This is a genomic window from Phenylobacterium sp. 58.2.17 (assembly GCF_026411515.1).
Classification (GTDB): Bacteria; Pseudomonadota; Alphaproteobacteria; order Caulobacterales; family Caulobacteraceae; genus Phenylobacterium.
This window is the reverse complement of sequence record NZ_JAPMTQ010000033.1, coordinates 1-50,217: the sequence shown is the minus strand read 5'-3', so window position 1 is coordinate 50,217 and position 50,217 is coordinate 1. Positions and strand designations below refer to the sequence as shown.

Genomic DNA, 50,217 nt, shown 5'->3' with positions numbered 1-50,217 from the left:
ACCCTGGAGCAGAAGCTGGAACGGCTGGCCGCCCTGCGCGCCGCCGAGGGCGCCGCCGGCGAGGCTCGCGAGCTACGCGCCTCCCTGGCCGCCAAGCTGGAAGCGGCGATCGAGCGCCTGACCGAGATCACCAGCCAGATCCGCGAGACCGCCCGCATCGAGCCCGAGCAGCTCGGCCGCCAGCTGGCCGAGGAGGCGGTCGCCATCCCGACCGACGCCGGCGGCATGGAGGCCCACCTCTACGCCCTGGAGCGCCAGCGCGATTCGATCGGGGCGGTGAACCTGCGCGCCGAGGAAGAGGCCGGGGAGCACGCCGCTCGCCTCGAGACCATGATGAGCGAGCGCACCGACCTGACCGGCGCCATCGCCCGTCTGCGCCAGGGCATCGACGAACTGAACGGCGAGGGCCGCGAGCGGCTGCTGGCCGCCTTCGAGGTGATCAACGAGCACTTCAAGGCGCTCTTCCAGGCGCTGTTCCAGGGCGGCCAGGCCGAACTGCGGCTGGTGGAGTCCGACGACCCGCTGGAGGCCGGCCTCGAAATCTACGCCTGCCCGCCCGGCAAGCGGCTCTCGACCATGAGCCTGATGAGCGGCGGCGAGCAGGCGCTGACCGCCTGCGCCCTGATCTTCGGGGTGTTCCTGGCCCAGCCGGCCCCGATCTGCGTGCTCGACGAGGTCGACGCCCCGCTCGACGACGCCAATGTCGACCGCTACTGCAACCTGCTCGACGAGATGCGCCGCCGCACCGAGACCCGGTTCATCACCATCACCCACAATCCAGTGACCATGGCCCGCATGGACCGCCTGTTCGGGGTGACCATGGCCGAGCGCGGCGTCTCGCAGCTGGTCTCGGTCGACCTGCGCCAGGCCGAGGCCATGGCGGCGCAATAAGTCGAGGTTCCGCAAGGGAATCTGCGCCGTTCCTAACCTTCGCCCCCGGCGGTCTGGCCCCGCGGGCGGTGGACGAGTTGTCGCGACGTCGTTTTTCTCAGCAATTACAACGCGCTAAATCACACAACCCCAGCCTTGACGCACCGCACCCGCGCCTATAGGTTCCGCGCGACTTGAAGCCCCGGCCGCGGCGGGCGACGTCGTGGTTCCAAAAGGCCGCCCGACGCATGCCGCATCCGGACAATTCGCGCGACGAGGCGATCAGGCGCCTCGACGAAAGGGCCGCTGCGCTTGAAGAGCGCACGACCCAGACGCCGCGCGACTACGGTTCCAAGGCCGCCGGCTACGGCTATCGCCTCATGGGCGTGCTGATAGGCGGGGTCTTTGTGGGACTGGGCTTCGGAGCCGGGGCGGACGTCGTTCTGAAGACGGCGCCTTGGGGGATGATCATCGGAGTCCTCGTGGGCTTCGGCGTTTCTATTTGGATGGCCGTTCGTTCGGCCCAGCGCATGACCGCCGAAGCGGCGAGGGAGTGGGGTCCCGTTCAGGACCTCCCCCCCGACGACGAGGACGATTGAGGGAGTTCGAGGCGGCATGGCCGACCCGATGCATCAGTTCGAGATCCACAAGGTCGTGGATCTGCCTTCGTTCACTCTGCCGGGCGTCGGCGCGATTGACATGTCGATCACCAATTCGACTGTCGCCATGCTGGCGGCGGCCGCTCTGGTGGTCCTGTTCTTCGCGGTGACCACCGCCAAGGCCGCGGTCGTGCCGGGCCGGCTGCAGGTCATCGGCGAGGGGATGTTCAGCTACATCGACGACCTCGTCGCCGGGATCATCGGCCACGAAGGGCGCAAGTTCTTCCCGTACATCCTGACCCTGTTCATGTTCATTCTGATGATGAACATGCTGGGCATGTTCCTCGTCTTCACGGCGACTTCGCAGCTGGCGGTGACCGCCTCGCTGGCCGTGATGACCATCCTGATCGTCATCATCTACGGCGTGCTGCGCAACGGCGCGAACATGTACAAGCTGTTCGTCCCGTCCGGCATCCCCTGGTACATGCTGATCCTGGTCACCCCGATCGAGATCCTGTCCTTCCTGCTGCGCCCGGTGACCCTCGCCCTGCGTCTGTTCGGCAACATGCTGGGCGGCCACGTGGCCATGAAGGTCTTCGCCGGCTTCATCATCTCGCTGGGCGCTCTGGCCGCCACCGGCGGCGTCGCCTCCCTCGCCTATGTGGCGGCGGCCCTGTCGCTCGGCGGCGTCGTCGCCCTGACGGCGCTGGAGTTCCTGGTCGCCTTCCTGCAGGCGTTCGTCTTCGCGGTTCTGGCCTGCGTCTATCTCAACGACGTGGTCAACCTCGGCCATCACCACTGATCGGCCGTCGCACTCAACAACCCTCTTCAACTTTCAAACGGGACTGAAAACTATGGACGCTGAAGCCGCTAAGTTCATCGGCGCTGGCCTCGCTACCCTGGGCATGATCGGCGCCGGCATCGGCGTGGGCACCATCTTCGGCCACTTCCTGGCGGGCGCCACGCGCAACCCGTCGGCCGCCGGCGGCCAGTTCACCAACCTCATCCTCGGCGCGGCTCTGACCGAAGCTCTGGGCATTCTGGCCTTCGTGCTCGGCCTGCTCATCCTGTTCTCCTAAAGCCAGATCCGCAGGTCCCGAGGGGCGCGTCGTCATCGTCGCGCCCTGACCTGCGTTTATAAGGACGCCTAAGCCTTATGGCCGCCGAGACCACATCCCACGAGGCCGTCGCCGCCGAACACGGGGCTCACGCTCCGGCCGGCACGACGGAAGTCGCCGCCCATGGCGGCGGCGAGAGCGGAGGTGGCCTGCCCCAGTTCGAGTTCGAACATTGGGGCGGCCAGATCGTCTGGCTCTTCCTCATCTTCGCCGTCCTCTACATCCTGCTGGCCAAGGTCTTCATTCCGCGGCTCCGCACGATCCAGGACACCCGCGCGGCGACCATCGCCGACGCGGTGACCCAGGCCCGCAGCGTTCAGGCCGAAGCCGAGGCGCAAGCCAAGGCCGCCCAGGCCGAGATCGACGAAGCCCGTGCTCGCGCGCGCGGCCTCGCCGTCGAAGCCAAGGCCAAGGCTGCCGCTGAACTCGCCGCCAGCCAGAAGGCTGAAGACGCCCGTCTTCAGGCCCAGATGGATGAGGCCGAGGCCCGCATCCGCGGCCTGCGTGACCAAGCCATGTCCAACGTCCGCGGCATCGCCGGCGAGACGGCTCAGGCCATGGTCGAGAAGCTGACCGGTCAGAAGGTGACTGCGGCCGAGATCGACGCGGCGCTCGCCGCTCGCGTTCAAGGAGCCGCCTGATGCCTGCTTTCCTTAATCCCGCCAACGCGGAGTTCTGGGTCGGCGTCGGCCTGCTGATCTTCCTCGGCATCGTGATCTTCGTGGCCAAGGCCCCGAAGGCCATCAACGCCGCTCTGGACGCCAAGTCCGCCAAGATCCAGGGCGACCTGGACGAAGCGGCTCGCATCCGCGAGGAAGCCCAGCGGCTGCTGACCCAACTGAAGGCCGAGCGCGCCGAAGCCGAGGCGCAAGCCAAGGACATGCTGGCCGCCGCGCAGGAAGAGGCCCGCCGCTACGAGGCCGACGCCAAGGCGAAGCTGGAGGAGAGCCTGGCTCGCCGTCAGCAGCTCGCCGAGCGCAAGATCGCCAACGCCGAGGCGCAAGCCGCGGCCGAGGTGAAGGCCGCCGCCGCCGATCTGGCGGCCCAGGCCGCCGAGGTGGTGCTGACCCAGCGCCTCCCGGGCGTGAAGACTGATCCGCTGGTCGACCGTGCGATCAGCCAGCTGGGCTCCAAGCTCCAGTAGGAACTAACGGTTTAGCGCCGGCGTCTGAAAAGGCGCCGGCTGCGAACCATGAAGCGAAGGCCCTTAGGCGCCAGAAGACGCTCGATCTTCAAAGCCTGATGCCAGGACATCTTCAGGATTTGCGGGTCCCGCCGCAGCAGCCGCCGGATCGGTGAGATCACCCGCGGGTGGGCGTGATGCAGGCGGACGAACTGCCGCCGCGCCTTGAACGAGTTGCGCAGGATCACCATCAGCCCGACGACGATCACCGGGATCCCGCCGGGGCCCGGCAGCGGCGCGATCAGCACGCCGGCGATCACGATCACGCCGCCGACCACGACCAGGCCGAAGCGCACGAGTCGCCCCGCGAGATCGCGGGTGACGTCGTCGGTGGCGCGATTGCCGCGCACGCTGGGCATGGCGAGTGACACGTTCAGACCTGGATTGAGCCCGCGCGCCGAACTGGGGAGGACCAGCGGTCGGGCGTCCTGCGATATGAGAACGTATCTAGGACTCGTAAAGGCGACCCTGCGGTTAAATTTCGTCCACTTGCGGCTATTCGGCGGCGAGCGGCGCCGGAGACACACCTGCCGCCTCGGGCCGCCAGGTGAGACGCGGCTTGCGGGCCGCCAGCGTCTCGTCCAGCCGGCGCAGCGGGGCCAGGTAAGGGGCGCCCTTGAAACGGTCGGCGTCGCCGGCCTTGGCGGCGTGCGCCAGGGCGATCAGCGCCTCGCAGAACCGGTCCAGCTCGTGCTTCGGCTCGGTCTCGGTCGGCTCGATCAGCATCGCCCCGTGGACGACCAGCGGGAAGTACATGGTCATCGGGTGGAAGCCCTCGTCGATCATCGCCTTGGCGAAGTCGAGCGTAGTCACCCCGGTGCCGTCCAGCCAGGCGTCGTCGAACAGCGCCTCGTGCATGCACGGACCGTCCGGGAAGGCCGCGCTCATCACCGGCGACAGGCGGGCCTTGATGTAGTTGGCGTTCAACACCGCGTCCTCGGCGACCTGGCGCAGGCCGTCGGCCCCATGGCTGACCATGTAGGCGTAGGCCCGGACGAACATGCCCATCTGACCGTGGAAGGCGCTCATGCGGCCAAAGCCCTGGGCGGCCTCCTCGGTGGTCTCCTCGACCAGCTTGAAGCCGTCCTCGCCGGCCACCACCCAAGGGGCCGGCGCGTGAGCCGCCAGAGCCGCCGACAGCACCACCGGACCCGCGCCCGGCCCGCCGCCGCCGTGCGGCGTCGAGAAGGTCTTGTGCAGGTTGATATGCATGGCGTCGACGCCCAGGTCGCCCGGGCGCACCCGGCCGACGATAGCGTTGAAGTTGGCGCCGTCGCAGTAGAAGTAGGCCCCTGCCTCGTGGGTCAGGCGCGAGATCTCCAGGATGTCGCGCTCGAACAGGCCGCAGGTGTTGGGGTTGGTGACCATGATCGCCGCCACGTCCGGCGACAGCTTGGCGGCCAGGTCGGCGGTGTCGACGCGGCCGTCGTCGGTCTGAGCGATCTCGACCACCGAATAGCCGACGAAGGCGGCGGTGGCCGGGTTGGTGCCGTGGGCCGAGGTCGGCACCAGCACGGTGCGGCGATGACCCTGCCCGTTCGCCTCGTGCGCGGCCTTGATGGCCAGCAGGCCGCAGAGCTCGCCGTGCGCGCCGGCCTTCGGCGACAGCGCCACGGCCGGCATGCCGGTCAGGGTCTTCAGCCAGTGGGCCAGACGGTCCATCAGCGCCAGCGCGCCCTGGACCGTGGCCTGCGGGGCCAGCGGGTGCAGGTCGGCGAAGCCGGCCAGGCGGGCCATTTTCTCGTTCAGGCGCGGGTTGTGCTTCATCGTGCACGAGCCCAGCGGATAGAGCGCCAGGTCGATGGCGTGGTTCTTCTGGGAGAGGCGCACATAGTGGCGCATCGCCTCCGGCTCGGACAAGCCCGGCAGGCCGATCGGCGCGGCGCGGACCAGGTCGCCCAGGTCCGAGGCGTCCTGCGAGGCCGGCGCCAGGTCGACGCCGGTCTTGTCCCAGCCGCCCAGTTCGAAGATCAGCGCCTCGTCCTGCAGCAGCCCGCGGCCGCCGGTCAGCGAGGTATGGCCGGTCGATTCAGCGGCGCCTTCCGGACGGGTCGGACGGCCAACATTCAGCATGGTCATTACGCGGTCCTCCCGGCGAGCGCCTGGGCGAAGGTCTGGATGTCCTGGGTGGTGGTGGTCTCGGTCGCGGCGACCAGCAGGACGTCGTCCATGCCGGCGCCCGGGTCGAGGCGCGAGAACGGCACGCCGGCGACGACGCCGTCGGCCAGCAGGGCGTCGACCGCGGCGGCTGCATCGCCCTTCAGGCGGATCGCGAACTCGTTGAAGAACCGCGGGGTCAGGACCTGAACGCCCGGCACGGCGGCCAGGGCGTCACGCAGCTCGCGGGCCTTGGCGTGGTTCAGGGCGGCCAGGTCGCGCAGGCCGCGCTCGCCCAGCAGCGACAGGTGGATGGTGAAGGCCAGGGCGCAGAGTCCCGAATTGGTGCAGATGTTCGAGGTCGCCTTCTCGCGGCGGATGTGCTGCTCGCGGGTCGACAGGGTCAGCACGAAACCGCGACGGCCCTCGGCGTCGACGGTCTCGCCGCAGAGGCGGCCGGGCATCTGGCGCACCAGCTTTTCGCGGCAAGCGAACAGGCCGACATACGGGCCGCCGAAGTTCAGGCCGTTGCCGATCGACTGGCCCTCGGCCACGGCGATGTCGGCGCCCATCTCGCCCGGCGACTTCAACAGGCCGTAGGAGACCGCTTCCGTCGTCACCACGATCAGCAGCGCGCCGGCCGCGTGAGCCGCCTGCGCGATCTTGCTGACGTCGGTCACGACGCCGAACACATTCGGGGTCTGCACGACCACCGCGGCGGTGTCGGCGTCGATGGCGTCGAGCACGGCGGCCTCGGCGTCGATCGCCGCGGCCTGGCGCACGATGTCCATGCCCTCGGCATGGGCGATGGTCTGGGTGGTCGCCGCATAGTGCGGATGCAGGCCGCCCGACAGCACCGCCTTCTTCCGGCGGGTGACGCGCTGGGCCATCATCACCGCCTCGGCGCAGGCCGTGGAGCCGTCGTACATCGAGGCGTTGGCCACCTCGAGCCCGGTCAGGGCCGCGACCTGGGTCTGGAACTCGAACAGCACCTGCAGCGTGCCCTGCGCGATTTCCGGCTGGTAGGGCGTATAGCTGGTCAGGAACTCCGAGCGCTGGATAATGTGATCCACCGTCGCCGGGACATGGTGCTTGTAGGCCCCCGCCCCGCAGAAGAACGGCCCAGCCCCGGCCGGGCGGTTCATCGCCGCCAGCCCGGCCAGCTCGCGCTCGACCTCCAGTTCGCCGGCATGCAGCGGCAGGTCGAACAGCTCGGCCTTGCGGGCCGCGACCGGCACGTCGACGAACAGATCGTCGACCGAGCCGGCACCGATGGTCGCCAGCATCTGCGCGCGATCGGCCGGGGAAAGGGGCAGGTATCTCATGGTGTTTCTACTCCCCGCTCGTCCCGGCGAAAGCCGGGACCCAAGCGGCGCATCAGCTTGGCGGGTCGGGCTTACAGCGTGCCCAGGAAGGCTTCGTAGGCGTCGCGGTCCATCAGCGCCTCGACCTCGGCCGGGTTGGCGAGCTTGATCTTCGCGAACCAGCCCGAACCTTCCGGCTGGTCGTTGACCGTCTCGGGCGCATCGCCCAGCGCGGCGTTGCCCTCGACGACTTCGCCTGAGATCGGGGCGTAGACGTCCGAGGCGGCCTTGACGCTCTCGACCACGGCCAGGTTGTCGCCCGCCTTCACGGTCTTGCCGGCTTCCGGAACCTCGACGAACACGACGTCGCCCAGCTGTTCAGCGGCATAGGCGGTGATGCCGATGGTGGCCACGTCGCCGTCTACGACGACCCACTCGTGATCCTTGGTGAAACGCATAGGTGGCCCTCTCTCAGAGCTTGCGAACGTAACGATGAGGAACGAAGGGCATGGCCGTGACCTCGGCGGTCTGGGCCTTGCCCCGAACGATGACTTTCAGCTTCGAGCCGGCCGCCGCATAGGCCGGCGGCACGAAGCCCATGGCGATCGGCTTGCCCATGCTCGGCGAGAAGCCGCCGGAGGTGACGACGCCGATCACATTGCCCGCTTCGTCGGCGATCTCGGCGCCCTCGCGGGCCGGCGCGCCTTCCAGCACGACCAGGCCGACGCGCTTGCGGCTCGCGCCCTCGGCCAGCTCCTTGGCGATTCGGGCCGCGCCCGGGAAGTCGCGGGCGTCGCGGCGCTTCTTGGAGATCGAGAACGCCAGGTCCGCCTCGATCGGGCTGACGGTCTCGTCGACGTCATGGCCGTAGAGCGGCAGGCCGGCCTCCAGGCGCAGGCTGTCGCGCGCGCCCAGGCCGATCGGCTTCACGCGCTCGTCGGCCAGCAGGGTGTTCCAGACCCGCTCGGCCTCCGAGGCCGGGATCGAGATCTCATAGCCGTCCTCGCCGGTGTAGCCCGAGCGCGAGACGATGGCGTCGGTCCCGAAGGCGTTCATTGCGCGGGCGTCCATGAACACCATGCTCGCCGCCTCGGGAGCGTGCTGCGCCAGCACCTCGGCGGCCTTGGGGCCCTGCAGCGCCAGCAGCGCGCGGTCCTCGAGGCGCTCGATGCGCACCTGCCCGGCCAGCTCGTCGTCGATGACCTTGAAGTCGTTGTCCTTGCAGGCGCCGTTGACCACCACGAACAGGCCGTCGTCATCCGGACGCGCAGCCATCAGGTCGTCGATGATGCCGCCCTTCTTGTTCAGCAGCACCGAGTAGCGCTGCTTGCCCGGCTTCAGGCCGATGAAGTCGCCGGGGGTGACCTCCTCGAAGGCCGACAGCGGCGAGACCCCGCGCAGCCGGGCCTGGCCCATGTGCGAGACGTCGAACAGGCCCGCGTTCTCACGGGTCCAGAGATGCTCCTTCAGCACCCCGTCCTTGTACTGCACCGGCATCGAATAGCCGGCGAACGGCACCATGCGGGCGCCCGCGGCGATGTGCGCGGCGTTGAGCGGGGTGGTCTTCAAGTTTTCTTCGGACACGACGGACTCCGGCTGATGACCTCGCGACCGTTCGACAGGGCAATGCCCTTGCGACGTTCGCGCCCCCGCTGTCCCTGAGCCTGAGAGATTTCAGGACCAGGCGGTCCCTTGCTCCTTCGGCGAGCGCCGGTTTCCCGACGCTGCTTTCCAGCGTTCATCAGCTCGCGCGGTCCTTTTGCCTGAGCGTTTCCGGGGCGGTTGCGCCTTCGGCTCCGGGCCCCGAAAGGCCCGATCTCTCCCGCGAGAGTCGTCGCATAACTCTTCGATCGCCGAATGGGAGTCAATGCGCCACGCGTTCCATGGCCGACGCTTGTGACGATCTGCGCGCGGACGTCGCGGGCCGGGGCGCCGCGTGCTAGGTTGGTGCGTCAGGCGCGACAGCGACCGCCTCGGCCGCGGGGACCCGCCTGGCGGAGGCGGCGCCATGCCCTCGATCACCCCAAAGGCCCTGAAAACTGCGCTGGAAAGCCGCGACGCCTCGGCGCTGGTCGGCTTCTATGTCGACGATGCGGTCATCCAGATCATCGACCGCGACCACACGCCCAGCGCCCCGTTGGAGCTGCGCGGCAAGGCGCAGATCGCCCGCTATTACGAGGACGTCTGCGGCCGGGCGATGACCCACAGGCTGGAGTCGGCCGTCGCCGACGACGCGCACATGGCGTTCAGCGAGTCCTGCGCCTACCCGGACGGGACCCGCGTGTTCTGCACGGCGATGCTCGACCTCGATCACGGCCAGATCCGCAACCAGGTCACGGTCCAGGCCTGGGACGCCTGAGCGCCCCGACCGAGACCCGGCCTACATCCGCTCGGGCGCCTCGATGCCCAGCAGGTCCAGCGCCTGTTCGAGCTGGCGCAGCGTGGTCTGGGCCAGGGCCAGGCGCGAGGCCTTGACCGCCGGCTCGGCGCTGAGGATCGGACAGGCCGCGTAGAACTTCGAGAACGCCTGGGCCAGCTTGTAGGCATGCTCGGCCACGAAGTTCGGCGCCTTCTTGTCGTAGGCGTCGGCCAGCGCCTGGTCGTAGGCGTCGAGCAGCAGCACCAGATCGCGCTCGGCCGGTTCGGCGACCACGATCGGCCCCGGCTCGGCGCCTTCGGCCTGCGCCTTGCGCAGCAGCGATTTCACTCGCACCGCCTGGTACAGCAGGTACGGCCCGGTCTTGCCCTCGAAGCTCGAGAAGCGGTCGAGATCGAAGACGTAGGACGTCCCGCGGAAGTTCTGCAGGTCGGCGAACTTCAGCGCCGCGACGGCGACCTTGTGGGCGGTGTCCTCGAAGGTGTCGGGATCGAGCTCGGCGCCCAGCCCCGCCTCGTGCAGGCGCTCGCGCGCCTTGTCGCGGGTCATGACGATCATGTCGTTCAGCTTCAGGACGCCGCCTTCGCGGGTCTTGAACGGCTTGCCGTCGGTCCCGTTCATGGTGCCGAAGCCGACATGTTCCAGGCTGCCCTCGCCCGCGTAGCCGGCCAGGTAGGCGGCGCGGAACACGATCTCGAAGTGGTCGGCCTGGCGCTGGTCCACGGCGTAGAGCACGTGGTCGGGGCCGAAGCTCTGCTTGCGGTCGAGGATCGTCGCCAGGTCGGTCGTGCCGTACATGGCCGAGCCCTCGGACGAGACCACCAGCAGCGGCGGCAGCTCGCGCTTGTCGCCCTCCTTGGCGACGCGGATGATCCGCGCGCCCTGGTCGTCGACCAGCAGGCCCTTGGCGTCCAGTTCGGCGACCATCGGCTCGATCAGCTCGTCGACGTCGCTCTCGCCCTTCCAGAGGTCGAAATCGACGCCCAGGGCGTGGAAGTCGCGCTCCAGGGCGACCTTGGTCACCTTGGCGAAGTGGCGCCACAGCAGGAAGTAGCCGGCCTTGCGGGCCTGCAGTTCGGCGGTCAGCTTGCGGGCCCGGTCGCGGTACTCCGGCTCGGACTTCCCGCGCGCGGCCGCCATCGGATAGAGCCGGTCGAGGTCGGCCAGGCTGACCTTCTCGTCGAACAGGGCGAAGGCGGCGGCCTCGTCGGCCTCGTTGACCTCGCCCTTGGCGTTGAGCTCCTCGACGACCTTGGCGATCGCCGCGTCCTCGTCGGTGACCGCCCCGATCAGCAGTCCCATCTGGTAGCCCCAGTCGCCGAAGTGGGCGTCGCCCACCACGGTGTCGCCGCGGAACCGGTAAATGCGCTTCAGCGATTCGCCGATGATCGACGAACGCAGGTGGCCAACGTGCATCGGCTTGGCCACGTTGGGGCCGCCGTAGTCGATCATCACCTTGCGCGCGGTCTCGACCGCCTGCGCGCCCAGGCGCGGATCGGCGGCGATCTCGGCGGCGCGCGCCGACAGGGCGCCGTCGCTGACGCGCATGTTGATGAAGCCCAGGCCCGCGGCCTCGACCGAGGCCAGCCGCGGGTCGCCGGTCAGGTTGGCCACCACCTCGGCGGCGATGCCGCGCGGATCGCGCTTGGCCACCTTGGCTGCGGGCAGGGCCCCGTTGCACTGGAAGTCCGCCAGGTCGGGCCGGTCAGACGGCGTCACCCGGCCAAGTTCGGCCGGCAGTCCCGCCGCGGCGAAAGCGGCGGCGACCGCTTCGCTCAGGCCCCTTTTCAGGTCGCTCATTTGTTTTCGTTGGTGTTCCCGGCGACGGCCGATCCGGCGTTGAGCCGGAAGCGCTTACCATCGCGGTTGAAGGCCGCCATTTGCGGCGTGACGTCGAAACCGACCAGCACTTCGAAGTTGGCGCCGCTGGTGGTCATGGTGGCGCGCGGAATGGTGATCTGGTTGATCGTTTCGGTGGCGTAGATGCGGTCCTGGCCGGCCGCGAAGTTGATCGGCAGGTCGAAGTATTCCTTGGCGATCACCGACTGCCCGCGCTGGGTCACCGCCACCCAGTAGCGGTAGTTCTTCGAGGAACCCTCGGCCTGCGGGCCCTTGCCCAGCTCGAAGAGGATTTCCATCGTCACCTTGATCGGCTCTTCGTCCTTGTACTGGCAGCCGGCCGAAATGCCCTGGATCTCGCCGGAATAGCCGACCGCCGACGACGCCTCGCGGTTGTCCTTGAACTCGACGTAGCGGGCCGCGTCGTAGAGCACCTTCACATACGGGCACGGGCCGGCGTTGCGCAGCTGCGGCAGCGGCGCCTGGACGTCGGCCCATTCCGATTCGCGCTTGCGCTTCTTGGCGGCCTCTTCCTGCTGGCGCTGTTCATCGTTGCCGCGGCGTTGGGCGAGCGCCAGCTCGGGAACCGTGGACCCGGCCACGATCAGGCCGGCGGCAAGCAGCATCAGGGAGCGGCGCATCAAAGGTCGTCCAAGCCAGAGGGGCGCGCCGCCGCAGGGGCGGTGCGCGTGCATCGCCCCTAGTAATGGCTATCGATTGAGGCCGCAACGCGGCTGGCGGACACGGGCCTGAACGCCTAACTTGCCCGCCATGTTGCAAGAGCCCCGCCCCCGCCCCCCGCTGACGGTCCTGCTGGCCACGCCGCGCGGCTTCTGCGCCGGGGTCGACCGCGCCATCCAGATCGTCGAGCGCGCCATCGAGAAGTACGGGGCTCCGGTCTATGTGCGCCATGAGATCGTCCACAACCGCCACGTGGTCGAGCGGCTGAAGGATCTCGGCGCGGTGTTCGTCGAGGAGCTGTCGGAGTGCCCGACCGACCGCCCGGTGGTGTTCTCCGCCCACGGCGTGCCCAAGTCGGTGCCGGCCGAGGCCAAGGGCCGCCAGATGCTCTATCTCGACGCCACCTGCCCGCTGGTCTCCAAGGTCCACGTCGAGGCCCAGCGCCACTATGACGCCGGCAAGGAGATCGTGCTGATCGGCCACGCCGGCCACCCCGAGGTCGTCGGCACCATGGGTCAGCTGCCCGACGGCGTCGTGAAGCTCATTGAGACGGTCGAGGACGCCCGCGCCTTCAACCCGATCGACCCGGCCAACGTCGCCTTCGCCACCCAGACCACCCTGTCGGTCGACGACACCGCCGAGATCGTCGCGGCCCTGCGCGAGCGGTTCCCGGACATCGCCGCCCCGCACAAGGAAGACATCTGCTACGCCACCACCAACCGCCAGGAAGCGGTCAAGGCGATCTCGGCCCGCGCCGACGTGCTGCTGGTGCTTGGCTCGGCCAACTCCTCCAACTCGGTGCGGCTGGTCGAGGTCGGCAAGCGCTCGGGGGCCAAGGGCGCCTATCTGATCGACGACGCCCACGGCCTGGACCTCGCCTGGCTGGACGGAGCGGCCAGCGTCGGCGTCACCGCCGGGGCCTCGGCCCCAGAGCTGCTGGTCCAGGGGCTGATCGACCGTCTGGCCGAGGCGTTCGACGTCACGGTCGAGGAAGTCGACACCGTGCGCGAGACCGTCAGCTTCAAGCTGCCGCGCAAGCTGACAGCCGACGCTTGACGCGCGGCCCGCGCTCCCGCACTTCCGCGCCACCATGGCCGTTTACACCGACATCTCCGACGAGGAGCTGAACGCGCTCCTCTCCGACTTCGACCTCGGGGCGCCGCTGGCGTTCAAGGGCATCGCCGAAGGGGTCGAGAACTCGAACTTCCTGCTCGAGACCGAGGCCGGCCAGTTCATCCTGACCGTCTATGAAAAGCGGGTGCGCGAGGACGAGCTGCCGTACTTCCTCGGCCTCACCCGCTGGCTGGCCCAGCACGGCTATCCGTCGGCCACCCCGATGATCGACAAGGCCGGCGAGGCGCTCCAGCACGTGCGCGGCAAGCCCTGCGCCATCTTCTCGTTCCTGCCGGGCCTGTCGGTGCGCCGCCCGACCGCCGCTCACTGCCGCGAGGCCGGCGAGGGCCTCGCCCGCCTGCACCTGGCCGCCGACGGTTTTTCCATGACCCGGCCCAACGACCTTGGCCAGGACGCCTGGTCGCCGATGTTCGAGGGCCTCAAGGCCCAGGCCGATGCGCTGAAACCGGGCCTCGCCGCGGTCATCGACGGCGACCTGCAACGCCTCGCCGCGGCCTGGCCCCAGGACCTGCCCAGCGGCGTGATCCACGCCGACTACTTCCCGGACAACGTCTTCTTCCATCCGGGCGGCAAGTTCGCCGGGACCATCGACTTCTACTTCGCCTGCAACGACTTCCTGGCTTACGACATCGCCGTGGCGCTGAACGCCTGGTGCTTCGAGCCCGACGGCAGCTTCAACATCACCAGCGCTCGCGCCCTGCTGGCCGGCTATGAGGCCCACCGCCCCTTGAGCCCCGCCGAGCGCGCCGCCCTGCCGGCCCTGGCCCACGGTGCGGCCATGCGCTTCTTCCTGACCCGGCTGCACGACTGGCACGCCACCCCGGCCGGGGCCCTGGTGCGGCCCAAGGACCCGTTGGAATACGAGCGCAAGCTGGCCGTCCACCGCTCGGCCCCCGACCTCGTCCTGCTGGGCGAGGTTTCGTGACGCCCGCGGTCGTCATCTATTCCGACGGAGCATGCTCGGGAAATCCCGGCCCTGGCGGCTGGGGCGCGGTGATGATCTCCGGAACCCACCTCAAGGAGATCAGCGGCGGCGAGCCGGGCACCACCAACAACCGCATGGAGCTGATGGCCGCCATCCAGGCGCTCGAAGCCCTCAAGAAGCCCTGCAAGGTCGAGCTTCACACCGACAGCCAGTACGTGATGAAGGGCATCTCGGAGTGGATCCACGGCTGGAAGCGCCGCGGCTGGAAGACCGCCGACAACAAGCCGGTCAAGAACGACGACCTCTGGCGGCGGCTCGACGCGGCCCGCGCCCGCCACGACGTCAGCTGGAACTGGGTCAAGGGCCACGCCGGCCACGAGCTGAACGAGCGGGCCGACGCGCTCGCCCGCAAGGGCCTGACGGAGGCGCGCAAGGCTTGACCGTTCGGGTCCGAACGACAACGATGTTCGGGCTTGAACAACGGGAGGCCGAACCATGGCCCCGACCCTGCAGGATCGTCCCGACGTCGCGGTGTTCGGCGAGATCGGCGTCATCGAGCACCTGATCCGCCAGTCGGTTCAGCACCACCTGCCCTCCGGCATGACCTTCGCGCATTTCGAACTGCTGCAGCACTTCGTCCGCAACGGCGACGGCCAGACCCCGGCCGAGCTGGCCCGCGTGATGCTGCTGTCAAAAGCCGCCCTGACCAACATCCTGCAGAAGATGGGCGAGCTCGGGTTCGTCAGCGTGCTGGGCGACGTCGCCGACGGGCGCAAGAAGCGGGTGCGCCTGACCCGCGCCGGGCTCGAGCAGCACGCCGCCGTCATCAAGGCCATGAAGTGGAAGATGGAGCTGCTGCGCGAGGGCTTCACCGACGCCGAGTTCCGTCAGGCCCTGCCGTTCCTGCGCAACCTGCGCCGGTTCCTCGAGGAGGTCAGCGCTGGGCCCGCACCCGGAGCCGAGAGCCGCCGCTGAGGCCGGTGACCTCGACGATCGCCTCCAGCTCCAGCGGCGCGCCGTCCTCGGATTCGGCCGCCCATTCCTTGCCGTCGATCAGCACCCGGCCCGCGCCGTGCACGAAGGCGGCCGAGACCCGCCCCTGGTGCCCGACCAGCCGCGCGACATTGTCGTTGATGTCCGTGGCCGGGGCCCGCTCGCGCGGCCAGAACCGCCGGGCGGCCAGGGTGGTGACGATGGTCAGCACCGCGAACAGTCCGATCTCGACCACCGCGTTGCGGGTGAACAGGCTGACCACCGCGACCACGGCGGCGCAGGCGGCAGGCCACAGCAGCCAGCCCGAGCCGAAGGCGATCTCGGCCGCCAACACCGCGGCCCCGATTGCGGCCCACAGCCAGAAGCCGTGGGCGACATAGAACTCGGCCAGCGGACTCATCGGGTCAGGCTCCGGTCGGCGGGACTGCGCCGCGTGCGGCGCGCGGCGGAGCCGGGCGCTGCGGCGGATCATCGGTGCGGATGGTCTTCACCAGCTCGCCGACCCCGGCCAGCGAGCCGACCAGGGCGCCCATCTCGGCCGGCACGATCACCGTCTTCTGCTGCGGGCTGTCGGCCAGGCGGCCAAAGGCTTCGACGTACTTCTGAGCGACGAAGTAGTTGATGGCGTTGACGTCGCCGCGGGCGATCGCCTCCGACACCATGGCCGTCGCCTTGGCCTCGGCCTCGGCCTCGCGTTCGCGCGCCTCAGCGTCGCGATAGGCCGCTTCGCGGCGGCCCTCGGCCTCCAGGATCGCGGCCTGCTTGGCGCCCTCGGCCCGGGCGATCGCCGCGGCCTTCTCGCCGTCGGCCTCGGTGATCACCGCGCGGCGTTCACGCTCGGCCTTCATCTGCCGGGCCATGGCGCTGGTGATGTCCGGCGGCGGCTGCAGGTCCTTGATCTCGATCCGCGCGACCTTCACCCCCCAGGGGCCGGTGGCCGAGTCGATCACGTGCAGCAGACGGCTGTTGATCTGGTCGCGCTGCGACAGCACCTCGTCCAGCTCCATCGAGCCGACCACCGTGCGCAGGTTGGTCATCGCCAGCTGGGCGATGGCGTAGTTGAGGTTGTCGACGCGATAGGCCGCCGCCGCGGCGTCCATCACCTGGATGAACACGATGCCGTCGACCTGGACCACGGCGTTGTCCTTGGTGATCACTTCCTGGCGCGGCACGTCGAGCACCTGCTCCATCATGTTCACCTTGCGCCCGATCCCTTCGACGAACGGGGTCAGGAAGCTGATTCCGGGCGACAGGGTGCGGGTGTAGCGGCCGAAGCGCTCCACCGTAAACTCGCGGCCCTGCGGCACGATCTTGATGGCCCCGAACAGGATCACCAAGGCCAGGATCAGCAGGACGACGACAGCAGTCAGTTCCATGACAACCTCCCCGAGAAACGGAGGCCACACTAACGCGGTGCAGGCTCCGCCGTCACGCCCTCCTCTTGCGGCGCCGGCTGGATGACGCCGCTGCGGTACTGGGCGCGCGACAGCGTCGTCGCCAGCTCGCGTCCACGCGCGGCCGTCAGCCCCTGCGCACGCCGCGTATCGTCGTCGCAGCCGCGATAGAGCCGCCGGCCCTCGGCGAAACCGGCGTTGAAACTGTCCTTCAACCGGGCCTCCAGCTCCGGATCCCCGGCCTCGGTCTCCGCCAGCCGGTTCATCCGCGCGCGCCAGTACTGGTCGCCGCTCCCCTCGCAGGCCTGGCGCAGAGCGTGGCTTTCGCCCAGCACCCGGCTCAGCTCGGCCAGGGTCTGGGCCATTTCGGGCGAACGTTCCTGCGCCAGGCTCGGAACCGGAGCGAGCAGCAGGGCGGCGACGATGGGCAGGGCGCGGCGCATGGGCCGCACTTAAATGCCCCAGCCGCGGCTTGTCACCCACGGCCCGGAAACGCTAGCCCTGCTCCCCTAGCTGGAGCCACATCCGCATGCGCGCCCTCGCCGTCCTCATCGCCCTCGCCTGCGCCGCTCCGGCGCTCGCCGCCGAACCGGCCAAGCCGGCCCCGAAGGCCGCGGCCAAGCCGGCCGCGTTCGACGCCCGCGATCCGGCCGCCCTGGTCGGACTGCTGGCCACGATGGACGCCAAGGCGACCGTCCTCGGCGCCAACGACGGCGTGGTGGTGCTCGACATCGCCACCCCCGGCGGCCGGTTCGGGGCCCAGTTCGTCGACTGCGACGCCGGCGGCAAGGCCTGCGGCATGGTCGCCTTCTCCACCGCCTTCGACCGGCGCGGCGCCAACCTGGCGCAGATCAACGTCTTCAACCGCAGCCAGGTCGCGTGCCGCGGCTACCTGACCGACGACGGCCGCGCCAACGTCATGTACGGCGCCATGGTCACCGCCCGCACCAACGCCGCCGAGATGAAGCAGCACCTCGGGGTCTGGCAGGGTTGCCTTTCCACCTTCGGCCGTTTCAACCGCGAGCCGCAGGCCTTCCTACCCGGCGCCTAGAGCCCGGTCTGCCAGGGCGCGGCGGCCAACCGCTCGGCCAGGAAGTCCATCAGCACCTTGACCCGCACCGGCCGCAGCCGGCCCGGCGGGCTGACGATGTGCAGCGCCGGGGTCGGCGGGCGCCAGTCGCACATCGCGGTCTCCAGCGTCCCGTCCTTCAGGTCGCGCCAGCAGATGAACTCCGGCTGCAGCGCCACCCCTAGCCCCGCCCGCAGCGAGGCGCTCATGCCCTCGGAGCTGTTGACCCGCATCGGCCCGGCGACCGTCACGCTCTGCTCCTCGCCGGCGTCGCTGGTGAACCGCCAGAGGTCGGGCGTCTCGACGTTCGCATAGGTGAAGCAGCGGTGCTGAGCCAGGTCGCGCGGATGCTGCGGCTTGCCGAACGCCTCGAAGTAGCGCGGCGCCCCGACCAGCATCACCCGCATGTCGCAGAGCTTGCGCGCCAGCAGCGAGGAATCCTGCAGTTGGGCGATCCGCACCGCCAGGTCGTAGCCCTCGGCCACCAGGTCGACCTTGTGGTCGGCAAGGTTCACGTCGAGCGTCACCTCCGGATAGCGGGCCAGGAAGTCGGGCAGGATGTCGGCCATGTGCAGCAGGCCGAACGACACCGGCGCGGCCAGCCGCACCACCCCGCGCGGGATCACCGATTGCGCCGCGGTCTCGACCTCCACCGCCTCGCCCTCGGCCAGGATGCGGTTGGCCCGTTCCAGCGCGTTGCGGCCGCTCTCGGTCAGCGACAGCCGCCGCGAGGTGCGGTGGAACAGCCCGGCCCCCAGGCGCGCTTCCAGGCGGGAGACGGCTTTGGAGACGGTGGCCTTGGAGAGGTCGAGTTCGTCGGCCGCGCGAGCGAACGAACCGGTCTCGGCGACCCGGGCGAAAATCGCCCAGGCTTCGAAGTCAGGGAGCTTTGACATGTCAATTATAGAAACAATCTGTTTCCATCGTTTCTATTTCTAAATCCCCGAGGATCGCTACCTTTTTCTCGAACGGACGGCCCAAGCAAAGCCGCCCCCGAGCGTGGCAGCCGTAAGCGGATACCGGTTACGGCGACCGCCACGCTCCGAATGTTTGAATCCGAGCCCGTAGACGGGCTCAAGGGAGACCAAGTCATGATCGACATCCGGCCCTTCAACACCCTCGGCGGCGCCAACCACGGCTGGCTCGACGCCAAGCATCACTTCTCGTTCGCCGACTATCACGATCCCAAGCGGATGAGCTGGGGCGCCCTGCGCGTCTGGAACGACGACAAGATCGCCCCGAACTCCGGCTTCCCGCCGCACCCGCATGCGAACATGGAGATCATCACCTATGTCCGCTCCGGCGCGATCACCCACCAGGACAGCCTGGGCAACCAGGGCCGGACCGAGGCGGGCGACGTGCAGGTGATGAGCGCCGGCTCGGGCATCCGCCACGCCGAGTACAACGTCGAGAACGAAGACACGACGCTGTTTCAGATCTGGATCCTGCCGACCAAGGCTGGCGGCGAGCCCTCCTGGGGCGCCAAGCCCTTCCCCAAGGGCGACCGCGCCGGGAAGTTCGTGACCCTGGCCAGCGGCGTCGACGGCGATGAAGACGTCCTGCCGATCCGTGCCGACGGCCGGGTCGCCGGCGCCACGCTGAAGGCCGGCGAAACCGCCGAATATCAGCTCGGCGAAGGCCGCTACGCCTACCTCGTGCCGGCCACCGGCGCGATCGAAGTCAACGGCGTCAAGGCCAACGCCCGCGACGGCGTGGCCATCCGCGACGAAGCGACCATCCGCGTCACGGCTCTGGAGGACGCCGAACTCGTCCTCGTCGACGCCGCCTGACGCAAAAGCCGGCCCGGACGCTCCCCCGTCCGGGCCGCCCCTTCTCTCCCCTTCGAAAGCCAGGAATCCCCGATGACCAAAGTCCTCGTGCTCTATCACTCGACCTACGGCCATATCGAAACCATGGCCAAGGCGGTCGCCGAAGGCGCCCGCGAGGCCGGCGCGACCGTCGACATCAAGCGCGTCCCCGAAACCGTCCCGGCGGAGCTCGCCAAGACCTTCGGCTACAAGCTCGATCAGGAAGCGCCGATCGCCACGGTCGACGACCTGGCGAACTACGACGCGATCATCGTCGGGGTCGGCACCCGCTACGGCCGCATGGCCTCGCAGATGGCCGCGTTCTGGGATCTGACCGGCGGCCTGTGGGCCAAGGGCGCCCTGGTCGGCAAGGTCGGCGGCGTCTTCACCTCGACCGCCACCCAGCACGGCGGCCAGGAGACGACCATCATCTCGACCATCACCCAATTGCTGCACCACGGCATGGTGATCGTCGGCCTGCCCTACGCCTGGGCCGGCCAGATGAAGCTCGACGAGATCACCGGCGGCAGCCCCTACGGCGCCTCGACCATCACCGCGGGGGACGGCTCGCGCCAGCCCAGCGCCAACGAACTGGACGGCGCGCGCTTCCAAGGCCGCCACCTGGCCCAGATCGCGGCCAAGGTCGCAGCGTAACGTCCAGAACCTCGGCGGAAGGCCGCACACACCTTCCGCCGCAACGCCGAGCCCGTCCCCGCCAGCCCCGGGGGCGGGCTCTTTGGCGTTTAGGCCGGCACGCCGGCGCGCAGCTTCGCGGTCCGGTCGATCGCCGCCTCGGCTTCCTTGATCAGGTTGGCGACGATCGTGGCCGCCGGCAGCACCTCGTGCACCCCGCCGGCCGACTGACCCATGGCGAAGCACGAACGGTCGGGGTCCAGCCCCTCGATCTGGCCGCCGATGCCGCCCATCACCCCGGCCTGGTGCGAGACCATGGCCTGCATCGGGAACGGCTGGATGTCCTGCGGGCGGGTTTCCCACTCCTCGACGTAAGGGTTCTTCTTCACCCGCATCGGCTTGCCCGAGTACGAGCGCGTGCGGACGGTGTCCTCGTCGGCCGCCTCCAGGATCGCCTGGCGGTACAGCTCGCCGGCGTGCGCCTCCTGCGAGGCGATGAACCGGGTGCCCATCCAGACGCCGGTCGCGCCCAGGGTCAGGGCCGCAGCCAGGCCGCGCCCGTCATAGAGGCCGCCGGCCGCCACCACCGGGATCTTCACCGCTTCGACCGCCTGGGCCACCAGCGGCATGGTGCCGACCAGACCCGTATGCCCGCCGCCCTCGCCGCCCTGGCAGATCACCGCGTCGCAGCCGGCCTGCTCGGCCTTCACCGCGTGCTTCACCGCCCCGCAGACGACCATGACCTTGAGGCCGGCCTTCTTGAGCTTTTCCATGATCGGCATCGGCACGCCGAGGCCCGCCACGAACGACGAGGCGCCCTCCTCGATGATGATCTCCACCGAGGCGGTCAGGCTCTCGGGGCTGGCGGCCAGCAGGTCGACGCCGAACGGCTTGTCGGTCAGGCTTTTGACCTTGCGCATCTCCTCGCGGATGAAATCCGGGTTGCGGCCGGCCATGCCCAGCACGCCATAGCCGCCGGCGTTCGACACCGCCGCCGCCAGCTCGGCGTAGGAGACGCCGCCCATCCCGGCCAGCATGATCGGGTGCTTCACACCCAAGAGGTCGCAAAGCGGAGTATGCAGGCTCATCGAAATCCTCCCGAGTTTTATGGCCGGGAGGATGGCGCCGGGCGGCTGTGATGGAAACTATGACCCGACGTCATCGACACACGGTGGGTGTCATCCCGGTTTGCGCGGCAAGACCGGGACCCATGAACACCGGATAGGTCAGGATGCGGCTCGGCCCCGCCAATCCTTCGTTTTCAAGCGGCAATGGGTCCCGGACTTCGCCTGCGGCGAAGCCGGGATGACAGCCGATGCGCGGTCGCCCTCAGAAGATCGCGTAGCCGCCGTCGATCAGCACCGAGTCCCCCGTGTGGAACGCCGAGGCGTCCGAGGCGAAGTAGACCGCCATGCCGCCGAAGTCGGCCGGCTTGCCCCACCGACGCATCGGCACCCGCTTGATGACGTTGTCGTTGAACTTGTCGTTGTCCTGCGCGCCGGCGGTCATGTCGGTGGCGATCCAGCCGGGCAGAATGCAGTTGGCCCGCACGCCGTAGCGGGCGTGCTCGACGGCGATGGCGCGGACCATCGGGATCAGCGCGCCCTTGGTCGCCGCATAGGCCTCGTTGCGCGCCGCCCCGTCCAGCGCCGACAGCGAGGAGATCGCCACCAGCGAGCCGCCGCCCTGGTCGCCCTGGCCGGCCCGCTCGACCATGTGCTTGCAGGCCTCGCGGAAGGTGAAGAACACGCCGTCCAGATTGACCGACAGCACCTTGCGGTAGGTGTCGGTGGGGAACTCGGCGAACGACTTGGCGCCGCCGCCGATGCCGGCGTTGGCGACGACGGTGTCGACCCGGCCCATCTTGGCCACCGCCTCGGCCATGCCTGCGCGCACCGCCTCCTCGTCGGCGACGTCGACCTGCTGGGTCAGCACCCGCACGCCGGTCGCCTTCAGCTTCTCCGCGGCGTCGGCGTTCTTGGTCGCGTTTGAGCCCCAGATGACGATGTCGGCGCCGGCCTGGGCCATGGCCTCGACCATGCCGAAGCCGATGCCGCCGTTGCCGCCGGTCACCAGGGCCACCTTGCCGGTCAGGTCGAATGGTTTGTAGGCCACGGGCGCCTCCCTCGTTTCAAACAGTTGTTGGACACACAGGAGCGTCCTTCCGCCGGGGCCGTCAAGCGCCCGTGTTGACTTCCGCCGCGCGAAGGCGGCTCGATCACGAAAGCCAGAGGGCGCCTCGCCATGCTCAAGCTCCACGACCACCCGATTTCGCCCGCCGGGCCGGGCGGCTAGCATGAACGCTCGCCGGACCGTCGGGCTGGCGCTGATCGCCGCCCTCGCCCTGCACGACCTCGAGGAGGGGCTCGCCTACGCGCTGCTGAACGGACAGACCGCCGCCATGCTCGACGTCTACCGCATCACCTGGTGGCGGCCCGAGCCGGCGGTGTTCGCCCTGCTGCTGACCGCGGTCACCCTCTCGGTCGGCGCTCTGGCCGGGTGGGCGGCGACCGGCGCGACCACGAGCGGCAAGATCCTCACCCTGCGGACCATCGCCCTGCTGCTGCTGGTCAACGTGCCGCTGCCCCACATGCTGGCGGCCTGGACGTTCGGCGGCTACGCGCCCGGGGTGGCGAGCGCGGTCCTGGTCAACCTGCCGATCTCGATCTGGGCGCTGTGGACCCTGCGAGCGCTGCCACAACCTGAGTAACGTTGTTCTTTGAATTGCGGCAGAGCAAGCTCCCGCCCGCGCAAACCCGCGCGAAGATGACAGGAGAGTTTGCGTGAGAACTGTTCTTGCAGCAGTCGCCCTGGCCCTGGGTCTCAGCAGCGCCGCCATGGCCCAGAACGCGCCCAGGACCTACGACCTCGGTCCGGTCTGGCAGATTTCCTACATCGAGACCAAGCCAGGCATGTTCGACGACTACATGGCCTATCTGAACTCGACCTGGCGCAACATCCAGGAGACCGACAAGGCCCGCGGCGACGTGCTCGACTATCGGGTGCTGGCCGTCGACAACCCGCGCGACGGCGAGGCCGACGTCATCCTGATGATCGAGTACAAGAACATGGCCGTGTTCGACCGCAGCCTCGACGAGAACGAGGCTGTCATGGCCAAGGCTTTCGGCAGCGTGACCAAGAGCAACCAGGCCGCGGTCTCGCGCGAGCAGATCCGCGTGCTGCGCGGCGGCCTCACCGCCCGCGAACTGACCTTCAAGAAATAGCGCGCGTCAGGCGGCGGCGACCGGTCAGGCCGCCGTCCAGCCGCCGTCCAGGACCATGGCCGCGCCGGTCGCCGAGGCGCCCATGTCCGACACCAGGTAGAGCAGCATCCCGGCCAGGTGTTCGTACTCGACGAACTGCTTGTTCGGCTGGGCGGCCAGGATGACTTCCTCCATCACCCGGTCCTCGGGAATGCCGCGAGCCTTGGCCTGGTCGGCGATCTGGGCCTCGACCAGCGGGGTCTTCACATAGCCGGGGCAGATGGCGTTCGCGGTGATCCCCAGCCGGGCGTTTTCCAGCGCCGTGACCTTGGTGAAGCCGACGACGCCATGCTTGGCCGCCACATAGGCCGACTTGAACGGCGAGGCGACCAGGCCGTGGGCGGAGGCGATGTTGACGATCCGGCCGCGGCCCTGCGCCTTCATGATCGGCAGAGCCGCGCGGGTCGCCAGGAAGGTCGAAGTCAGCACCACCCCGATCAGGTTGTTCCAGGTCTCGACCGGAAACTCGTCGATCGGCGCCACGTGCTGGAAGCCGGCGTTGTTGACCAGGATGTCCAGCCGCCCGAACTCGCGGCGGGCGAAGTCGACCATGTCGGCGACCTCGTCGGCCTTCAGCATGTCGGCGCCGTGGTAGCGGACCTTGACGCCGGTCCGCTGCTCCAGCGCCGCGCGGTCGGCCTCGATCTTGGCCGGGTCGCCGAAGCCGTTGAGCACGACATTGACGCCCTGCTCGGCGAGCGACGCCGCCATCGCCTGGCCGATGCCGCTGGTCGAGCCGGTGATCACGGCCACATGGCCCTGCAGCCCATAGTCGACGGCCATTGGCTCAGTCCTTCTGCTTCTTGGCCGCCGAGGGCGGCGGAGGCTGGGGCCGCGAGAACACCCATTCGGTGTCGCTCGAGGCGTTTTTCTGGAAGCGGTAGCCCTCGCTGTCGAAGGCCTTCAGATCCTCGGCTTTCTCGATCCCGTGGTCGATGGCGTAGCGGGCCATCAGCCCCCGCGCCTTCTTGGCGTAGAACGAGATGATCTTGGACGAGCCGTCCTTCTCCTCGAAGAACTTGGCCGTCACCACAGGCAGCTTGATCGCGTTCCGGTCCACGGCGCCGAAGTATTCCTGGCTGGCGCAGTTCACCAAGGTCGGATCCTTGTGCCCGGCCCCCGCCTCGTTCAGCACGGCGGCGATCCTGTCGCCCCAGAAGTCGTAGAGGCTGGCCCCGCGCTTCGTCTTGATCCGCACGCCCATTTCCAGGCGGTAGGGCTGGATGGCGTCCAGCGGCCGCAGCACGCCGTACAGGCCCGACAGGATGCGCAGGTGCTTCTGGGCGTAGTTCAGGCCCTTCTTGTTCAGCTCGCGCGCCTTCAGCCCCGAATAGACGTCGCCATTGAACGCGAACGCCGCCTGCAGCCCGTCCTCCATCGCCGGATCGAAGGCGGCGAACCGTTCGCGGTTCAGCTCGGCCAGCTTGTCCGACAGGTCCATCATCTTCTTGAGGTCCGAGACCTTCAGCTTCTTGGTCGTGACGCTCAGTTCGGCGATGTCGTCGACCATCTGCGGCGTCGTCATCGGGGCGGCGCCGTCCGGCCGCGTGAAGTCGAGCGCCTTGGCGGGAGAGATGACGATCAGCATGGGGACTCAGAAATGGACTCGCGGATTCATGATCCGCTTCGGGTCCAGGCTTAGCCGGATCGCCGAGAGCGCCGCAACCTCGACCGGCGACTTGTAGCGCCGCGCCTCTTCGGTCTTCATCGCCCCCAGCCCGTGCTCGGCCGAGATCGAGCCGCCCATCGAGGCGACGATGTCGTGGACGATGCGCGAGCCTTCGCTGCGCAGCGCCGAATGCGCCGCATCGTCGCCGCCGTCGGGCCGGATCACGTCGTAGTGGATGTTGCCGTCGCCGACGTGGCCGAAGGCGGTGACCCGGGCCCCGGGAACCAGCGCCTCCATCCGCGCCGTCGCCTGGTTCAGGAAGTCCGCCACCCGGCTGACCGGCACCGAAACGTCGTGCTTCCAGGTCGCCCCTTCCGGCTTCTGGCCCGGCGACTGGTTCTCGCGCACCGACCAGAACGCCTTCGCCTGCGCCTCGCTCTGGGCGACGGCCGCGTCGCGCACCAGCCCGTCCTCCAGCGCCGCGGCCAGCAGCCGCTCCATGGCGTTCTCCGCCGCGCCGGGCTCGCCCGAGGCGATCTCGATCAGCACGTACCAGGGATGGATTTCAGCTAACGGGTCGCGCTGGTTCGGGATGTTCTTCAGGACGAAGTCGACGCCGCGCCGGCCCATCAGCTCGAAGGCCTCGACCGCGCCCCCCGCTTCATCCTTGGCCCTGGCCAGCAGCCGGATCGCCGCCTCGGGATTGTCCACCGCAGCGATGGCGGTGGCGCGCGAGACCAGCACCGGGAACAGCTTCAGGCTGGCGGCGGTCACCACCCCCAGCGTGCCCTCCGCCCCGATCAGCAGCTGTTTGAGATCATAGCCGGTGTTGTCCTTGCGCAGCCGCTTCAGCCCGTTCCAGATCTCGCCGTTGGGCAGCACCGCCTCCAGCCCCAGCACCAGGTCGCGGGTGTTGCCATAGCGCAGCACCGCCGTGCCGCCGGCGTTGGTCGAGACGATGCCGCCGATCGTCGCCGTCCCCTGCGAGGCGATGTCGAGCGGGAAGCGCCGCCGCACCGCCAGCGCCGCCTCGTGCGCGGCCTGCAGGGTCACGCCGGCCTCGGCCACCAGCACGTCGTCGAAGGCGTCGACATCGCGGATCGCCCGCATCCGCTCGGTCGAGAGCAGGATTTCGCCCAACGGGATCTGCCCGCCGACCAGGCCGGTGTTTCCGCCCTGCGGCACCACCGGCGTGCCCGACTCCGCGCAGACGCCGATCACCGCGGCGACCTCGGCCGTGGTCTTCGGCAGCGCCAGGAACGGCGTATCGCCCTGCCAGCGGTCGCGCCACTCGACCAGCTTGGGCGCCAGCCGCTCGGGATCCTGGCTCCAGCCGCCCTCGCCGAGCACGGCCTTGAGGCGGGAGATCACGTCGGCGGGAACGGAAACGGTCATGGCGGCGACCCTAAGCCCGCACCTCGTCCCCTTGAACCTAATTCTCGCCCTGACCGCGCGGTTAGAACCCGCGCGGTTAGAACCGCATCCTGAAGCCGGCGCCGCCCGTGACCGTATAGCTCTCGCCAATGGACGACAGGCCCGTATCGGCGGCGGCCTGCCCGTAAAGGGCATAGCGGCCGTCGCCCCAGCTATAGTCCGCACCTGCTGCAAGCCCGCCCCAAGTGCGGCCCTGGCGGCTGTCGAAGGGCGTTCCTGACACCAGCACACGGGCCCCGTCGAGGAACTCGTACTTCAGGTTGAACAGGCCATAGAGGCTGAGCCGCCGTCTCTGTCCGCTGGCGTCCTGCCAGACGCGGGCGTGGTCGAGCGCCACGCCGGCCCGCCCCTGCAGGCTCTCGCCCCGGTCGCTGTCGACACGGGCGCCGAACCGGTCGCTAAAGCCGTCGAAATCGGTCGAGGCGTAGCTGAGCTGGGCCTGCGGCGTGACGGAGAGTTCAGTCCCCAGAACGAATGCCTTGCCAGCCTCAAGGCTGACGCCGAAACCGCGGCCGTCCTGGCCCGAAGCCTGGCGGCCGGCCAGGCTCGACGTCAGCTCGCTGGCGAACCACGCCGCCTGGGCCTGGGCGTCGAGATAGCCTCCGCGTGGACCATGCCAGGTCATGGCTGCGCCGATAGCATACACATCGGTGTCGATGTCGCCGCCGCCATGTACTGAGGACAGCCTGGTGTCGGCCATGCCCAGCTGGACGTTCAGGCCGCCGATCAGGCGCGCGCCTCCCTCCTCGCCGGACAGGACGCGGTCGACGCCAAACTGGATTTTCCAGCTGTCGGTGTCCTGATGGACTCCCGTCGCCGTGACCGAGGGCTCAAGGTGGCTGGTCCGGCCCTCGATGCGCCCCCAGACGCCCGTGCGCTCCGCGTCGGCGGCGTCATAGCGGCGATCGCCCACGCGCTGGCGCAAGGTCGAGGCCTCGCTCAGCGAGAGCAGTACATTGGCGTAGGCCTCAAAGACCGGCGCCCCCGGCTGGAAGAGCGGCTGCCGCGGCCCGTCCGGTCCGCCAGGCGCCTCGCCCGCGCCGGAACCCGGCACGGTCGAGCGCAGATACCAGTCTCCGTCCGCCGCATCCCTCTCCAGAACATAGCCGTAGGCGCCGGCCACCAGCGCCGGCCGCCCGCCGATGCTGTAGTCGCCGTTGGCCAGCGCGAACTGGCCGCTCGAGGCGCCGTCCACCTGAACCACCAGCATCCCCCTCCCGGTCGCGGCACCCTGGCCGCCGAGGTTCGTCACCGTCACCGGCGTGAGCCCCGAAGACGCTCCCGTCACCACCAGGCGGTCGGCGGGGGCGTGGTCTCCGCCCAGCTCGGCCTCGATCTCCAGGCGGCCGCCCAGGCCCGCATAGTCCCCGGCGATCGTCAGGGTCCCGAAGCCTCCGCTTCCCGGCGCGATCACGCCCTGATTGGACGTCGCCCCGACCTGGCCGGTCCCGCTGAGCCGCGCGCCCGGCGATATGTCCAGGACGCCCCCGACCTCGCCGTCGACCTGCAAGGTCCCGGACGAGATCCTGGTTCCTCCCGTATGGCTGCTCGTCCCTCTCAGGATCAGGGTTCCGAGGTCCGTCTTGTCCAGCCGGCCCGGACCGCTCAGCGCAGCGTCGATGGTCGCCGTGAAGCCGCCGCCCGCCGCCGTTCCGTCCCCCACCCTCACCACGGCGTCGCCGGCCTGCAAGGTGATCGCGTCGCCCGACAGCCTGTAGCCGTCGGAGGCGAATTGCATGCCGCTGATCGCCACAGGGCCCGCGCCGCCGTCCACAGCGACTGAGCCCGGCTTCGCCGCGAAGATCGCGAACACCCCGTTGCTGAAGCTCCCGTTGGTCGCGCCCGCGGCCTGCGTCCAGCTGTTCGGACCGCCGACCCGCCAGATCCCGTCGCCGCCCTGGATCGCCCCGTCGTCGGCCACCCCGCCGGCGCCGTCCCAGAAGTCGAATGGTCCGGGCGGCGGGGGCGGGGGCGGAGGCGGCGGAGGCGGAACCGGCGGGGTGGGATCGCCGCCGCCTCCTCCACCGCCGGGCGAAGCGGTGCGGACCAGGTTCACCTGGTTGGCGATCGCGATCTGGAGGGTGTGGGAGCCGCCCGCCGGCAGAGAGCCGAGGTTCAGGCCCGCATTGGTCAGGGCGCCGGTATAGTTGATCAGGCGATAGACCCCCGGCCCGAAGGTTCCCCCCGGCGACACCGAGACGTTCAGCGTTCCGTCCAGGGTCAGGGCTCCGCCCACGACCAGGAGATCGTTCAACGCACCGCCGACCGTCCCTGCCTGGCCGAGGCGGTAGTTCAGCACCGAGGCGCCCGAGAGCGTCAGGTCGCCGGCGATCGTCAGGGTCCCGGGAGCTGTCGATCCGCCGGGCGAGAGCACGCCGGAGCCGGCCACGCTCACGTTTCCGCCGATGTTTCCGATGCCGCCCAGGGCGCCGCCGGCCCGGACGTCGACGTCGCCGCCGAGCACCGCCGGGGCGCCCGTCTCGCCGACCAGCAGCTTGCCCGCAAATACGGTCGCAGCGCCGGTGAAGGCCGAACTGTCGCCCGCGAGCGTCAGCTTTCCGAGGCCAAGCTTGTTGAGGCTCGAGCCCCCGGAAAAGTCGGTCAGGACGGCGATGTCATAGCCATTGGTGTCGAACCAGGCGCCTTCGCCTCCGATGGCCAGCGCGTCGAATCCGGCCAGAAAGTCGGTCTCGTTCCGGGTCGCGCGCAAGACGCCGCCATCCAGCTCCAGGGTGGCGGCTCCGAGCCCCTTGTCCACCGAGCTGGTTTCCAGCACGCCGCGTCCGCTGGCGTCGCCAAGCAGGCTGAGGGCGCCGATCGACCCGCCGTTCCTGGCGACGACGACGTTGGCGCCGACGATGACCGATCCGCCCTGGTCGACGGTCAGGTCGCCGTCCCCGTCGAAGCCGACCGTAATCTCGTTCGAGACGTCCCAGGTCGAGATGTCGCCGGTGCTGCTGGAGATGACGAGCGTGCCCGTCCCCGCGCCGTCATAGCCGACATAGCCGGCGCCGGTCGTGTTCACCACGCCGCCGCCCTCGATCGTCAGCGAGCCGTTGCTATAGGCCCCGACATAGAGGTTCGCGCTGTTCCAGGTCGAGGCGGCGCCCGCCCCGTCCGTGCCCGAGATCACCACGGAGCCCGTCCCAACGCCCGGACTGCCTATCTCGCCGCCAATGATGCCCTGGTCGCTGTTCATCAGGGCCCCGCCGTCCACGCGGAGGGAGCCTGTACTTGACGCGCCGACATACACCGGCCCCGAACTCGTCCAGGTGGAGACGCCCACGGCGTCGCGGCCCGAGACCGTCACGCTGCTGACGCCGGGGCCGCCGCCGCCGATCGTCACATAGGCGTTGCTCACCACGCCGCCGTTCTCGATGAGCAGCCGCCCGACCCCGAGAACGCCGAGGCGAAGATCGCCATTGGTCCAGGTCGACGCCACGCCGTCGGCGCCGCGGCCGCGCACGGTCACCGTGCCGTCGCCGGTGGTGTCGGCGCCGACATAGCTGTCCTGGCTGGTGACCAGGCCGCCGTCCTCGATGGTCAGCGCGCCCGTGCCCGACTGGCCGACCGTCAGCGTGCCATTGTTGGTCCAGGTCGAAGCCTGTCCGCCGCCCTGGCCGGAGACCGTGACCGTCCCCTGCCCAGCGGCGCCGTCGCCGACATAGCCGGAGGCGTTCTCCACGGTTCCGCCGTCCTCGATGGTCAGCGTACCGGGGCCCGCAACGCCCACGATGAGATCGCCCGCGACCACCCAATCCGGCGTCTGGATGGGACTCTCGTTCAGATCGCCGCCGCCCGTCACGGACTGGGCCAAGGCCGGCGGCGCGCTGGCCAGCGCAAGCATCAGCGGGGCGGCTGAGAAGAGGAGACGGCGATGGTCCGACGGTCGGACTTCGGCGCGCGCGCGCACCGTCCCACTTTCGAGATTCTTCTGCATGGCTCACGTCACTCGAGAAAGCAGGCCATGTTTTGCACCTTAGGTTGATTATTCGTTTGGGTAGCCGCGCCCCGCGTCCGCCCCCGCTTCCGTCCGGTCCTGGCGTTCGGCCCGGCAAGTGCTACACGCCTCCGGCGATCAACTTCGAGACAGGCTGGCGATGATTCACCCGGGCGCGACCTTCAAGGACAACCTGCAGCAACTGCCGGCGATCGACGGTGTGCAGCGCATCGACCTCATCGACGCCCAGGGCGAGGTCGTCGCCAGCATCGAGAACCAGCCTGGCAAGCAAGGCTCGCTGGCCGTCTACCAGTACCTGAAGCAGGCCTTCGGCGCCCTGGATGCTCGGGCGGCCGAGCATGGCCTGGCGGTGTTCGCCGAGCATACGGCCGACGCCCGCAGCCGCCCCGGCGCGCACCCGAATATCGACCGCCTGCTCGAGATCGTCGCCGGCGGCGGCCCGCTGCAGATCGAGGTCGTCGCCGCCGACCGCTGAGCCGCAACCCCGGGGAGGCCGCATCGATGAACGTCACCGCGCTGGCCCTCCCCGAAGTGCGGCTGCTGGTTCCAGAGCGCCGCGAGGATGCACGCGGATGGGTCTCGGCCACCTGGGAGCGCGCGCGCCTGGCGGCGGCGGGGATCGAGGCCGACTTCCTGCAGGACAATCAGGTGAACTCGTTGCGCGCCGGCACGGTCCGCGGCCTTCACTTCCAGGCCGCGCCCTTTGCGCAGGCCAAGCTCATGCGCGTGCTGCGCGGGGCCGCCTATGACGTCGCCGTGGACATCCGTCCCGGCTCGCCGACCTTCGGCCGGTGGGCAGGCGCCCGGCTGAGCGCCGAAGGCGGCGAGCAGCTCTACTCGCCGCGCGGCTTCGCCCGCGGATGCGTCACCCTGACCGACGACAGCGAACTGCTCCTCAAGGTCGACCGCCCGCACGCCCCGCAGCACCAGGGCGCCATCGCCTGGGACGACCCGGACCTGCGCATCGACTGGGGCCTTGATCCCAGCCAGGCCACCCTCTCCGAGCGGGATCGCTCGGCGCCGCGACTTAGGGACCTGCCGCCCGTCGCGTTCTGACCTGCCGCATAGCGCGGCCGGCCGCCTCCGTTATCCGCCGTGCGCGTTGCTCCACGCCGCTTCCAGCGCGCCGTCGTAGAAATCGGCGAGACGCTCCAACTGCGTCGAGCAATCCCCCGCGAAGCAGGACCCATGCATCACGGCCAACCGGCTGGGGCCCAGCTTCGCCAGGCGGCGGATGGTCGTTCCCAGCTCGGGCGTCAGCGAACTGGCCTTGAACATGGTCTCGGCGCTGATGGCCGCCTCGACGATGCTCTCCTCGGTGAGCGCCGGGCCATCCCCGCATTGGGTGAAGAGATCGCCGGAAAACAGCGTGCGGTCGGTCTCCTCGTAGATCAGGCCCGACTCCCAGGCATGCGGCACATGCGGCGTGTCGAGCCAGCGCACGCGCCGGCCCCCGAGGTCCAGCACCTCTCCGTCGGCGAGCGCGCGTGGCGGCCGATCGGCGAGATCGTTCAGCGAAACCATGCAGGCGGTGACGCCATGCGCGACCGTCGCGGCGGGCGCCGCGGCCAGCCACTCGTTCATGGACCCGCACTCGTCGGACTCGACATGGCCGAACGAAATCCACCGCAGATCCTCAAGCGGCAGGATACGGCTCACTGCCTCCGAGATCTGCGGGAACATCCGCTTCGGGCCGGTGTGGAACAGCAACGGCTCCTCGGCGGTGATCAGATACTGATTGAAGGTGAAGCCGAGCGGCGGCGCGATGTCAGGCACGAAGGTCGAGAAGCGATAGACCCCGTCGGCGATCTCAGCGGCGCGAACTTCCATCCCTGGGCCTCCCAATGACTGGTGGCGACGTTCGGCGCCAGCTTGCGCCCATCAAGGCCGGTTTTCCAGTCGAAGGCGGAGCCGCGCCGCCCAGCGGCCATTGGACGTGTCGGCTAGGCGGACATTCACGTTGGGCGGCAATCGACCCTTTGCGGACGTTGGCCGCTTCCGCTAAAAAGTGGCCTGATAAGCGGGGAGCCCATGGGGCGCTACAGGACTGCTATCTACTACTTCTGCGGTACGCCAGCAGCCCTGGGGTCGCTCGCCGTCTGGAGTACTAGCGTTATTGCAGGCATCAGCTTGGCGTTGCTTGCCCTTGCTTCCTTGGGGGCCGCGTTGGGTATGCGCTGTCCTCGATGTCGGTTGGGCGTCGATAGCCGGGAGCGTGCTGGTTACGAGGTTGGGTATCTGCCCTCAGCTGATTGTCCCAAGTGCGGTCGTTCGCGGCAAGGCGTATGGCCCTTCCAATTTCTGCTTAAACCCGAGCGACCGTAGGGCCCCTTCCCACCCGTCGCGGACGTTCGTTGAGTCGGCCTGAGGCGCCACGGACCAGCGTCCGCGCGGTGGCAGAGACGTGGGGCGGCTCACGACTCCTTGCAGGAAATTTGGCGATCGCACAGCCTGATGGGACGTGGGAGAAGCAGATGAAGCTCGTCGCCATGTTGATCGGCGGAGTGGTCCTTGCGGCCGCAGGCGGCGCTGTCGCCGGCCCGGCGTCCACGGCCGCCTTGGACCCAGCTGAACGACTGGAGAAAAATCGAACCTATCTGGCCTCGGCGCCGAACCCAGATCAGGACGGCGATGGCCGCATCAACTTCGGCGAGTGGCTCGACAAGGAGTGGCGATACCTGCTGTCCTGGGACATGGACGGCGATCAGCGTCTTTCGATGGCCGAGTACATCGCCGTATTTTGCGTTTCTGCGCCAGGTGTTCGCAATGATGCGGCCTACGCCGCATGCGAAGCGTCCAAGAGGGCCGATTTCGGCGGCGCGGGACGGCGGCCCGGCTTCAAGATCACGCGCGAACTCTATGCCCCGGTCGCGCGTCGATCTTTCGCGCGCAACGATCTCGACGAGGACGGATACCTGCTCGCGGGGCGCAGAGGCGACGTCAGTTCGTCCACCCCGCCGCGCTGACCCCGAGTCACGATCCATCAGTTGCCGAGGCCTTGCCGCCAGACCAAGCTCCAATTCATGAGCAGGTCGAAAGGTCGGACCAGGTGGATGGTCGCCGCATGGGTCGCTGCGGGCGCCGGATGTGCGACGACGCCCTCGCTCCAGCCGCTTGCCTACAGCTTTGAGGATCAGCCTGCCGATCGGCGGGTGACGGTCCGGTATCGCAACACCGGCGACAGCGGCGTCTGCGTCTTGCCCGAACATTGGCCCAATCGGGGCGGGGCCATCGACCAGGACGGCGACCGGGTCTTTCTGCACGTCGCCGGGCGCAGGTTCGCCCTGCGAGGCTTCAACACCGGCTATTGCCCGGGCGGTTGTGCGACCTACGTCGCGCCCGGCGGCGAGATCTCAGGCCGCTTGGCCTATGCCGACTTCCAGCTGCCGACCGATCTCGAACAATCTCCGAAGAGTCTTGAATTCAAGGCGCTCGGGTACAGATGCCGGCCGCCATAGGCGCCCGCGCCGCTACTCCGCGCCCCACACCGGCGACCGCTCGCCGTCGAACGGGGTCAGGTTGAGGCAGTAGCGCGCGACGATGCGATCGCCCTCGTGGGTCACGACATGCTTGACCGAGTGGACCGTGTAGCGCCGCGGGCTGGCCGGCGCGCCCGGCGGATCGTCCGCATCCAGCCGCGGCCAGCCTTCATCGTCGAAGCGATCGCCGACCGACACCGGCGTGAAAGGACCCGCCGCGGTGATGACGGCGATCGGCCGATGCCGGCCGGAGGTGTCGTAGAGTTCCATGCGGTATTCGATCGGCGTCATGGCCCTCGCCCTCGCCGCGCCTAGCCGACGAAGCCGGCGGCGCGCTTCAGCCGGTCGTTGATCGCCTCGCCCAGCCCCTCGTGCGGGATCGGGGCGACGGCGATGGCCGCGGGATCTGTGCGGTCGGCGTCGCGCAGATAGGCGAACAGGCGCGCGGCGGCCTCGCGCAGGTCGCCCGTGGGGCTGAGGTTCCAGCGATGCTCGCCGGGCCCGAAGGCCAGATACGCCTCCCCCGGCTGCGGGGCGTCGGCGTTCAGCCGGACCGGCGCCTTGGGCGAATAGTGGCGGGCCAGCCGGCCGGGCGAGCGCTTGGCGTCGGCCTCGGCCTCGGCCAGCGGGCCGATCACCGCCTCGATCTGCTGGCGCGTGACCGAGCCGGGCCGCAGCAGCCGCGGCTGGTCGAGCAGCGCGACCACCGTCGATTCCAGGCCCACCTCGCAGGGGCCGCCGTCAAGCGCGGCCGCCACCTTGTCGCCCGTCTCTTCCATGGCGTCGGCGTAGTTGGTGGGGCTGGGCCGCCCCGAGCGGTTGGCCGACGGCGCCACCACCGGCCCGCCGAACCGCGTCAGCAGCGCGCGGGCCAGCGGATGGGCCGGAACGCGCACCGCTACGGTGTCGAGGCCGGCGCGGGCCAGGTCGCTCACCGCCACAGGATCGGCGACCGGCAGCACCAGGGTCAGGGGACCGGGCCAAAACGCCTGCGCCAGCGCCCGGGCGCGGTCGTCGAAGACCGCGATCTTCTGGGCGCCCGCCAGGTCGGCGACGTGCGAGATCAGCGGATTGAAGCTCGGCCGGCCCTTGGCCTCGAAGATCGCCGCCACCGCCTGCGGATCGCCGGCGTCGCCCGCCAGCCCGTAGACCGTCTCGGTCGGCAGGATGACCAGCTGGCCCTCGCGCAGCGCCCGGACCGCGGCGTCTAGCGCCGCGTCGCCGTCAGGTTGACGCTGACCTTCACCTCGGCCGGAATTTGATCGGTGTTCTTCCACTCGCCCTGTCCGACGCCAAAGGCCGTGCGGTCGAGCGTGGTTACACCGCTGACGCGCGCCTTGTCGCCCTCGATCTTGAGCGTGAACGGCAGCCGCAGCGGGTGGCTCGCCCCGCGCAGGGCGAGCGTTCCATGGGCGACGTAGCGGTTCTCGCCGGTCTTCTCGAAGCGGGTGGCGGTGAAGGTCGCCTTCGGGTGCTCGGCGGTGTCGAACCAGTCCGCGCCCTGCAGGGACTCGTCGCGCTGCGCATCGCCGCTGACCGCCGAGGCCAGATCGATGCCGACGCTGACCTTGGAGCGGTCGAGCGCGTCGGGGCTGAACAGGATGTCGGCGTTCCAGCGGTCGAAACGGCCCTCGATCGCCACCCCGCCCCAGGCGGTCGCAAAGCCCAGGGTCGATCCGGCGTCGACCTTCCAGGCCGGCGCGGCCGCCTCAGTCGGCGTCTCCGCGGCGGGCGCGGTTTCGACGACCGCCGGCGCGGCGGCTTGCGGCGCTTCGATCGGCGCCTCTGCGACCACCTGCGGCGGAGGCGGCAGGGGCTTGCTGGCCGGCGGCGCGGGCCGCACGGCATAGCCGGCGGCGACGGTCGCCAGGGCGGCGGCCGCGATGGCGATCAGCCGCGGGTCGAACCAGGCGCCCGGCCGGGCTCCGGGGGCCATGTGCGCCGTGCTTGCTAAACAGCTGGTGCTTCAGCGCCCCGGCCACGTGCAGCGCGACCAGGATATAGGCGCCCCAGGCCAGGACCTCGTGGCCGGTTTCGCCGAACCCGTGCCAGGCGCGCTTGGCCGGCTCGGCCAGGTGCGCGAGCCCCGGCAGGTGCGGCCAGGGGATGACGCCGTAGAGCAGGGTCGGCACCTGGATCCGGCTCGCCGAGACCATGATCCAACCGGTGATCGGCAGGCCGATCATGATCAGGTAGAGCCCAACGTGCGCGACCTTGGCCAGCGCCTTCTCCCAGGTCGCCATGCCGGCCGGCAGCGGCGGCGGGCGGTGGGTCAGGCGCCAGGCCAGCCGCAGCAGGCTGAGCAGCAGGATGGTGATCCCGATCGACTTGTGGAGCTGGACGAGGGCGAAGCCCTCGGGGGTCCGCCCGCCGCCCATCCGCCAGGCGATGATGATCTGGAACACGATGGCCGCGGCGATCAGCCAGTGCAGGACGATGGCGACGGCGCTGTAGCGGGCGTGCGCCTGGGCGGGCTCGGACATGGACGCTCTACTCTAACTCGAAGCGACGGCGAGCGCGCCGCACCCTCTGGCAGGTTCGTGGACGCCGTCCTGGAAAACCTGCCGCTAAGGCGCAGTTGCGTTCCAGATTCCCATATGGGCCGACCGGCCGGTCTGGCTAGCCCGAACCGCGCCGCGCGCCGCAACGCACCGTTCCGCCGGCTGCAACAGAAGGTCTGCGACCCCGGCCGTGGCCGGCGCGACGGCCCGATGTCGCACGCTCAACCCTCGCGTAATCAACGGCTTGCGTTTCGCAACTCGTGAACGCTTGGAGCGCCGCCGCACCTCCCCTAAAGAACGCCTGACATATCGGAGTTCAGCATGTCCTACCGCGCGCCCGTCCGTGACCTCGCCCTCTCGCTGCAGATCGCCGGCCATCCGGCGCTGGTATCCGGCGCCTTTGCCGAACTCGATGACGATACGGTCGCCGCCGTGCTGGAAGCGGCCGGGGCCTTCACCGAGGACCAGCTCGCCCCCCTGAACCGCCAGGGCGACCAGGTCGGCGCGCGCTACGAGAACGGCGCGGTGATCGCCGCGCCCGGCTTCGCCGACGCCTACCAGGCCTTCGTCGCCGGCGGCTGGAACTCGCTGTCGGCCGACCCCGAGCACGGCGGCCAGGGCCTGACCAAGGCCATGGAGCTGGCGGTGTTCGAGATGGTCCACGCCTCGAACATGGCCTTCGGTCTCTGCCCGATGCTGACCCAGGGCGCGATCGAGGCGCTCGACCTGCACGGCACCGAGCGCCAGAAATCCCTGGTGCTGCCCAAGCTGGTCTCGGGCGAATGGACCGGGACGATGAACCTGACCGAGCCGCAGGCCGGCTCGGATCTCGCCGCCGTCACCACGCGCGCCGAGCCCGACGGCGACGGCGGCTATCGCCTGTACGGCCAGAAGATTTTCATCACCTGGGGCGACCACGACGCGGCCGACAACATCTGCCACCTGGTGCTGGCCCGCCTGCCCGACTCGCCGCCCGGCGTGAAGGGCATCTCGCTGTTCCTGGCGACCAAGCGCGAGGTCCTCGACGACGGCTCCCTGGGGATCGCCAACGACCTGCGCGCCGGCTCGATCGAGCACAAGCTGGGCATCCACGGCTCGCCCACCTGCGTGATGCTGTTCGAGGGCGCCAAGGCCGAGCTGGTCGGCGAGATCAACAACGGCATCGCCCATATGTTCGTCATGATGAACGCCGCCCGGCTGCAGGTCGGCGTCCAGGGCGTCGGCATCGCCGAGCGCGCCTTCCAGCAGGCACTGGCCTTCGCCCAGGAGCGCAAGCAGGGCCGCGCGGTATGGTCGGCCGAATACCCGGCCCCGCTCTACGGCCACCCCGACGTGCGCCGCTCGCTGCTGCTGATGAAGGCCAAGATCGAGGCCGCCCGCGGCATCTGCATGACCACAGGCGTGCTGGCCGATCAGGCCCGCCTGGCGCCCAGCGAGGCCGAGCGCGCCACCGCCAAGGCCCGCCAGGAGCTACTGACCCCAATCGCCAAGGCCTGGTCGACCGACGTCGGCGTCGAGGTCGCCTCGATGGGGGTGCAGGTGCACGGCGGCATGGGCTTCATCGAGGAGACCGGCGCGGCCCAACACTATCGCGACGCCCGCATCGCCCCGATCTACGAAGGCACCAACGGGATCCAGGCCATCGACCTGATCGGCCGCAAGGTCGCGATGCAGGACGGGGCGGTGATGGACGCGCTCTGCGCCGAGATGCACGAGACGGTCCAGGCGCTGCAGGGCGATCCCGCGCTCGGCGGCGTCGCGGCCTATCTCGAAGCCGGGGTGGCGGCGCTGGAGCGCGCCACCGACTGGGTGCTGCAGAACAAGGGCCCCAACGCCCTGGCCGGCGCCACGCCCTATCTGAAGCTGGCCGGCGACGTGGTCGGCGGCTGGATGCTGGCCCGCCAGGCCCAGGCCGTGGCCGGCGGCGACGACGCCTGGAGCAAGAGCAAGGCCGCCCTGGCCCGCGTGTTCGCCAGCCAGGTCCTGGCCCAGGCCCCGGGCCTGGCGGCCGGGGTCATGGAAGGCGCCGACGACCTCGAAGCCGTCGGCGCTGAGGCTCTGGGCGCCTGACGCCCAGAGCCAAGCGGCCTTAAAGCTGGGCCAGCATGTAGTCGGCGGCCGAGACCTTGAACTCGCCCGGCGCTTCGACATTGAGTTCCTTCACGACGCCGTCCTCGACGATCATCGAGTAACGCTGCGAGCGGACGCCCATGCCGAACTTCGAGGCGTCCATCTCCAGGCCCAGCGCCTTGGTGAAGTCGCCGTTGCCGTCGCCCAGCATCAGGATGTCGCCCAGCACCGACTGGCTCTCGCCCCAGGCCTTCATGACGAAGGCGTCGTTGACCGACACGCAGGCGATGGCGTCCACGCCCTTGGCCTTGAAGTCGGCGAGGTGGTCCTTGAAGCCCGGCAGGTGGCGGGCCGAGCAGGTCGGGGTGAACGCTCCCGGAACCGCGAACAGCGCGACCTTCTTCCCGGCGAAGATCTCGTCCGTCGTCATCGGCTTGGGACCTTCGGCGGTCCCGGCGGAAAAGGTGGCGGCGGGCAGCTTGTCGCCGACTTTGATGGTCATGATCTGTCTCCCTGATCAGCTCAGCCCCACCAGATAGCGACCCCGGCGCAGGCATCAACGGCCTTGTGTAACGTGATGACTTGAAAGCGGCGCGATCGGCGTCACATTCGGAGAATGGGAGACGGCGAATTTCTTTCCGGCAAGATGCTGATCGCCATGCCCGGCATCGGCGACCCGCGCTTTGAGCGCGCCTTGGTGCTGATCTGCGCCCACGACGAGAGCCACGCCATGGGCATCGCCGTGAACCGGCCGGTCGAGGGCCTGACCCTGCCCGACCTGCTGGGCCGGCTAGACGTCAAGCCGAGCATCGAGATTCCGGCGGAACTGGTTCTGCTGGGCGGGCCGGTGGACCGAGAACGCGGCTTCGTCCTGCACACCGACGACTACACCGCCGGCGAGCACAGCCTGCACGTCGGCTGCGGCGTCTCGCTGACCGCGACCCGCGAGGTGCTGGAGGCGATCGCCGGCCATGGCGATCCGCCGCGTCGCTCGACCCTGGCGCTCGGCTATGCCGGCTGGGGCCCGGGCCAGTTGGAACGTGAGCTGCGCGAGAACGTCTGGCTGACCTGCGAGCCGGACGAGACGCTGATCTTCGGGACCGACCATGCCCACAAGTGGTCGAACGCCCTGGCCAAGATCGGGGTCGACGCCAGCCTGCTGACCTCGACCGCTGGCCGAGCCTAGCGCGCCCTAGCCGCGCGCCTTCACGGGCGCTGCGCCGTCGACATAGCTTTCGTTGAGATAGACCTCTGCCTCCTGCGGGGAGAGCGCCGGCGCGTAGCCGAAGCCCTGGCCGTAGTCGCAGCCCAGCGAGAGCAGCTGGCGGGCCATCTGGGCGTTCTCGACACCCTCGGCGACCACCTCCAGCGACAGGTCCTGGCCCAGCTTGACCACGGACGAGACGATCTTCGCCGAGCCCTCGTTGGTGGCCATGGTGCGCACGAAGTAGCGGTCGATCTTCAGGGTGTCGAACGGCAGCCGGGTCAGGTAGCTGAGCGACGAGAAGCCCGTGCCGAAATCGTCGAGCGCCAGGGCCGCGCCCGCCTCGCGCAGCTTGTACAGGATGATCGCCGCGCGGTCCGGGTCGCGCATGACGTCGCCTTCAGTGACTTCCAGCTTCAGCGCGCCGGGCGGCAGGCCCGTCTCGCGCCGGATCTCCAGCACGTCGGACACCAGGTCCGGGCGGTCGATTTCGCCGGTCGAAAGGTTCACCGCCACGGTCAGTTCGCCGGCCGCGCGGTGGTCTTGCCGCCAGCGGGCGAGCTGGGCGGCGGCCTGGCGCATCATCAGCGCGCCGAGCTCGCTCATCAGTCCCATCTCTTCGCAGAGCGGCAGGAACTGATCGGGGGTCAGCAGGCCGCGGCGCGGGTGGCGCCAGCGGACCAGCGCCTCGAAGCCCGAAAGCGCCCCGGTCGAGAGCCGAACGATGGGCTGGTAGAACGGTACGATCTCGTTGCGGCCGAGCGCCCCGCGCAGGTCGCTTTCCAACGCCAGCCGGGATAGCCCGTCGCTCTCCAGGCTGCGGCCATAGGCGGCCGCGCCGCTGCGCCCGCCGCTCTTGGCGGCTTCCACCGCCAGTTCGGCCCGGCGCAGCAGTTCGGCGGCCTCCGGCGCATCTTCACCCCCGACGGCCTCGACGGCGCCGATCGACAGGGTCGGGTGGATGTCGAAGCCAGCGACCCGCAGAGGCTGTTCCAGCGCCTGACGCAAGGTCTCGGCGGCCGGCTGGTCGCTGACCGTGGTCAGCACCGCGAATTCGTCCTCGCCGACCCGCGCCAGCAGCGCGTGCGGCGGGAAGGCGGCGGCCAGGCGCGACCCAAGCGCGGCCAGCACAAGGTCGGCGCGTTCGTGGCCCAGCGCCTCGTTCAGGCGGCGCAGGCGGTCGAGGTCGGCCACCACCAGCTCATGCTGGCCGGCATGGGCCAGGCGCTCGCGGGCGCGGGCGACGAAACTCTTGCGGTCGAGCAGACCGGTCAGGCCGTCCTGATCGGAGGCGGCGAACTTGGCTTCCGGCGCAACCACCCCGGCGGCGCGCAGGCCTTCCTCCAGCCACACGCCGCGCCAGATGCAGACGCCGCCGCCGCGCATGCGCAGTCGAACTGAAATTTCGGTGCCCGGTTCCTGGACGCGCAGGACGTCCTCGGCCAGCGCCCGATCCGGCGGCAGGGCCAGGGCGCGCATGGCCGCCGAGGAACATTCCGGCGCAAGCGGACCCAGCCCCAGCGCGCGCGAAGCGCCGGTCAGATGCAGGCGGTCCTTTTCGGGTTCCCAGAGCCACAGGGCCACATCGGCGGCGCCTAGCGCCTCCAAGGTCGCGGTTGCGTCCCAGCTCCAACGATCGTTCGGCATCGTCTCAAGACATTCCGGCCAACGCGCCGCAGAGCGGATCGGCCCACGACAGCCGAGCGCTAAACAGACACTCCTTCGTCCGGGCCCTCGTGCGCCCGCAAGGGAGACACAAGGCCGAACAACACATGATCGCGCCAGACGCCGTTAATTTTCAGATAAGCCTGGGCGAGACCTTCTTCCCGAAACCCGGCACGGTTGAGAAGTCGGCGCGACGGCTCGTTGCTGGGCAGGCAGGCTGCCTCCAGCCGGTGCAGGGCGAGCGTGCGGAAGGCGAAGACGGTCAGGGCTCGCGCCGCCCCCAGGGTTTGGCCTTGCCGGGCAAAGGGTTGGCCGCACCAGTAGCCGATCGAGCCCATCTGGGCGACGCCGCGCCTGACGTTCGATAGCGTGATCCCGCCGGTCAGGGCGTCGTCCCGCGTACGGAAGACAAAGAACGGATAGGCCGTTCCCGCCTCGCGATCACGCGCATAGGCGGTGAGCCTGCGGCGGAAGGCCGCACGGGTCAGATCGTCGGCCGGCCAGGTCGGCTCCCACGGCTGCAGGAATTCCTTGGACTGCATGCGCAGTTCGCGCCACTCGGCGAAGTCTGCGGCGCGGGGCGGACGCAGGCGCACGCCGTCGCCCTCGATGCGAAGTCCGCTTTCCGGCGCGATCCAGTCCAACAAGGCCATGGGCGGAACCTCGCGGGATGCGCGGAATCCGTCAAGCCGTCTGAGATCAGCCGAACAGCGCCCGATGGAAGGCCTCACCGGCCTTCATCGCGCCCTTGGGGCCAAGGATGCTGGCGGCCGCCGCGCCGGGGGCCAGCATCTGCGCGCCCAGACGGGCGATGTCGGCTGCCTCGACGGCGTCGATCTGCGCGGCGAGTTCGGCCGGCGGCAGGGTGCGGTCGAACAGCAGCACCTGGGCGGCGGCCTGTTCGGCCCGCGACAGCGGCTGCTCGCGCGCCATGAACATCGAAGCCTTGAGCTGGGCCTTGGCGCGGGCGAGTTCCGCGGCCTGTACGCCCGCGGCCATGCCCTTGATCTCCTCGGCCGCGACCTTGGCCAGTTCGACCGCGTCCTTGGCCGCGCAGCCGGCGAACACCCCGAGCACGCCAGTGTCGGCATAGGTCTCGGAATAGGCGTCAACCGCATAGGCCAGGCCGCGCTTCTCACGGGCCTCCTGGAACAGGCGCGAGGCCATGCCCCCGCCGAGGATCTCGGCGTAGAGCCGCAGCGCGAAATAGGCCTCTTCGCGCACGCCCACCGCCGGCAGCAGGAAGACCAGGTTGGCCTGCTCCAGCGCCTTAGGCGTGGTGCGCACGCCGCCGACGAAGGCGGCCGCCGCCGGCTCGCTGGCGCCCTGCCCGGCCGCGCCGCCGAAGTCGCGTTCGGCCAGGGCCAGCAGCTCGTCCTCGTCCACCGCGCCGGAAGCGCAGATCACCAGGGCGTCGGGGGCGTAGAGCGCGCTGCGCCAAGCCGACAAGGCGCCCGGGTCGGCGCGGCCGATGGACTCGTCTGTGCCGAGGATCGGCCGGCCCAGCGGCTGGCCGTGAAAGGCCGCGTCCTGGGCCATCTCGAACACGTGGTCATCGGGGGTGTCGGCCGCTTCGGCGATCTCCTGGCCGACGACCTGGATCTCGCGGGCGAGGTCGCCGGCGTCCATGGTCGGACGCAGTACGAGATCGGCGACCACGGCGCTGCCAAGATCCAACCCGCCCTTGAGCGCGCGGATCTGGAAGCTGGTGCGCTCATAGCCGGTAGCAGCGTTGATCTGGCCGCCCTCGGCCTCGATCACCTCGACGATATCGCGGGCCGACCGATCGCCCGCGCCCTTGAACACCATGTGTTCGAGCAGATGCGACCAGCCCGAGCGGGCCTCGTCCTCGGATCGCGCGCCGCGGCCGGCGACGACCGACAGCGCCAGGGTCTCAAGACCGTCGATCGGGTCGCAAACGACCCGGACCCCGTTCTTCAGGGTATGGATGTTGGGCAGAGCCTCAGCCTTCCGCAAAGGCCCTGACATAGGCCTTGATTGTCTCGGCGTCAGCCGGCAGGCGGTCGAAGCGCTCGGCCTTGCCGGCCAGATGCGCGGCGGTTCGCGGCATCACCGGGGTCTCGCCGGTGGCGGCCTCGACCGTCTCGGGGAACTTGGCGGGATGGGCGGTGGAGAGCACCACGATCGGGGCCGTGGTCACTCCGCGGGCCCGCTGCATGCCGCACACGCCGACGGCGGTGTGAGGATCGATCAGTTCGCCGGCGTCACGCAGGGTGGCGACGATCGTGCGGGTGGTGTCGCCCTCGCCCACCGCAACGCCGGTGAAGGTCTCGCGCATGGCGGCCAGTGCTTGAGGCGGGATGTCGACGCCGCCGGTCTCGGCGAAGGCGGCGAAGGCGCGGGCGGTCTCGACGCCGTCGCGGCGCACGCATTCAAAGTACAGGCGCTCGAAGTTCGAGGCCGACTGGATGTCCATGGCCGGCGACTGGGTCGGAGCGGTGACGCCGCGGACGTAACGGCCGTCTTCGAAGGCCCGCGCCAGGATGTCGTTGGAGTTGGTCGCCACGATGATGCGGTCGATGGTCAGGCCCATGCGCTTGGCGACATAGCCGGCGAACCCGTCGCCGAAGTTGCCCGACGGCACAGCGAACGAGACCGGCCGATGCGGCGCGCCCAGCGCCACGGCGGCGGTGAAGTAGTAGACGCTCTGGGCGACGATGCGGGCGAAGTTGATCGAGTTGACCGCCGACAGGCCGACCGACTGCTTGAGCGAGGCGTCGGACAACGAGGTCTTGAGGATCGCCTGGCAGTCGTCGAAGTCGCCGGCGACGGCCACGCAGCGGACGTTGTCCTCCTCGGCCGTGGTCATGAAGCGGCGCTGGACCTCGGAGATCCGGCCGTCCGGGAACATCACGACGATCTTGGTGTTGGCGCGGCCGCGGAAGGCCTCGACCGCCGCCCCGCCGGTGTCGCCGGACGTGGCGCAGAGGATGGTCTGGGTGCGCTTCTGCTGGCCCAGCACGTGGTCGGACAGGCGGGCCAGCAACTGCATGGCGACGTCTTTGAAGGCCAGGCTAGGACCGTGGAACAGTTCGGCGATGAAACCGCCGGGGCCGATCTGGCGCACCGGCACGACCGCGGCGTGGGTGAAGCTGGCATAGGCTTCGGCGCACATCTCGGCGAGGGTCTCGCCGTCGATCTCGTCGCCGACGAACTTGGCGAGCACCGCGGTGGCGACCTCGGCGTAGGGCCGGCCGGCGAAGGCGGCGATCTCGTCCCGCGTAAAGCTCGGCCACTCCTGCGGGACATACAGCCCGCCGTCCGGGGCCAGGCCCGCCAGGACCGCATCGACAAAGCCGACCGAGGGCGACTGCCCCCGCGTAGAGACGTACCGCATCAAGACTTCCGTGTTCGCCAGAGCATGGCGGCATAGACGCCGACCAGGGCGGCGGCAAGGCCGAACCAGGTCAGGGCGTATTCGAGGTGTCGGTTGGAGATCTCGGCCGGCAGCGGGGCCGGGTCCAGCGCCTGCCAATCGGGGTTGGACGAGGTCTCGGCCATAAGGAACAGCGGCGCGGGCGCATCGACCTTCAGGGCCTGGGCCATGGCGGGCACGTCGCGGACGTACCAACGATTGGCGGCGACGTCGTTGGCGGGACTGAACCGGTTTCCGACCTCGGGAACTCGCAGCACGCCGACCACCTCGACGGGCGCCAGGTCCGAGACATTGACCCGCGGCCGGGCGGAGACGTCGTCGCGCACGAAGCCGCGGTCGACCAGGATGCTCCGATAGCTGCCGCCGACCACGCGGCAGGCCGAGATCAGCCGCGAACCGGCCTTACCCTCGCGGACCGAATACAGCTCGAGATAGGGGGCGCTGGCCAGACCCGGACACGTCAGCCGGATCCGCGCGAAGTCGAGGTCGGCGCCGGCGGCCATCCGTTCAAGCGCCGCTTCGCCGCTCGTCGCGGGAGCCGCCTGCAGGGCCGCCACGCGGGCCAGCAGGGCTTCTTTCCAGTGCAGCCGCTGCAGCTGCCAGCTGCCGAGGCCGATCAGTATGGCGAGGGAGATGGCGACGGCGATCGTCAAGCCGACCGGAAAGCGCCCGGCGCGATCAGTCATGGCGCGCTTCCGAAGCCTTGTTGGCGAACTGAGCGGCCAGCAGCACGCCTTTCAGCGGCCTCAGCAGGCCGAGGCAGACGAACAGCGTCAGGGGCAGAAAGACGACGATGTGCACCCAGATCGGGGGCGAGAACGCCAGCTCGGTGAAGAGCAGGGCGAAGGCGCAGAGGAAGCCCGCGATCAGGATCACGAAGACCGCGGGACCATCTCCAGAGTCCGCCTTGGCCAGATCGTAGCCGCACCGCTCGCAGGCGGGGGCTACGGTCAGGAAGCCTTGGAACAGGCGTCCCTCTCCACAGTTCGGGCAGCGGCCGCGGAGGCCCGCCAGCAGCGGATTGGGACTGTCCATATCGGCGGGCCCTAGTGGCCCGCCCCGCCGAACACCACGTAGATGAAGGCGAACAGGAAGAGCCAGACGACGTCAACGAAGTGCCAGTACCAGGCGGCGGCTTCGAAGCCGAAGTGCTTCTGCGGGGTCATGCCGCCACGCAGCAGGCGGATCAGGCAAACGGCCAGGAAGATCGTCCCGATGAGGACGTGGAAGCCGTGGAAGCCGGTGGCCATGAAGAAGGCCGACCCGTAGAGGCCCGAATTCTCCGCGCCCTCGCCGCCGAAGAAGTACTTGTGCTCGAGGATGTGGTGGTACTCGTAGACCTGCACCATGGTGAAGATCGCGCCGAGCGCGATGGTCAGCGCCAGACCGATCTTCGTGCCCTTGCGGTCGCCTTGCTGCAGCGCGTGGTGCGCCCAGGTCACGGTGGTGCCCGACAGCAGCAGGATCAGGGTGTTCAGGAGCGGCAGGTTCCAGGCCGGAACCGTCTCGATGCCGGCCGGCGGCCAGGTGGCCCAGGCGGCGCGGACTTCCTCGATCGAGGACAGGGTCCGGTGGCCGTGGAACAGGGCCATTTCGAAGAAGATCCAGAACCAGGCGACGAAGAACATCACTTCGGAAGCGATGAACATGATCATGCCGTAGCGCAGGCCGATCGAAACGACCGGCGTGTGGTCGCCAGCCTTGGATTCCTTGATCACGTCCGACCACCAGCCGAACATGGTGTAGAGGACGCCGGCCAGGCCGGCCAGGAACAGCCACGGCGACTTCTCGACGCCGAACAGGCCCTTCATCCACATCACCAGGCCGAGCGCCATGATGGTCGCGGAGGCGGAGCCCACCAGCGGCCACGGGCTGGGCGGCAGCAGGTGGTAGTCGTGCTTAACTTCGCCGTGGGCCATTTCGGTCCTAACCCCTCTCAGATCTCACAGACGCCTGCCCCTCTCTCGGACCGGCGAATGACAATTCGCGTGTGCTATAGCCCCGCCTTGGCCGGAACGCCAAGGGCGGAAGAGTGCTTTGCCGCGGTGGCGTCGGCGCGTTTCTCGGCGCGCGCGGCCTCCACCGACGGGAAGAAGGTGTACGACAAGGTCACTTCGCCCTTGCCCTTGGTCTCGAAGTCGTCCGCAAACTTCGGATCGACGAAGTAGACGACCGGGAATTCGATGGTCGTCTTCGCCGGAATCGTCTGATCCGAGAAGCAGAAGCACTCGAGCTTCTGGAAATAGGCGCCGGCCGATTCGGGCACGACGTTGTAGATCGCGCGGCCCGTCTGCGGCTGGTCGCTGTTGTTGGTCACCTTGAAGAAGGCCAGGCCGGTCTGGCCGATCTTCACTTCCTGGGTGACCTGCTCGGCCGTGAAGGTCCACGGCAACTCGCGGATGTTGGCGTCGAAGCGAATCGTCAACTTGCGATCGAGCGCCTTGTCGGGCGCCGCGTCGGCCTTGCGCACGGTGCCGTCGAAGCCGGTGACCTGGCAGAACGCCTTGTAGAGCGGCACCGAGGCGAACGCCGCCCCGACCATGGCCACGAAGCCGCCGGCCGCGATCAGGGCGACCTTGCGGTTGCGCTTCTGCAGCGGCGTGCGTTCGGGCTTAGAAGGGCCGGTGGGCAACACTGCCTCCCAGACGCACGACGGTCACCACGAAGACCAGGACGACGAACAGCACCAGGCCCAACGCCAATGCGATATTGCGGCCACGCCGGGCGCGGGCTTCGACGGTCGGATCGGGGGTGGGCTCGCTCACTGGAAAACTCCGACGGCGGGCAGGTCGAGCAGGTGCTCGGCCAGCAGGGTCGCGAACAGAAGGGTCAGGTAGAGGATCGAGAACGCGAACAGGTTGCGCGCATCCTTGGAGCTGGCCTTCACGTCGTAGAGGCCGTCATCGTTGCGCTGGCCGCCGGTCTCGCCCGCCCGGCTGCGGAACACGCGCCAGGCGAGAACCAGGAACACCAGCCCGCCCAGGCCTGCGACCGCCAAATAGGTCATGCCGCCGAGACCGGTGAAGGCCGGCACGATGCACAGCGGGATGAACAGCAGGCTGTAGATCAGGATCTGCTTGCGGGTCGAGGCCGCGCCCGCGGTGACCGGCATCATCGGCACCCCGGCCTTCTGATAGTCCTCGCTGGTGTAGAGCGACAGCGCCCAGAAGTGCGGCGGCGTCCACATGAAGATGATCGCGCACAGCAGCCAGGCGTTCAGCGGCGCAGTTCCCGTCGCCGCCGCCCAGCCGATCACCGGCGGCAGCGCGCCAGCCAGGCCGCCGATGACGATGTTCTGCGGCGTCGAGCGCTTCAGCCACATCGTATAGACGACGGCGTAGAAGAAGATGGTGAAGGCCAGCAGGCCGGCGGCCAGCCAGTTGGTGGTCATGCCCAGCAGCATCACAGAGAACAGCGACAGCACCACGCCCATGGCCAGGGCGTCGGCGCCCTGCACCTTGCCGGACGGCACCGGACGCGCGCGCGTGCGGCGCATCTTGGCGTCGATGTCGGCGTCGTACCACATGTTGAAGGCGGCCGACGCTCCGGCCCCGACGGCGATGCAGAAGATCGCCACCGCGGCCAGCACCGGATTGACCGGCGCGTTGGCGCAGACCAGCCCGGTAATGGCGGTGAAGATGACCAGCGACATGACCCGCGGCTTCAGCAGCTGGACGTAGTCCTGCCACCGCGGGGGCGCGCTGGAGCGTGGAAGGGCTGGCGACATGGCCATCACAATACTCTCAAAACGACCGAAGGGCGCGCGCTGGAATGTCCCAGCCCGCGCCCCACAGAGGTCTTTGGGAGCCGGACCTAGTGGAGGTCCGGCTTGACCACCGGCAGTTCGTTGAACTGGTGGAACGGCGGCGGCGAGGACAGGGTCCACTCCAGCGTCGTCGCGCCTTCACCCCACGGATTGGCTTCGGCCTTGCGGCGGAAGATCATCGCGTCGAGCAGGACGACCAGGAAGACGCCGACCGCAGCCAGGGTCACCAGGTAGCCGACCGACGACACATGGTTCCAGAGGGTGAACGCGTCCGGATAGTCGATGTAGCGGCGCGGCATGCCTTGCAGGCCAAGGAAGTGCTGCGGGAAGAAGATCAGGTTCACGCCGACGAACATGATCCAGAAGTGCAGCTGGCCCAGCCACTCGCGGTACTTCACGCCGAAGATCTTCTCGAACCAGTAGTAGAAGCCCGCGAAGATCGCGAAGACGGCGCCCAGCGACAGCACGTAGTGGAAGTGCGCGACCACGTAGTAGGTGTCGTGCAGCGTGTAGTCGATGCCGGCGTTCGCCAGGACCACGCCGGTGACGCCGCCCACGGTGAACAGGAAGATGAAGCCCATCGCCCAGAGCATCGGCGTCTTGAAGTCGATGGAACCGCCCCACATCGTGGCGATCCAGGAGAAGATCTTCACGCCGGTGGGAACCGCGATGACCATCGTGGCGGCCACGAAGTAGGCGCGCAGGTTGATGCTCATGCCCACGGTGTACATGTGGTGGGCCCACACGACGAAGCCGATGAAGCCGATGGCCACCATGGCGTAGGCCATGGCCAGATAGCCGAACACCGGCTTGCGCGAGAAGGTCGACACGATGTGGCTGACGATGCCGAAGCCCGGCAGGATCAGGATGTACACTTCCGGGTGACCGAAGAACCAGAACAGGTGCTGGTACATGACGGGGTCGCCGCCGCCGGCCGCATCGAAGAAGTGGGTGTTAAAGTTACGGTCGGTCAGCAGCATGGTGATCGCGCCGGCCAGGACGGGCAGCGAGAGCAGCAGCAGGAAGACGGTGACCAGAACCGACCACACGAACAGCGGCATGCGGTGCAGGGTCATGCCCGGCGCGCGCATGTTGAAGATCGTGGTGATGAAGTTGATGGCGCCGAGGATCGACGAAGCGCCGGCGAGGTGGAGCGCCAGGATAGCGGCGTCCATCGACGGACCTGCGTGCCCTGTGGTCGAGAGCGGCGGATAAGCCGTCCAGCCGCCGCCGAAGCCCTTGCCCGGGCCGCCGTCGACGAACATCGACACCAGCAGCAGGATCCAGGCGGCCACCAGCAGCCAGAACGAAATATTGTTCATCCGCGGGAAGGCCATGTCCGGCGCGCCGATCATCAGCGGCACGAACCAGTTGCCGAAGCCGCCGATCATGGCCGGCATGACCATGAAGAAGATCATGATCAGGGCGTGCGCGGTGACCACGGCGTTGTAGCCATGCTTCGACTGCTCAACCAGCCCGAACAGCTGGATCGAGGAGCCTTCCTTGAAGATCTGGATGCCCGGTTCGGCGAGCTCCCAGCGGATCAGGCCGGAGAGGGCGCCGCCGACCAGGCCCGCCATGATGGCGAACAGCAGGTAGAGGGTCCCGATGTCCTTGTGGTTGGTCGAGAAGAACCAACGCGCGATGAAGCCTGGCTTGTGCTCGGCTTCGTGGTGATCGTGAGCTGCGGCTTGTGCCATCTTACTATGTCCTAGGCTCATTTCGCGGCCGGCGCCGCGGCGGGCGCGGCGGGTCGTACGCCCCCCCGTGTTCCCACCAAAAAAACACAACAACCCGACCCCCGACCACACCCCCGCCGCCGATACCACGCAGAACCACCAATC

Annotated in this window: 55 protein-coding genes, 1 pseudogene and 1 riboswitch; of the genes and pseudogenes, 22 read left to right on the top strand and 34 right to left on the bottom strand. The window is 69.2% G+C overall.

What is annotated here, in order from left to right:
• From OUA97_RS17410 to OUA97_RS17385, 6 genes and pseudogenes are all read left to right on the top strand, one after another.
• A pseudogene (locus OUA97_RS17410) lies at positions 1 to 891 on the top strand (chromosome segregation protein SMC); the annotation flags it as partial.
• Between the two features lie 227 nt (positions 892 to 1,118).
• The gene (locus OUA97_RS17405; RefSeq protein WP_267233298.1) at positions 1,119 to 1,469 is read left to right on the top strand and encodes an AtpZ/AtpI family protein; all 351 of its coding nucleotides are present in this window, start codon (positions 1,119 to 1,121) and stop codon (positions 1,467 to 1,469) included.
• Between the two features lie 16 nt (positions 1,470 to 1,485).
• Positions 1,486 to 2,271: a F0F1 ATP synthase subunit A gene (locus OUA97_RS17400; protein ID WP_267233297.1), complete on the top strand. Its 786-nt coding sequence runs from the start codon at positions 1,486 to 1,488 to the stop codon at positions 2,269 to 2,271.
• A 52-nt stretch (positions 2,272 to 2,323) separates the two neighbouring features.
• On the top strand, positions 2,324 to 2,548 hold the full coding sequence (locus OUA97_RS17395) for a F0F1 ATP synthase subunit C (RefSeq protein WP_183772054.1): 225 nt from the start codon (positions 2,324 to 2,326) through the stop codon (positions 2,546 to 2,548).
• Positions 2,549 to 2,625: 77 nt separating this feature from the next.
• Positions 2,626 to 3,228, top strand: coding sequence for a hypothetical protein (locus tag OUA97_RS17390; RefSeq protein ID WP_267233296.1), 603 nt, complete (start codon positions 2,626 to 2,628; stop codon positions 3,226 to 3,228).
• A complete protein-coding gene (locus OUA97_RS17385) occupies positions 3,228 to 3,731 on the top strand; it encodes a F0F1 ATP synthase subunit B (protein ID WP_267233295.1) in 504 nt (167 codons plus the stop codon). The genes OUA97_RS17390 and OUA97_RS17385 overlap by 1 nt, the downstream gene beginning before the upstream one ends.
• Positions 3,732 to 3,742: 11 nt before the next feature.
• On the opposite strand, the gene OUA97_RS17380 is transcribed toward OUA97_RS17385, so the two are convergent.
• From OUA97_RS17380 to gcvT, 5 genes are all read right to left on the bottom strand, one after another.
• Positions 3,743 to 4,141, bottom strand: coding sequence for a PGPGW domain-containing protein (locus OUA97_RS17380; RefSeq protein ID WP_267233294.1), 399 nt, complete (start codon positions 4,139 to 4,141; stop codon positions 3,743 to 3,745).
• Positions 4,142 to 4,265: 124 nt separating this feature from the next.
• Positions 4,266 to 5,849, bottom strand: a complete 1,584-nt coding sequence (gene gcvPB / locus OUA97_RS17375) for an aminomethyl-transferring glycine dehydrogenase subunit GcvPB (RefSeq protein WP_267233293.1) — start codon at positions 5,847 to 5,849, stop codon at positions 4,266 to 4,268.
• Positions 5,849 to 7,192 (bottom strand): aminomethyl-transferring glycine dehydrogenase subunit GcvPA, encoded by a 1,344-nt coding sequence (gene gcvPA, locus OUA97_RS17370; protein ID WP_267233292.1) that lies wholly within the window; start codon positions 7,190 to 7,192, stop codon positions 5,849 to 5,851. The genes gcvPB and gcvPA overlap by 1 nt, the downstream gene beginning before the upstream one ends.
• Positions 7,193 to 7,263: 71 nt before the next feature.
• Positions 7,264 to 7,629, bottom strand: a complete 366-nt coding sequence (gene gcvH, locus OUA97_RS17365; protein ID WP_267233291.1) for a glycine cleavage system protein GcvH — start codon at positions 7,627 to 7,629, stop codon at positions 7,264 to 7,266.
• A 13-nt stretch (positions 7,630 to 7,642) separates the two neighbouring features.
• Positions 7,643 to 8,755 carry a glycine cleavage system aminomethyltransferase GcvT gene (gcvT, locus tag OUA97_RS17360; protein ID WP_267233290.1) on the bottom strand — a complete coding sequence of 371 codons (1,113 nt, stop codon included), beginning with the start codon at positions 8,753 to 8,755 and terminating at the stop codon, positions 7,643 to 7,645.
• A 157-nt stretch (positions 8,756 to 8,912) separates the two neighbouring features.
• A riboswitch (glycine riboswitch) is annotated at positions 8,913 to 9,006 on the bottom strand.
• A gap of 173 nt (positions 9,007 to 9,179) precedes the next feature.
• On the opposite strand from gcvT, the gene OUA97_RS17355 reads away from it, so the two are divergent.
• A complete protein-coding gene (locus OUA97_RS17355; RefSeq protein WP_267233289.1) occupies positions 9,180 to 9,530 on the top strand; it encodes a nuclear transport factor 2 family protein in 351 nt (116 codons plus the stop codon).
• Positions 9,531 to 9,551: 21 nt separating this feature from the next.
• Here the strand turns inward: OUA97_RS17355 and argS are convergent, their stop codons facing one another.
• Positions 9,552 to 11,348 carry an arginine--tRNA ligase gene (gene argS, locus OUA97_RS17350; protein WP_267233288.1) on the bottom strand — a complete coding sequence of 599 codons (1,797 nt, stop codon included), beginning with the start codon at positions 11,346 to 11,348 and terminating at the stop codon, positions 9,552 to 9,554.
• Positions 11,345 to 12,028: a Tat pathway signal sequence domain protein gene (locus tag OUA97_RS17345; protein WP_267233287.1), complete on the bottom strand. Its 684-nt coding sequence runs from the start codon at positions 12,026 to 12,028 to the stop codon at positions 11,345 to 11,347. Before OUA97_RS17345 ends, argS begins: the two co-directional genes overlap by 4 nt.
• Positions 12,029 to 12,158: 130 nt before the next feature.
• Between OUA97_RS17345 and ispH the strand changes: the two genes are divergently transcribed.
• Genes ispH through OUA97_RS17325 form a run of 4 tightly spaced genes read left to right on the top strand, consistent with a single transcriptional unit; the run spans position 12,159 to position 15,102 of the window.
• Positions 12,159 to 13,124 (top strand): 4-hydroxy-3-methylbut-2-enyl diphosphate reductase, encoded by a 966-nt coding sequence (gene ispH / locus OUA97_RS17340; protein ID WP_267233286.1) that lies wholly within the window; start codon positions 12,159 to 12,161, stop codon positions 13,122 to 13,124.
• A 34-nt stretch (positions 13,125 to 13,158) separates the two neighbouring features.
• Positions 13,159 to 14,127 (top strand): homoserine kinase, encoded by a 969-nt coding sequence (gene thrB / locus OUA97_RS17335; protein WP_267233285.1) that lies wholly within the window; start codon positions 13,159 to 13,161, stop codon positions 14,125 to 14,127.
• Positions 14,124 to 14,567, top strand: a complete 444-nt coding sequence (rnhA, locus tag OUA97_RS17330) for a ribonuclease HI (protein ID WP_267233284.1) — start codon at positions 14,124 to 14,126, stop codon at positions 14,565 to 14,567. Before thrB ends, rnhA begins: the two co-directional genes overlap by 4 nt.
• 55 nt (positions 14,568 to 14,622) lie before the next feature.
• Entirely contained in the window at positions 14,623 to 15,102 is a 480-nt protein-coding gene (locus tag OUA97_RS17325; protein WP_267233283.1) for a MarR family winged helix-turn-helix transcriptional regulator, read from the top strand.
• Here the strand turns inward: OUA97_RS17325 and OUA97_RS17320 are convergent.
• Genes OUA97_RS17320 through OUA97_RS17310 form a run of 3 tightly spaced genes read right to left on the bottom strand, consistent with a single transcriptional unit; the run spans position 15,062 to position 16,957 of the window.
• The gene (locus tag OUA97_RS17320) at positions 15,062 to 15,520 is read right to left on the bottom strand and encodes an NfeD family protein (RefSeq protein ID WP_267233282.1); all 459 of its coding nucleotides are present in this window, start codon (positions 15,518 to 15,520) and stop codon (positions 15,062 to 15,064) included. The two genes, OUA97_RS17325 and OUA97_RS17320, sit on opposite strands and share 41 nt — an antisense overlap.
• Before the next feature lie 4 nt (positions 15,521 to 15,524).
• Positions 15,525 to 16,496: an SPFH domain-containing protein gene (locus tag OUA97_RS17315; RefSeq protein WP_267233281.1), complete on the bottom strand. Its 972-nt coding sequence runs from the start codon at positions 16,494 to 16,496 to the stop codon at positions 15,525 to 15,527.
• Positions 16,497 to 16,525: 29 nt separating this feature from the next.
• The gene (locus tag OUA97_RS17310; RefSeq protein WP_267233280.1) at positions 16,526 to 16,957 is read right to left on the bottom strand and encodes a TIGR02301 family protein; all 432 of its coding nucleotides are present in this window, start codon (positions 16,955 to 16,957) and stop codon (positions 16,526 to 16,528) included.
• A gap of 86 nt (positions 16,958 to 17,043) precedes the next feature.
• Between OUA97_RS17310 and OUA97_RS17305 the strand changes: the two genes are divergently transcribed.
• The gene (locus OUA97_RS17305) at positions 17,044 to 17,565 is read left to right on the top strand and encodes a hypothetical protein (RefSeq protein WP_267233279.1); all 522 of its coding nucleotides are present in this window, start codon (positions 17,044 to 17,046) and stop codon (positions 17,563 to 17,565) included.
• On the opposite strand, the gene OUA97_RS17300 is transcribed toward OUA97_RS17305, so the two are convergent.
• Positions 17,562 to 18,479 (bottom strand): LysR family transcriptional regulator, encoded by a 918-nt coding sequence (locus OUA97_RS17300; protein WP_267233278.1) that lies wholly within the window; start codon positions 18,477 to 18,479, stop codon positions 17,562 to 17,564. The two genes, OUA97_RS17305 and OUA97_RS17300, sit on opposite strands and share 4 nt — an antisense overlap.
• 195 nt (positions 18,480 to 18,674) lie before the next feature.
• Here OUA97_RS17300 and OUA97_RS17295 point away from each other — a divergent pair, with 195 nt between their 5' ends.
• Together OUA97_RS17295 and wrbA are read left to right on the top strand one after the other, a co-directional pair.
• A complete protein-coding gene (locus OUA97_RS17295; protein WP_267233277.1) occupies positions 18,675 to 19,373 on the top strand; it encodes a pirin family protein in 699 nt (232 codons plus the stop codon).
• Between the two features lie 72 nt (positions 19,374 to 19,445).
• Entirely contained in the window at positions 19,446 to 20,045 is a 600-nt protein-coding gene (gene wrbA / locus OUA97_RS17290; RefSeq protein ID WP_267233276.1) for an NAD(P)H:quinone oxidoreductase, read from the top strand.
• 89 nt (positions 20,046 to 20,134) lie between these two features.
• On the opposite strand, the gene OUA97_RS17285 is transcribed toward wrbA, so the two are convergent.
• Positions 20,135 to 21,112, bottom strand: a complete 978-nt coding sequence (locus tag OUA97_RS17285; protein ID WP_267233275.1) for an NAD(P)H-dependent flavin oxidoreductase — start codon at positions 21,110 to 21,112, stop codon at positions 20,135 to 20,137.
• Between the two features lie 241 nt (positions 21,113 to 21,353).
• Complete coding sequence (locus tag OUA97_RS17280; protein WP_267233274.1) at positions 21,354 to 22,139, bottom strand: SDR family NAD(P)-dependent oxidoreductase; 786 nt, start codon at positions 22,137 to 22,139, stop codon at positions 21,354 to 21,356.
• 181 nt (positions 22,140 to 22,320) lie between these two features.
• On the opposite strand from OUA97_RS17280, the gene OUA97_RS17275 reads away from it, so the two are divergent.
• Positions 22,321 to 22,734 (top strand): HXXEE domain-containing protein, encoded by a 414-nt coding sequence (locus OUA97_RS17275; protein ID WP_267233273.1) that lies wholly within the window; start codon positions 22,321 to 22,323, stop codon positions 22,732 to 22,734.
• A gap of 73 nt (positions 22,735 to 22,807) precedes the next feature.
• Entirely contained in the window at positions 22,808 to 23,248 is a 441-nt protein-coding gene (locus OUA97_RS17270; protein ID WP_267233272.1) for a hypothetical protein, read from the top strand.
• 24 nt (positions 23,249 to 23,272) lie between these two features.
• On the opposite strand, the gene OUA97_RS17265 is transcribed toward OUA97_RS17270, so the two are convergent.
• The 4 genes from OUA97_RS17265 to OUA97_RS23365 all read right to left on the bottom strand — a co-directional run bounded on the left by OUA97_RS17265 (position 23,273) and on the right by OUA97_RS23365 (position 30,270).
• Entirely contained in the window at positions 23,273 to 24,070 is a 798-nt protein-coding gene (locus tag OUA97_RS17265) for a 3-hydroxybutyrate dehydrogenase (protein WP_267233271.1), read from the bottom strand.
• 4 nt (positions 24,071 to 24,074) lie between these two features.
• On the bottom strand, positions 24,075 to 24,875 hold the full coding sequence (gene yaaA, locus OUA97_RS17260; RefSeq protein ID WP_267233270.1) for a peroxide stress protein YaaA: 801 nt from the start codon (positions 24,873 to 24,875) through the stop codon (positions 24,075 to 24,077).
• A 6-nt stretch (positions 24,876 to 24,881) separates the two neighbouring features.
• Positions 24,882 to 26,291 (bottom strand): FAD-binding oxidoreductase, encoded by a 1,410-nt coding sequence (locus OUA97_RS17255; protein WP_267233269.1) that lies wholly within the window; start codon positions 26,289 to 26,291, stop codon positions 24,882 to 24,884.
• A gap of 76 nt (positions 26,292 to 26,367) precedes the next feature.
• The gene (locus tag OUA97_RS23365; RefSeq protein ID WP_323690935.1) at positions 26,368 to 30,270 is read right to left on the bottom strand and encodes an autotransporter outer membrane beta-barrel domain-containing protein; all 3,903 of its coding nucleotides are present in this window, start codon (positions 30,268 to 30,270) and stop codon (positions 26,368 to 26,370) included.
• Between the two features lie 160 nt (positions 30,271 to 30,430).
• On the opposite strand from OUA97_RS23365, the gene OUA97_RS17240 reads away from it, so the two are divergent.
• A complete protein-coding gene (locus OUA97_RS17240) occupies positions 30,431 to 30,766 on the top strand; it encodes a DUF2322 family protein (RefSeq protein ID WP_267233268.1) in 336 nt (111 codons plus the stop codon).
• A gap of 26 nt (positions 30,767 to 30,792) precedes the next feature.
• Positions 30,793 to 31,347 carry a dTDP-4-dehydrorhamnose 3,5-epimerase gene (gene rfbC, locus OUA97_RS17235; RefSeq protein ID WP_267233267.1) on the top strand — a complete coding sequence of 185 codons (555 nt, stop codon included), beginning with the start codon at positions 30,793 to 30,795 and terminating at the stop codon, positions 31,345 to 31,347.
• A gap of 30 nt (positions 31,348 to 31,377) precedes the next feature.
• Here the strand turns inward: rfbC and OUA97_RS17230 are convergent, their stop codons facing one another.
• Positions 31,378 to 32,121: an MBL fold metallo-hydrolase gene (locus tag OUA97_RS17230; RefSeq protein ID WP_267233266.1), complete on the bottom strand. Its 744-nt coding sequence runs from the start codon at positions 32,119 to 32,121 to the stop codon at positions 31,378 to 31,380.
• 644 nt (positions 32,122 to 32,765) lie between these two features.
• On the opposite strand from OUA97_RS17230, the gene OUA97_RS17225 reads away from it, so the two are divergent.
• Together OUA97_RS17225 and OUA97_RS17220 are read left to right on the top strand one after the other, a co-directional pair.
• Positions 32,766 to 33,257, top strand: a complete 492-nt coding sequence (locus OUA97_RS17225) for a hypothetical protein (protein WP_267233265.1) — start codon at positions 32,766 to 32,768, stop codon at positions 33,255 to 33,257.
• 87 nt (positions 33,258 to 33,344) lie between these two features.
• Entirely contained in the window at positions 33,345 to 33,749 is a 405-nt protein-coding gene (locus OUA97_RS17220) for a hypothetical protein (RefSeq protein WP_267233264.1), read from the top strand.
• A gap of 12 nt (positions 33,750 to 33,761) precedes the next feature.
• Here the strand turns inward: OUA97_RS17220 and OUA97_RS17215 are convergent, their stop codons facing one another.
• Genes OUA97_RS17215 through OUA97_RS17200 form a run of 4 tightly spaced genes read right to left on the bottom strand, consistent with a single transcriptional unit; the run spans position 33,762 to position 36,253 of the window.
• Complete coding sequence (locus OUA97_RS17215; protein ID WP_267233263.1) at positions 33,762 to 34,061, bottom strand: hypothetical protein; 300 nt, start codon at positions 34,059 to 34,061, stop codon at positions 33,762 to 33,764.
• A 20-nt stretch (positions 34,062 to 34,081) separates the two neighbouring features.
• Positions 34,082 to 35,047 carry an L-threonylcarbamoyladenylate synthase gene (locus OUA97_RS17210; protein ID WP_267233262.1) on the bottom strand — a complete coding sequence of 322 codons (966 nt, stop codon included), beginning with the start codon at positions 35,045 to 35,047 and terminating at the stop codon, positions 34,082 to 34,084.
• Entirely contained in the window at positions 34,978 to 35,565 is a 588-nt protein-coding gene (locus tag OUA97_RS17205) for a YceI family protein (RefSeq protein ID WP_267233261.1), read from the bottom strand. The genes OUA97_RS17210 and OUA97_RS17205 overlap by 70 nt, the downstream gene beginning before the upstream one ends.
• Positions 35,480 to 36,253, bottom strand: a complete 774-nt coding sequence (locus OUA97_RS17200) for a cytochrome b (protein WP_267233260.1) — start codon at positions 36,251 to 36,253, stop codon at positions 35,480 to 35,482. The genes OUA97_RS17205 and OUA97_RS17200 overlap by 86 nt, the downstream gene beginning before the upstream one ends.
• A gap of 339 nt (positions 36,254 to 36,592) precedes the next feature.
• On the opposite strand from OUA97_RS17200, the gene OUA97_RS17195 reads away from it, so the two are divergent.
• Entirely contained in the window at positions 36,593 to 38,341 is a 1,749-nt protein-coding gene (locus OUA97_RS17195; protein ID WP_267233259.1) for an acyl-CoA dehydrogenase, read from the top strand.
• 19 nt (positions 38,342 to 38,360) lie between these two features.
• Here the strand turns inward: OUA97_RS17195 and OUA97_RS17190 are convergent, their stop codons facing one another.
• Positions 38,361 to 38,843 (bottom strand): peroxiredoxin, encoded by a 483-nt coding sequence (locus OUA97_RS17190; RefSeq protein ID WP_267233258.1) that lies wholly within the window; start codon positions 38,841 to 38,843, stop codon positions 38,361 to 38,363.
• Between the two features lie 114 nt (positions 38,844 to 38,957).
• On the opposite strand from OUA97_RS17190, the gene OUA97_RS17185 reads away from it, so the two are divergent.
• Complete coding sequence (locus tag OUA97_RS17185; RefSeq protein ID WP_267233257.1) at positions 38,958 to 39,527, top strand: YqgE/AlgH family protein; 570 nt, start codon at positions 38,958 to 38,960, stop codon at positions 39,525 to 39,527.
• Between the two features lie 6 nt (positions 39,528 to 39,533).
• On the opposite strand, the gene OUA97_RS17180 is transcribed toward OUA97_RS17185, so the two are convergent.
• The 11 genes from OUA97_RS17180 to ctaD all read right to left on the bottom strand — a co-directional run bounded on the left by OUA97_RS17180 (position 39,534) and on the right by ctaD (position 50,073).
• Positions 39,534 to 41,192 (bottom strand): putative bifunctional diguanylate cyclase/phosphodiesterase, encoded by a 1,659-nt coding sequence (locus tag OUA97_RS17180; protein ID WP_267233256.1) that lies wholly within the window; start codon positions 41,190 to 41,192, stop codon positions 39,534 to 39,536.
• A gap of 59 nt (positions 41,193 to 41,251) precedes the next feature.
• Positions 41,252 to 41,863 carry a GNAT family N-acetyltransferase gene (locus OUA97_RS17175; protein WP_267233255.1) on the bottom strand — a complete coding sequence of 204 codons (612 nt, stop codon included), beginning with the start codon at positions 41,861 to 41,863 and terminating at the stop codon, positions 41,252 to 41,254.
• Positions 41,864 to 41,909: 46 nt separating this feature from the next.
• Positions 41,910 to 43,199, bottom strand: a complete 1,290-nt coding sequence (locus OUA97_RS17170; protein WP_416362440.1) for a M16 family metallopeptidase — start codon at positions 43,197 to 43,199, stop codon at positions 41,910 to 41,912.
• The gene (gene thrC, locus OUA97_RS17165) at positions 43,174 to 44,568 is read right to left on the bottom strand and encodes a threonine synthase (protein ID WP_267233253.1); all 1,395 of its coding nucleotides are present in this window, start codon (positions 44,566 to 44,568) and stop codon (positions 43,174 to 43,176) included. Before thrC ends, OUA97_RS17170 begins: the two co-directional genes overlap by 26 nt.
• On the bottom strand, positions 44,568 to 45,293 hold the full coding sequence (locus tag OUA97_RS17160) for an SURF1 family protein (protein WP_267233252.1): 726 nt from the start codon (positions 45,291 to 45,293) through the stop codon (positions 44,568 to 44,570). The genes thrC and OUA97_RS17160 overlap by 1 nt, the downstream gene beginning before the upstream one ends.
• Positions 45,286 to 45,642 (bottom strand): DUF983 domain-containing protein, encoded by a 357-nt coding sequence (locus tag OUA97_RS17155; RefSeq protein ID WP_267233251.1) that lies wholly within the window; start codon positions 45,640 to 45,642, stop codon positions 45,286 to 45,288. Before OUA97_RS17155 ends, OUA97_RS17160 begins: the two co-directional genes overlap by 8 nt.
• A gap of 11 nt (positions 45,643 to 45,653) precedes the next feature.
• A complete protein-coding gene (locus OUA97_RS17150) occupies positions 45,654 to 46,526 on the bottom strand; it encodes a cytochrome c oxidase subunit 3 (protein WP_267233250.1) in 873 nt (290 codons plus the stop codon).
• A gap of 74 nt (positions 46,527 to 46,600) precedes the next feature.
• Positions 46,601 to 47,239 carry a cytochrome c oxidase assembly protein gene (locus OUA97_RS17145; RefSeq protein WP_267233249.1) on the bottom strand — a complete coding sequence of 213 codons (639 nt, stop codon included), beginning with the start codon at positions 47,237 to 47,239 and terminating at the stop codon, positions 46,601 to 46,603.
• A complete protein-coding gene (locus tag OUA97_RS17140) occupies positions 47,220 to 47,372 on the bottom strand; it encodes a hypothetical protein (RefSeq protein ID WP_267233248.1) in 153 nt (50 codons plus the stop codon). The genes OUA97_RS17145 and OUA97_RS17140 overlap by 20 nt, the downstream gene beginning before the upstream one ends.
• Positions 47,369 to 48,340: a heme o synthase gene (cyoE, locus tag OUA97_RS17135; RefSeq protein ID WP_267233247.1), complete on the bottom strand. Its 972-nt coding sequence runs from the start codon at positions 48,338 to 48,340 to the stop codon at positions 47,369 to 47,371. The genes OUA97_RS17140 and cyoE overlap by 4 nt, the downstream gene beginning before the upstream one ends.
• Before the next feature lie 80 nt (positions 48,341 to 48,420).
• Complete coding sequence (gene ctaD, locus OUA97_RS17130; protein ID WP_267233246.1) at positions 48,421 to 50,073, bottom strand: cytochrome c oxidase subunit I; 1,653 nt, start codon at positions 50,071 to 50,073, stop codon at positions 48,421 to 48,423.
• Positions 50,074 to 50,217: the final 144 nt, after the last annotated feature.

What these genes read in the sequence shown, in the direction of transcription:
- OUA97_RS17275 (WP_267233273.1), top strand. Translation starts at nt 22,321, where the DNA reads ATGAACGCTCGCCGGACCGTCGGGCTGGCGCTGATCGCCGCCCTCGCC.
- gcvPA (WP_267233292.1), bottom strand. Translation starts at nt 7,192, where the DNA reads ATGAGATACCTGCCCCTTTCCCCGGCCGATCGCGCGCAGATGCTGGCG.
- OUA97_RS17390 (WP_267233296.1), top strand. Translation starts at nt 2,626, where the DNA reads ATGGCCGCCGAGACCACATCCCACGAGGCCGTCGCCGCCGAACACGGG.
- OUA97_RS17190 (WP_267233258.1), bottom strand. Translation starts at nt 38,843, where the DNA reads ATGACCATCAAAGTCGGCGACAAGCTGCCCGCCGCCACCTTTTCCGCC.
- OUA97_RS17395 (WP_183772054.1), top strand. Translation starts at nt 2,324, where the DNA reads ATGGACGCTGAAGCCGCTAAGTTCATCGGCGCTGGCCTCGCTACCCTG.
- cyoE (WP_267233247.1), bottom strand. Translation starts at nt 48,340, where the DNA reads ATGGCCATGTCGCCAGCCCTTCCACGCTCCAGCGCGCCCCCGCGGTGG.
- OUA97_RS17200 (WP_267233260.1), bottom strand. Translation starts at nt 36,253, where the DNA reads ATGTCCGAGCCCGCCCAGGCGCACGCCCGCTACAGCGCCGTCGCCATC.
- OUA97_RS17345 (WP_267233287.1), bottom strand. Translation starts at nt 12,028, where the DNA reads ATGCGCCGCTCCCTGATGCTGCTTGCCGCCGGCCTGATCGTGGCCGGG.
- OUA97_RS17355 (WP_267233289.1), top strand. Translation starts at nt 9,180, where the DNA reads ATGCCCTCGATCACCCCAAAGGCCCTGAAAACTGCGCTGGAAAGCCGC.
- OUA97_RS17385 (WP_267233295.1), top strand. Translation starts at nt 3,228, where the DNA reads ATGCCTGCTTTCCTTAATCCCGCCAACGCGGAGTTCTGGGTCGGCGTC.
- OUA97_RS17405 (WP_267233298.1), top strand. Translation starts at nt 1,119, where the DNA reads ATGCCGCATCCGGACAATTCGCGCGACGAGGCGATCAGGCGCCTCGAC.
- OUA97_RS17310 (WP_267233280.1), bottom strand. Translation starts at nt 16,957, where the DNA reads ATGCGCCGCGCCCTGCCCATCGTCGCCGCCCTGCTGCTCGCTCCGGTT.
- ispH (WP_267233286.1), top strand. Translation starts at nt 12,159, where the DNA reads ATGTTGCAAGAGCCCCGCCCCCGCCCCCCGCTGACGGTCCTGCTGGCC.
- OUA97_RS17295 (WP_267233277.1), top strand. Translation starts at nt 18,675, where the DNA reads ATGATCGACATCCGGCCCTTCAACACCCTCGGCGGCGCCAACCACGGC.
- OUA97_RS17230 (WP_267233266.1), bottom strand. Translation starts at nt 32,121, where the DNA reads ATGGAAGTTCGCGCCGCTGAGATCGCCGACGGGGTCTATCGCTTCTCG.
- thrC (WP_267233253.1), bottom strand. Translation starts at nt 44,568, where the DNA reads ATGCGGTACGTCTCTACGCGGGGGCAGTCGCCCTCGGTCGGCTTTGTC.
- OUA97_RS17240 (WP_267233268.1), top strand. Translation starts at nt 30,431, where the DNA reads ATGATTCACCCGGGCGCGACCTTCAAGGACAACCTGCAGCAACTGCCG.
- OUA97_RS17220 (WP_267233264.1), top strand. Translation starts at nt 33,345, where the DNA reads ATGGTCGCCGCATGGGTCGCTGCGGGCGCCGGATGTGCGACGACGCCC.
- OUA97_RS17400 (WP_267233297.1), top strand. Translation starts at nt 1,486, where the DNA reads ATGGCCGACCCGATGCATCAGTTCGAGATCCACAAGGTCGTGGATCTG.
- OUA97_RS17195 (WP_267233259.1), top strand. Translation starts at nt 36,593, where the DNA reads ATGTCCTACCGCGCGCCCGTCCGTGACCTCGCCCTCTCGCTGCAGATC.
- OUA97_RS17160 (WP_267233252.1), bottom strand. Translation starts at nt 45,293, where the DNA reads ATGACTGATCGCGCCGGGCGCTTTCCGGTCGGCTTGACGATCGCCGTC.
- OUA97_RS17300 (WP_267233278.1), bottom strand. Translation starts at nt 18,479, where the DNA reads ATGTCAAAGCTCCCTGACTTCGAAGCCTGGGCGATTTTCGCCCGGGTC.
- OUA97_RS17320 (WP_267233282.1), bottom strand. Translation starts at nt 15,520, where the DNA reads ATGAGTCCGCTGGCCGAGTTCTATGTCGCCCACGGCTTCTGGCTGTGG.
- wrbA (WP_267233276.1), top strand. Translation starts at nt 19,446, where the DNA reads ATGACCAAAGTCCTCGTGCTCTATCACTCGACCTACGGCCATATCGAA.
- rfbC (WP_267233267.1), top strand. Translation starts at nt 30,793, where the DNA reads ATGAACGTCACCGCGCTGGCCCTCCCCGAAGTGCGGCTGCTGGTTCCA.
- gcvPB (WP_267233293.1), bottom strand. Translation starts at nt 5,849, where the DNA reads ATGACCATGCTGAATGTTGGCCGTCCGACCCGTCCGGAAGGCGCCGCT.
- OUA97_RS17285 (WP_267233275.1), bottom strand. Translation starts at nt 21,112, where the DNA reads ATGAGCCTGCATACTCCGCTTTGCGACCTCTTGGGTGTGAAGCACCCG.
- OUA97_RS17215 (WP_267233263.1), bottom strand. Translation starts at nt 34,061, where the DNA reads ATGACGCCGATCGAATACCGCATGGAACTCTACGACACCTCCGGCCGG.
- yaaA (WP_267233270.1), bottom strand. Translation starts at nt 24,875, where the DNA reads ATGCTGATCGTCATCTCTCCCGCCAAGGCGCTCGACTTCACGCGGCCG.
- OUA97_RS17305 (WP_267233279.1), top strand. Translation starts at nt 17,044, where the DNA reads ATGCGCGCCCTCGCCGTCCTCATCGCCCTCGCCTGCGCCGCTCCGGCG.
- OUA97_RS17225 (WP_267233265.1), top strand. Translation starts at nt 32,766, where the DNA reads ATGAAGCTCGTCGCCATGTTGATCGGCGGAGTGGTCCTTGCGGCCGCA.
- OUA97_RS17265 (WP_267233271.1), bottom strand. Translation starts at nt 24,070, where the DNA reads ATGGCCGTCGACTATGGGCTGCAGGGCCATGTGGCCGTGATCACCGGC.
- OUA97_RS17175 (WP_267233255.1), bottom strand. Translation starts at nt 41,863, where the DNA reads ATGGCCTTGTTGGACTGGATCGCGCCGGAAAGCGGACTTCGCATCGAG.
- OUA97_RS17180 (WP_267233256.1), bottom strand. Translation starts at nt 41,192, where the DNA reads ATGCCGAACGATCGTTGGAGCTGGGACGCAACCGCGACCTTGGAGGCG.
- OUA97_RS23365 (WP_323690935.1), bottom strand. Translation starts at nt 30,270, where the DNA reads ATGCAGAAGAATCTCGAAAGTGGGACGGTGCGCGCGCGCGCCGAAGTC.
- argS (WP_267233288.1), bottom strand. Translation starts at nt 11,348, where the DNA reads ATGAGCGACCTGAAAAGGGGCCTGAGCGAAGCGGTCGCCGCCGCTTTC.
- OUA97_RS17325 (WP_267233283.1), top strand. Translation starts at nt 14,623, where the DNA reads ATGGCCCCGACCCTGCAGGATCGTCCCGACGTCGCGGTGTTCGGCGAG.
- ctaD (WP_267233246.1), bottom strand. Translation starts at nt 50,073, where the DNA reads ATGGCACAAGCCGCAGCTCACGATCACCACGAAGCCGAGCACAAGCCA.
- thrB (WP_267233285.1), top strand. Translation starts at nt 13,159, where the DNA reads ATGGCCGTTTACACCGACATCTCCGACGAGGAGCTGAACGCGCTCCTC.
- OUA97_RS17155 (WP_267233251.1), bottom strand. Translation starts at nt 45,642, where the DNA reads ATGGACAGTCCCAATCCGCTGCTGGCGGGCCTCCGCGGCCGCTGCCCG.
- gcvH (WP_267233291.1), bottom strand. Translation starts at nt 7,629, where the DNA reads ATGCGTTTCACCAAGGATCACGAGTGGGTCGTCGTAGACGGCGACGTG.
- OUA97_RS17185 (WP_267233257.1), top strand. Translation starts at nt 38,958, where the DNA reads ATGGGAGACGGCGAATTTCTTTCCGGCAAGATGCTGATCGCCATGCCC.
- OUA97_RS17315 (WP_267233281.1), bottom strand. Translation starts at nt 16,496, where the DNA reads ATGGAACTGACTGCTGTCGTCGTCCTGCTGATCCTGGCCTTGGTGATC.
- OUA97_RS17150 (WP_267233250.1), bottom strand. Translation starts at nt 46,526, where the DNA reads ATGGCCCACGGCGAAGTTAAGCACGACTACCACCTGCTGCCGCCCAGC.
- OUA97_RS17255 (WP_267233269.1), bottom strand. Translation starts at nt 26,291, where the DNA reads ATGACCGTTTCCGTTCCCGCCGACGTGATCTCCCGCCTCAAGGCCGTG.
- OUA97_RS17170 (WP_416362440.1), bottom strand. Translation starts at nt 43,199, where the DNA reads ATGTCAGGGCCTTTGCGGAAGGCTGAGGCTCTGCCCAACATCCATACC.